At 38.0% G+C, this 57,671-nt stretch carries 55 protein-coding genes and 3 tRNA genes (2 of these 58 cut by a window edge); 40 read left to right on the top strand and 18 right to left on the bottom strand.

Annotated elements, in window-relative coordinates:
• Positions 1–238 carry the final stretch of a transposase gene (locus H4J70_RS04785; RefSeq protein WP_182250704.1) on the top strand. The gene continues 737 nt to the left of window position 1, outside the view, so 238 of the gene's 975 nt are visible here — the last part of the coding sequence; its start codon lies beyond the left edge, outside the window; its stop codon occupies positions 236–238.
• Positions 239–643: 405 nt separating this feature from the next.
• Here H4J70_RS04785 and H4J70_RS04780 read toward each other — a convergent pair whose 3' ends face one another.
• The 7 genes from H4J70_RS04780 to mutY all read right to left on the bottom strand — a co-directional run bounded on the left by H4J70_RS04780 (position 644) and on the right by mutY (position 6,096).
• A complete protein-coding gene (locus H4J70_RS04780) occupies positions 644–985 on the bottom strand; it encodes a YdbL family protein (RefSeq protein ID WP_182250703.1) in 342 nt (113 codons plus the stop codon).
• 9 nt (positions 986–994) lie between these two features.
• Positions 995–1,177, bottom strand: a complete 183-nt coding sequence (locus H4J70_RS04775; protein ID WP_182213460.1) for a YnbE family lipoprotein — start codon at positions 1,175–1,177, stop codon at positions 995–997.
• A 2-nt stretch (positions 1,178–1,179) separates the two neighbouring features.
• A complete protein-coding gene (locus H4J70_RS20870; RefSeq protein WP_182250702.1) occupies positions 1,180–3,813 on the bottom strand; it encodes a YdbH domain-containing protein in 2,634 nt (877 codons plus the stop codon).
• A gap of 373 nt (positions 3,814–4,186) precedes the next feature.
• Positions 4,187–4,262 (bottom strand) — tRNA-Thr (locus H4J70_RS04765).
• A 122-nt stretch (positions 4,263–4,384) separates the two neighbouring features.
• Positions 4,385–4,460, bottom strand: a tRNA-Phe gene (locus H4J70_RS04760).
• A gap of 188 nt (positions 4,461–4,648) precedes the next feature.
• Positions 4,649–4,921, bottom strand: a complete 273-nt coding sequence (locus H4J70_RS04755; protein WP_070374680.1) for an oxidative damage protection protein — start codon at positions 4,919–4,921, stop codon at positions 4,649–4,651.
• Between the two features lie 101 nt (positions 4,922–5,022).
• Entirely contained in the window at positions 5,023–6,096 is a 1,074-nt protein-coding gene (gene mutY, locus H4J70_RS04750) for an A/G-specific adenine glycosylase (RefSeq protein ID WP_182250701.1), read from the bottom strand.
• 141 nt (positions 6,097–6,237) lie between these two features.
• On the opposite strand from mutY, the gene H4J70_RS04745 reads away from it, so the two are divergent.
• Both H4J70_RS04745 and trmB read left to right on the top strand, forming a co-directional pair.
• Positions 6,238–6,576: a 50S ribosome-binding protein YggL gene (locus tag H4J70_RS04745; RefSeq protein ID WP_182176192.1), complete on the top strand. Its 339-nt coding sequence runs from the start codon at positions 6,238–6,240 to the stop codon at positions 6,574–6,576.
• A 151-nt stretch (positions 6,577–6,727) separates the two neighbouring features.
• Positions 6,728–7,462, top strand: a complete 735-nt coding sequence (gene trmB / locus H4J70_RS04740; protein WP_182213466.1) for a tRNA (guanosine(46)-N7)-methyltransferase TrmB — start codon at positions 6,728–6,730, stop codon at positions 7,460–7,462.
• Positions 7,463–7,476: 14 nt separating this feature from the next.
• Here the strand turns inward: trmB and H4J70_RS04735 are convergent, their stop codons facing one another.
• The 3 genes from H4J70_RS04735 to H4J70_RS04725 all read right to left on the bottom strand — a co-directional run bounded on the left by H4J70_RS04735 (position 7,477) and on the right by H4J70_RS04725 (position 9,086).
• Positions 7,477–7,824, bottom strand: coding sequence for a hypothetical protein (locus tag H4J70_RS04735; RefSeq protein ID WP_220465200.1), 348 nt, complete (start codon positions 7,822–7,824; stop codon positions 7,477–7,479).
• A gap of 200 nt (positions 7,825–8,024) precedes the next feature.
• Positions 8,025–8,504, bottom strand: a complete 480-nt coding sequence (locus H4J70_RS04730; RefSeq protein WP_182250700.1) for a methylated-DNA--[protein]-cysteine S-methyltransferase — start codon at positions 8,502–8,504, stop codon at positions 8,025–8,027.
• A 150-nt stretch (positions 8,505–8,654) separates the two neighbouring features.
• Positions 8,655–9,086 (bottom strand): CBS domain-containing protein, encoded by a 432-nt coding sequence (locus H4J70_RS04725; protein WP_182213469.1) that lies wholly within the window; start codon positions 9,084–9,086, stop codon positions 8,655–8,657.
• 192 nt (positions 9,087–9,278) lie between these two features.
• On the opposite strand from H4J70_RS04725, the gene H4J70_RS04720 reads away from it, so the two are divergent.
• From H4J70_RS04720 to H4J70_RS04665, 12 genes are all read left to right on the top strand, one after another.
• Positions 9,279–11,522: an ABC transporter permease subunit gene (locus H4J70_RS04720; RefSeq protein ID WP_310733584.1), complete on the top strand. Its 2,244-nt coding sequence runs from the start codon at positions 9,279–9,281 to the stop codon at positions 11,520–11,522.
• A 16-nt stretch (positions 11,523–11,538) separates the two neighbouring features.
• On the top strand, positions 11,539–13,176 hold the full coding sequence (pstA, locus tag H4J70_RS04715) for a phosphate ABC transporter permease PstA (RefSeq protein WP_182213470.1): 1,638 nt from the start codon (positions 11,539–11,541) through the stop codon (positions 13,174–13,176).
• Between the two features lie 120 nt (positions 13,177–13,296).
• Complete coding sequence (pstB, locus tag H4J70_RS04710; protein WP_070374673.1) at positions 13,297–14,118, top strand: phosphate ABC transporter ATP-binding protein PstB; 822 nt, start codon at positions 13,297–13,299, stop codon at positions 14,116–14,118.
• A gap of 49 nt (positions 14,119–14,167) precedes the next feature.
• Positions 14,168–14,869 carry a phosphate signaling complex protein PhoU gene (phoU, locus tag H4J70_RS04705; protein WP_182176185.1) on the top strand — a complete coding sequence of 234 codons (702 nt, stop codon included), beginning with the start codon at positions 14,168–14,170 and terminating at the stop codon, positions 14,867–14,869.
• 189 nt (positions 14,870–15,058) lie between these two features.
• Entirely contained in the window at positions 15,059–15,739 is a 681-nt protein-coding gene (locus tag H4J70_RS04700; RefSeq protein WP_182221086.1) for a TIGR00153 family protein, read from the top strand.
• Positions 15,740–15,748: 9 nt separating this feature from the next.
• Positions 15,749–17,014, top strand: a complete 1,266-nt coding sequence (locus H4J70_RS04695; RefSeq protein WP_182244603.1) for an inorganic phosphate transporter — start codon at positions 15,749–15,751, stop codon at positions 17,012–17,014.
• A gap of 185 nt (positions 17,015–17,199) precedes the next feature.
• A tRNA-Phe gene (locus tag H4J70_RS04690) sits at positions 17,200–17,275 on the top strand.
• Positions 17,276–17,453: 178 nt separating this feature from the next.
• Positions 17,454–18,074 (top strand): cytochrome c oxidase subunit 3 family protein, encoded by a 621-nt coding sequence (locus H4J70_RS04685; RefSeq protein WP_259366917.1) that lies wholly within the window; start codon positions 17,454–17,456, stop codon positions 18,072–18,074.
• Between the two features lie 9 nt (positions 18,075–18,083).
• The gene (locus tag H4J70_RS04680; protein ID WP_182213473.1) at positions 18,084–18,338 is read left to right on the top strand and encodes a cytochrome C oxidase subunit IV family protein; all 255 of its coding nucleotides are present in this window, start codon (positions 18,084–18,086) and stop codon (positions 18,336–18,338) included.
• Between the two features lie 196 nt (positions 18,339–18,534).
• Entirely contained in the window at positions 18,535–19,959 is a 1,425-nt protein-coding gene (locus H4J70_RS04675) for a TolC family protein (protein WP_182250699.1), read from the top strand.
• A 2-nt stretch (positions 19,960–19,961) separates the two neighbouring features.
• Positions 19,962–21,254, top strand: coding sequence for an efflux RND transporter periplasmic adaptor subunit (locus H4J70_RS04670; RefSeq protein ID WP_182213477.1), 1,293 nt, complete (start codon positions 19,962–19,964; stop codon positions 21,252–21,254).
• Positions 21,251–24,367 (top strand): efflux RND transporter permease subunit, encoded by a 3,117-nt coding sequence (locus H4J70_RS04665; protein ID WP_182213478.1) that lies wholly within the window; start codon positions 21,251–21,253, stop codon positions 24,365–24,367. The genes H4J70_RS04670 and H4J70_RS04665 overlap by 4 nt, the downstream gene beginning before the upstream one ends.
• 71 nt (positions 24,368–24,438) lie before the next feature.
• Here H4J70_RS04665 and H4J70_RS04660 read toward each other — a convergent pair whose 3' ends face one another.
• Together H4J70_RS04660 and tal are read right to left on the bottom strand one after the other, a co-directional pair.
• The gene (locus H4J70_RS04660; protein WP_083277925.1) at positions 24,439–24,612 is read right to left on the bottom strand and encodes a DUF3545 family protein; all 174 of its coding nucleotides are present in this window, start codon (positions 24,610–24,612) and stop codon (positions 24,439–24,441) included.
• Between the two features lie 202 nt (positions 24,613–24,814).
• Positions 24,815–25,768 (bottom strand): transaldolase, encoded by a 954-nt coding sequence (gene tal / locus H4J70_RS04655; RefSeq protein ID WP_182241692.1) that lies wholly within the window; start codon positions 25,766–25,768, stop codon positions 24,815–24,817.
• Between the two features lie 247 nt (positions 25,769–26,015).
• Here tal and yaaA point away from each other — a divergent pair, with 247 nt between their 5' ends.
• The 3 genes from yaaA (at position 26,016) to H4J70_RS04640 (ending at position 29,200) form a co-directional block, all read left to right on the top strand.
• On the top strand, positions 26,016–26,792 hold the full coding sequence (gene yaaA / locus H4J70_RS04650; protein ID WP_182176181.1) for a peroxide stress protein YaaA: 777 nt from the start codon (positions 26,016–26,018) through the stop codon (positions 26,790–26,792).
• Between the two features lie 93 nt (positions 26,793–26,885).
• On the top strand, positions 26,886–27,404 hold the full coding sequence (locus H4J70_RS04645) for a TIGR03546 family protein (protein ID WP_070374661.1): 519 nt from the start codon (positions 26,886–26,888) through the stop codon (positions 27,402–27,404).
• Entirely contained in the window at positions 27,404–29,200 is a 1,797-nt protein-coding gene (locus H4J70_RS04640; RefSeq protein ID WP_182213483.1) for a TIGR03545 family protein, read from the top strand. Before H4J70_RS04645 ends, H4J70_RS04640 begins: the two co-directional genes overlap by 1 nt.
• A 181-nt stretch (positions 29,201–29,381) precedes the next feature.
• Here the strand turns inward: H4J70_RS04640 and flgN are convergent, their stop codons facing one another.
• The 3 genes from flgN to flgA all read right to left on the bottom strand — a co-directional run bounded on the left by flgN (position 29,382) and on the right by flgA (position 30,929).
• The gene (gene flgN, locus H4J70_RS04635) at positions 29,382–29,810 is read right to left on the bottom strand and encodes a flagellar export chaperone FlgN (protein WP_182213485.1); all 429 of its coding nucleotides are present in this window, start codon (positions 29,808–29,810) and stop codon (positions 29,382–29,384) included.
• 37 nt (positions 29,811–29,847) lie between these two features.
• Entirely contained in the window at positions 29,848–30,162 is a 315-nt protein-coding gene (gene flgM, locus H4J70_RS04630; protein WP_070374658.1) for a flagellar biosynthesis anti-sigma factor FlgM, read from the bottom strand.
• 74 nt (positions 30,163–30,236) lie between these two features.
• A complete protein-coding gene (gene flgA / locus H4J70_RS04625) occupies positions 30,237–30,929 on the bottom strand; it encodes a flagellar basal body P-ring formation chaperone FlgA (RefSeq protein WP_182213486.1) in 693 nt (230 codons plus the stop codon).
• A 183-nt stretch (positions 30,930–31,112) separates the two neighbouring features.
• Here flgA and H4J70_RS04620 point away from each other — a divergent pair, with 183 nt between their 5' ends.
• From H4J70_RS04620 to fliD, 17 genes are all read left to right on the top strand, one after another.
• The gene (locus H4J70_RS04620) at positions 31,113–32,060 is read left to right on the top strand and encodes a chemotaxis protein (protein ID WP_182213488.1); all 948 of its coding nucleotides are present in this window, start codon (positions 31,113–31,115) and stop codon (positions 32,058–32,060) included.
• Positions 32,061–32,125: 65 nt separating this feature from the next.
• Positions 32,126–32,959: a protein-glutamate O-methyltransferase CheR gene (locus H4J70_RS04615; protein ID WP_182213490.1), complete on the top strand. Its 834-nt coding sequence runs from the start codon at positions 32,126–32,128 to the stop codon at positions 32,957–32,959.
• A 70-nt stretch (positions 32,960–33,029) separates the two neighbouring features.
• A complete protein-coding gene (gene flgB, locus H4J70_RS04610) occupies positions 33,030–33,431 on the top strand; it encodes a flagellar basal body rod protein FlgB (RefSeq protein ID WP_070374654.1) in 402 nt (133 codons plus the stop codon).
• 2 nt (positions 33,432–33,433) lie between these two features.
• A complete protein-coding gene (gene flgC, locus H4J70_RS04605; RefSeq protein WP_070374653.1) occupies positions 33,434–33,853 on the top strand; it encodes a flagellar basal body rod protein FlgC in 420 nt (139 codons plus the stop codon).
• A 21-nt stretch (positions 33,854–33,874) separates the two neighbouring features.
• Positions 33,875–34,561, top strand: coding sequence for a flagellar hook assembly protein FlgD (locus tag H4J70_RS04600; RefSeq protein ID WP_182250698.1), 687 nt, complete (start codon positions 33,875–33,877; stop codon positions 34,559–34,561).
• 112 nt (positions 34,562–34,673) lie between these two features.
• The gene (flgE, locus tag H4J70_RS04595; RefSeq protein WP_182221081.1) at positions 34,674–36,089 is read left to right on the top strand and encodes a flagellar hook protein FlgE; all 1,416 of its coding nucleotides are present in this window, start codon (positions 34,674–34,676) and stop codon (positions 36,087–36,089) included.
• Between the two features lie 331 nt (positions 36,090–36,420).
• Entirely contained in the window at positions 36,421–37,164 is a 744-nt protein-coding gene (gene flgF, locus H4J70_RS04590; RefSeq protein ID WP_146799142.1) for a flagellar basal-body rod protein FlgF, read from the top strand.
• Between the two features lie 28 nt (positions 37,165–37,192).
• Positions 37,193–37,981: a flagellar basal-body rod protein FlgG gene (flgG, locus tag H4J70_RS04585; protein ID WP_070374649.1), complete on the top strand. Its 789-nt coding sequence runs from the start codon at positions 37,193–37,195 to the stop codon at positions 37,979–37,981.
• A gap of 16 nt (positions 37,982–37,997) precedes the next feature.
• Positions 37,998–38,681, top strand: coding sequence for a flagellar basal body L-ring protein FlgH (gene flgH / locus H4J70_RS04580; RefSeq protein WP_070374648.1), 684 nt, complete (start codon positions 37,998–38,000; stop codon positions 38,679–38,681).
• A 35-nt stretch (positions 38,682–38,716) separates the two neighbouring features.
• On the top strand, positions 38,717–39,841 hold the full coding sequence (locus H4J70_RS04575; protein ID WP_404842388.1) for a flagellar basal body P-ring protein FlgI: 1,125 nt from the start codon (positions 38,717–38,719) through the stop codon (positions 39,839–39,841).
• A 15-nt stretch (positions 39,842–39,856) separates the two neighbouring features.
• Positions 39,857–40,972, top strand: a complete 1,116-nt coding sequence (gene flgJ, locus H4J70_RS04570; protein ID WP_182250697.1) for a flagellar assembly peptidoglycan hydrolase FlgJ — start codon at positions 39,857–39,859, stop codon at positions 40,970–40,972.
• 54 nt (positions 40,973–41,026) lie between these two features.
• Entirely contained in the window at positions 41,027–43,060 is a 2,034-nt protein-coding gene (gene flgK / locus H4J70_RS04565; RefSeq protein WP_182250696.1) for a flagellar hook-associated protein FlgK, read from the top strand.
• A gap of 9 nt (positions 43,061–43,069) precedes the next feature.
• A complete protein-coding gene (gene flgL, locus H4J70_RS04560; protein ID WP_182250695.1) occupies positions 43,070–44,293 on the top strand; it encodes a flagellar hook-associated protein FlgL in 1,224 nt (407 codons plus the stop codon).
• 181 nt (positions 44,294–44,474) lie between these two features.
• Complete coding sequence (locus H4J70_RS20865; RefSeq protein WP_182250694.1) at positions 44,475–46,049, top strand: flagellin; 1,575 nt, start codon at positions 44,475–44,477, stop codon at positions 46,047–46,049.
• Between the two features lie 426 nt (positions 46,050–46,475).
• Positions 46,476–48,047, top strand: coding sequence for a flagellin (locus H4J70_RS04550; RefSeq protein WP_182250693.1), 1,572 nt, complete (start codon positions 46,476–46,478; stop codon positions 48,045–48,047).
• A 144-nt stretch (positions 48,048–48,191) separates the two neighbouring features.
• On the top strand, positions 48,192–48,611 hold the full coding sequence (locus H4J70_RS04545) for a flagellar protein FlaG (protein ID WP_182221075.1): 420 nt from the start codon (positions 48,192–48,194) through the stop codon (positions 48,609–48,611).
• A gap of 151 nt (positions 48,612–48,762) precedes the next feature.
• Positions 48,763–50,202, top strand: coding sequence for a flagellar filament capping protein FliD (gene fliD, locus H4J70_RS04540; RefSeq protein ID WP_182250692.1), 1,440 nt, complete (start codon positions 48,763–48,765; stop codon positions 50,200–50,202).
• 689 nt (positions 50,203–50,891) lie between these two features.
• Here the strand turns inward: fliD and H4J70_RS04535 are convergent.
• The 3 genes from H4J70_RS04535 to H4J70_RS04525 form a co-directional block, all read right to left on the bottom strand.
• On the bottom strand, positions 50,892–51,281 hold the full coding sequence (locus tag H4J70_RS04535; RefSeq protein ID WP_182250691.1) for a hypothetical protein: 390 nt from the start codon (positions 51,279–51,281) through the stop codon (positions 50,892–50,894).
• Entirely contained in the window at positions 51,281–51,679 is a 399-nt protein-coding gene (fliS, locus tag H4J70_RS04530; RefSeq protein ID WP_182213508.1) for a flagellar export chaperone FliS, read from the bottom strand. Before fliS ends, H4J70_RS04535 begins: the two co-directional genes overlap by 1 nt.
• Positions 51,680–51,770: 91 nt before the next feature.
• Positions 51,771–52,055 carry a hypothetical protein gene (locus H4J70_RS04525; protein WP_182221071.1) on the bottom strand — a complete coding sequence of 95 codons (285 nt, stop codon included), beginning with the start codon at positions 52,053–52,055 and terminating at the stop codon, positions 51,771–51,773.
• A 568-nt stretch (positions 52,056–52,623) separates the two neighbouring features.
• On the opposite strand from H4J70_RS04525, the gene H4J70_RS04520 reads away from it, so the two are divergent.
• From H4J70_RS04520 to fliF, 5 genes are all read left to right on the top strand, one after another.
• On the top strand, positions 52,624–54,093 hold the full coding sequence (locus H4J70_RS04520; RefSeq protein ID WP_182213512.1) for a sigma-54 dependent transcriptional regulator: 1,470 nt from the start codon (positions 52,624–52,626) through the stop codon (positions 54,091–54,093).
• Positions 54,094–54,339: 246 nt separating this feature from the next.
• On the top strand, positions 54,340–55,527 hold the full coding sequence (locus tag H4J70_RS04515; protein ID WP_182221070.1) for a PAS domain-containing sensor histidine kinase: 1,188 nt from the start codon (positions 54,340–54,342) through the stop codon (positions 55,525–55,527).
• The gene (locus H4J70_RS04510; RefSeq protein WP_182250690.1) at positions 55,514–56,854 is read left to right on the top strand and encodes a sigma-54 dependent transcriptional regulator; all 1,341 of its coding nucleotides are present in this window, start codon (positions 55,514–55,516) and stop codon (positions 56,852–56,854) included. The genes H4J70_RS04515 and H4J70_RS04510 overlap by 14 nt, the downstream gene beginning before the upstream one ends.
• A 217-nt stretch (positions 56,855–57,071) precedes the next feature.
• A complete protein-coding gene (fliE, locus tag H4J70_RS04505) occupies positions 57,072–57,437 on the top strand; it encodes a flagellar hook-basal body complex protein FliE (protein WP_070374634.1) in 366 nt (121 codons plus the stop codon).
• Positions 57,438–57,500: 63 nt separating this feature from the next.
• A protein-coding gene (gene fliF / locus H4J70_RS04500) for a flagellar basal-body MS-ring/collar protein FliF (protein ID WP_182250689.1) crosses the window boundary here: on the top strand, positions 57,501–57,671 show its 5' end (the start). 1,551 nt of this gene lie beyond the right edge of the window; 171 of the gene's 1,722 nt are visible here — the first part of the coding sequence; its start codon is at positions 57,501–57,503; the stop codon falls past the right edge of the window.

Below are 57,671 nucleotides of genomic sequence, written 5' to 3'. Positions count from 1 at the left end.
AATTGAGTTAACAGGTCGATGCATTAGAGAAGGTACATGTGGTTTCATAGAAAAAAGCCAACCTGCAATACTCAATCGATTAAATATATCCGCTGAAAATTGGTTGGTAATCACCACTGAATTTAATACCCAGTTCCATGGTGCCATTGGTCATGAAGTTGCACTGAGTGACTACTGTGAGCATCAACAGTTAAAGCGACGACAAAACTTGAGTCATTGCAACCAACTATTTTCTTAAATAGTTAATCCATAAAATATTTTCAGATTGCTAATCAGGTTTTTCCTGTGGACGAAAATTGTCGAAATATCGATGATTTAAGGAAGATACAGTTGAAAAACTGTTTTAGTACACTTTCATATGACTAAAAATCGATATGACTGACGACAGAAGATCAGTTATTAAAATATCTATGTTTTTTTGAATTAAAGTGAGTGTCTATGTTGTTTTTTTTACTTTTTATATCGGAACGAAACCTTAACATTGTTGTTAAGGTTTCGTTGCTTTCTATAGAAGGCTATTCTTAAATGCCATCAGTAGCAGCATTTTTTTGATAGCTACCGCCCCAAAAACCTATAAAATAAAAACTTAGAGCTGTTCGCTATCTGCTCTCGTGCTACTTGCTTTAGGTGCAGTTATCACTCTTTATTTTTTAACCCATTGCCCCGCGCTATTTTGGATAAAGTGGCCTGGTTGTGTTTTATCATAAGCTTTTTTACCTGCTAAAGCGGTGACTTGTTGCATGGTGATTTTATTGGTGCGCGCTAAATTCATATAAATATTTTTGCGCTTTTCGTTAACACTGGTGACTAGGCTCTTCGCGTCTGGGCTATCAATAATAAGACCTAAGTAACCATTAGACATTTCACCAACTAAACCTTGTTGTTTTGCATCGTCGAGTGAAATAGCCCAAGCGGAAAAGGCTATAGTAGAGAGCAATAGAGCGCAGCTTATTTTTTTTATGAATTTCTTTGTTAAATTTTTCATGGCGTTCCCCTAAAATATGTCGCTTTCAGCACTAAATATGTCGTCTAGTTGTTTATCTACCTTCACCTTTATTTCATGATCAATTTTCAAATTTAAATTAATGGTGATCGGTTCTTTTGCACTAACTTCTATCTTATGTGTACAAGCACTGATAATGAAAACAGTGAATAGCACGATTAGTATTTTACTCATACTTACTCCTTCTTTTTTTGTAAACCTTTGATAAGGCTTTCTTCAAAACGTTGTGTTATTGATAATGATTCAAGTAAGCCAAGCAAGTCGTAACTCAAATTCAAATTTAAATTAACATCGTTATCAATATCTGGATTTCGACCTTTTATTACCGTATTTAACTGCATGTAACCGTCGTCTGCCATAGTAACTGCGGAGGAAAGCTGATGATAATGCAAGTTTTGCAGTGCATCAAACGCCAGTTTTAGTTGACTGTTGTTTGCTTTAAGCTCTTCTACGGCTGGGTTATCAATGACCTGTATCAGTCCGTTGCTAATATTGTGCAGTTCACCTTTTTCAATAATATATTTATCACCATCAAAAGTAACGGGAAGTTGACCTGATATATTACCCGTTACAACAATACCTTGTTTTTCATCTAATGCTAATACTTGCTCTAAGTCTATACTACTAAGCTGAACATTAACTGAATGCCCATGTTCGACCGGCCATTGTATATTTGGAATAAAGAAGCTGCCCCCTAAAACATTCGCCTTAAGTTTGTTGGCTGAAAGCTGAAAGCTTTTATCGAATGTCCAGTTGGTGTTAATTGATAGCTTTGAAATAGGAGTCACAGTTTCAATTAATTCAACGGTTAGGTTTTCTTTAGCATTGGGCTGAGTCGTTATTTTTCCAGCAAGTAAGGAAAAATGTTGTTGCCAATTGAGCTCTTGCAACCAAATGCCATTGATTTCACCACTGAGTGAGGTAATTGCCACCGAAACGTTAAAGGGGGTGTTTTCAATATTGTTTAAAGCATTTATTTGACCAAAAATATTGTAATCTAATAGGCCATCAATCAATTCAACTTCAGTCGGCAATTGGATATTTAACGATAATAAGTCAGTGAGTTGTAATTTTTTGGCGGCGATAACTAGATTAGGTGACTTGACTGGGCCAGTCAAAACAATGTTGCCTAGCTTCACTCCGTCAGCACTGGCTTGAGCATTAAGCTGAATATCGTCAAAGTTGCCGTTGAGTTCACTAAAAATATTAAACGAAGTTATCTTTAGTTTTTTAGGAATATTCAGCTGTGAAACGTGATTATCGACTTTTAGTTTAATGTTTAGATTGTTGTCCTCTAACAGCGCTACGCTACCCGTTAATTTTGTTGTTAATTTTTTTAGGCTTAACAGTGCTTGAGGTTTTTGTGCAGTTGACGTTTTTGTGGTGATTTTATTGTGCGTTTGATTATTATTTTTGTCCTCAGTCATCTGTTTAAGCACCACGATATTATTTAAGGTGATTGAAGAGTCTGCTGTTAAATTAATCGTTGTTGTTTGCTCGGTTTTATTTAGTGAGCCAATTAAGTGTAAAGCAACAGGCGCAGGAGTGTATTTTGCTATGTTAACCAGCTTCAGCTGACTATCAATAACAAAACGCTCTACTGCTAATGCATAAGGTATTTGTGGGGTAGGTAAGTCAAAAGTAATATTATCAAATTTTACTTGGTGAGGTCGTGCACCGCTAAAGGCGCTTATTTCAAGATGACTAAGGTAGCCCTTACTATCGTTCAGTGTTAATCGTGCATCGCCTTGCGGTTTTATGGTTACGTGCGTTAATGGATTCTCTTCAAGTATTGACATCATTGTTGGCGATAGCCCGGCTTGGGTTAACTTCGCTAACAACTGTGGCTGACTATATTCCACTGATATTTCATTTTTTCCAACAAAGGTTAATGCGACTGTTATCTTGTCTTTAGCGGAAATTTCATTAGTCGTTTCTTTGGCGATTAAATCAAATTGACTATCGAAGTTCAGCGCACCTAATAGTTTAAACGGGCCGCTATTGCCTATGCCGTTTTCAGAAATTATCGAGATATTGCTTATTTGATTTTTCAAGCTAATAGAGCTCGCTTGATATTTCATCTGTGTGTTGAAATCACCTGAGATTTCGCTAGCCGTTAAGTTGTCTGTTAATGCTGCGGTAATAGGTAATCGATGGGCGCTTAAAAAGCTTTTTAGTAAACTTAATTTACTTGAGATCGCAATGGAAAAACCTTCTTTCTCTTGGGTTAGCTTAGCCTCAATAAACACTAGGCTTTCGGATGTTGTTAGTGTAAAAGACAAGTTATTAGCTAGTGTCGATAAATTAGCAATATATTTTGTCTCAGTTTTATTGCTAAGCGTAAACGGTGAATAGGAAAGTTTAGTGACATTTATTTTTGCCGGTAAATTAAACTGCTTAATTTGTTGTGCATAAGTTTGTAAGCTTGTTGAAAGCAATTGGCTTAAGTTTTGATTTTCTTGCTCTTTGTTTAAGAGAGCATCATCTTTTTTGGAGAATAAATGATCTGTACCTTTAATCTCTGCCAACCTTATATCAATATCAGTTATATTAAGGCTAGGGGATAGTTGCCATTGTATTATCATACCGACAATTTGAATGTTAGCCTTTGGGGTCTGTAAGCATGCCTTGTTGACCCTAATGGCCATATTACTGGTAAGGCTTACATTTAGGCAAGTCAACGCTATTTTGTCTGAATTGAATTGTGTTTTTACAAGGTAATTGATAACTGAAACTCTAGCACTGTAAGTGATAGTGAAAATAATCAGTAAGGTGATAACAGCAATTAAGATAAATTTAAGAAATCGCACTTAGGCTCCCTTGCCATAGCTACTTTTTAACTCAAGTAGAAAATATGTTAATTGCTATTAATCGCTGATGACCGTGAGTCGACCGTCTATTTATGGTCACAACTGTTAACAGGGTAGCCTAATTTTACACAATCGAACATAGCTAGTGATTGATGAATTACAGGAAAAAATAAGATTACAGGTACTTTTTACCATATCAGTAGGTGGTTTTGCTTTTCTTGAGAAGGAATGGAAGAAAGGTTGCTGACTGCCGGAGTTGAACTGCTGCATGTTAAGAGTGACTGAGTTTATCAGTAGGTGGTTTTACTTTTCTTAAGACGAAAAAAAACCTTAACATTGCTGTTAAGGTTTCGTTCCTTCCTTTCGGAATGGATGGTGCCGACTGCCGGAGTCGAACTGGCGACCTACTGATTACAAGTCAGTTGCTCTACCAACTGAGCTAAGTCGGCACACAAAGATGTGTGCGATAAATTTATTCTATTGAACTATTTATCTTGGCACCGAACAAATGTTTCTACACTATTTCTATATTAAAAAAGTAAGCAACAAATATTCAAATAGGTTGAATAGATGGTGCCTCGACCCGGAATCGAACCAGGGACACGAGGATTTTCAATCCTCTGCTCTACCGACTGAGCTATCGAGGCAGTGTCTAATCTGCTGTCTTTTCGGCTTTGCCTTGAAGACGGGGCGTATTAAACTGTTTTTCGATTTGTTCGTCAACCCTTTTTTTTAAATAAATGTTTGTTTGCTTGTTTTTTCTGCTTATTGGCGGAATAGTCAGCGTAAAATCACCATTTAATCAAAATTATCAATAAAAAAAGTTGTTGAACCCTTACTTTTTCGGTGGAACGTAACCTTCAATTTCAGGTTCTTTTCCTTCAAAAAGATAAGCAACCATAGCCGTTTCTAAAAAAGCACGGTCATTTGGCTCCATCATGTTCATTTTTTTCTCATTAATAAGCATGGTTTGTTTTTGTTGCCAGTTTTTAAATGCTTCTTGACTGATATTATCAAAAATACGTTTACCGACTTCTCCAGGATAAAGTTGAAATCCTAGTCCTTCAGCGTCTTTTTTTAAATTTTGGCAAAATATAATACGGCTCATAAGTTAATTCTCTTGTTCTAGGTTGTAAGTTGGTCTGTGCATTTATACTTTTACCACTTTAATATTCATCTGTATCTTAAAGTGGTATCGATATATAAATATCATGGCTTTAATAAGCTGATCAATTTTTGAGTTGATGCTGCTAAGCCAACCGATGCAGTTGTGGCTAAATTGTACCACTGTTGTTGGTTGTTTTCGTTGATTTCTTTTGCTGGTAATTGTTCACAATCAATCACTACTGGCGATATATCTAAATGAAAGTGACTAAAGGTATGGCGAAATTTTACTAAGGGTACAACGGACGTTTGTTTCAAGTGGAGCTTCGCTAATAATGCGGCAATCTCTTCTTCGTGCTGGACCTCTAAAAAACACCATAAACCTCCCCATATGCCACTTGGAGGACGTTTCTCTAATAATACTTGCTGGTTAATACGAGGTATCACCATAATAGTTTGTTTTTCTGGAATGGTTTTCTTTGGTTTTTTTTGTGGGTAACTACTTTGTTCATTCAGTGAAAAAGCTAAACAAGTGTCACTTAACGGGCACAGCTCACATTTAGGTTTACTGCGAGTACAAATAAGTGCGCCTAGATCCATCATCGCTTGATTAAACTCCGCAACACCTTCTTTGGGCGTTAATACCTCAGCAATCGGCCATAACGATTTTTCATACTTACTCTGACCATTATGGCCTTCAACCATATAACAACGAGCTAATACCCGTTTTACATTACCATCTAAAATAGCGTGATGCTTATTCAATGCCAAACTTAAAATTGCACCAGCCGTTGAACGACCAATACCCGGTAGAGCAATAACTTGTTCAATGTCCTCAGGAAAAGTACCTTGGTATTGCTGAGTAATTATTTTTGCTGTTTTATGTAAATTACGAGCTCGAGCGTAATAACCTAATCCTGTCCAGTGATGTAAAACGTTATCTTCATCGGCATTAGCTAAATCGGTAATTGTTGGGAAACTGTCCATAAAACGATGATAGTACGGGATAACCGTTGCTACCTGTGTTTGTTGCAGCATTATTTCAGAGATCCATACACGGTATGGGGTTTTATTGTGCTGCCAAGGTAAGTGCTTTCTGCCTTGGGCTTGATACCAGTCGAGTGTTTGCGTGGCAAAAAACTGTGCTGATTTCGGTGATATTTGAGTTTTATTTGTCATAGCGACTTAGTTTACCTAATAAACGGGCACGAATAAATGTGCATTTTTTATTGCAAAAATTTATAATGCCATTATGCTCTCGTCCATATTAATCTCGAGATTATCACTCGAAATATACTTGCTAAGATTTAAGGAATTAAAATGAAATTAAATGCTAAAAACCGTAACCGCCGTTTACGTAAAAAATTACGTGTTGATGAATACCAAGAATTAGGTTTTGACGTCGCTTTTAAATTAGCTGACGGTACGGACAATGATACGGTTGATACTTTTTTGAATAACTTTTTTAATGAAGTTATTCAACCTAATGGTTTAGGTTTTGGCGGTGAAGGCGATGTTTTATGGCATGGTATCGTTTGTACTCAAAATATCGGTAAGTGTACCGATGAACATCGTACCGCTGTAGAATCTTGGTTGAATGAAAATGGCGCTACAGCAGTAGCTGTTAGTGATCTTTACGATGTTTGGTGGGCTGAATAACTTTATTCATCATAAATGAACTTTACCCGGCATTGTCAGCATTTTTCAGTGCCATTACTTATGTACAATAAGTGCAGACTCTGAAAATTTTGGCTGCTTTGTTTAAAGCGCATTTATTTAGAATAAAACTTGGATTATATTGAAGAAATATATGGTAGATAAAACTGAAAACACCCACAAAAGCATTGAAGAAGCTGAAAAAGAAGGCAAATATATTCGCAAAGTACGTAGTTTTGTTAAGCGCGAAGGGCGATTAACAAAAGGACAAGCGAATGCATTGGAGCAATTTTGGCCAACAATGGGCTTAAACCATCTTGATGGAATGATTGATTTTGCTCACTTATTTAATAACAGCAATCCTATTATCTTAGAAATTGGTTTTGGCATGGGTAAATCTTTAGTCGAAATGGCAAAAAATGCCCCAGAACTAAATTTTGTTGGTGTTGAAGTGCATCGTCCGGGTGTTGGCGCTTGTATTTCATTAGCAGATGAAGAAGGCGTTCATAATTTAAAGGTTTTTGAACACGATGCGATAGAAGTGCTTGCTGACTGTATTCCTAATAGTTCATTAACGACCGTGCAATTGTTTTTTCCTGATCCTTGGCATAAAAAGAAGCATCATAAACGTCGAATTGTTTCGTTAGAATTTGTCGAAACTATTCGTCAAAAGCTAAAGGTGGGTGGTGTTTTTCATATGGCTACTGACTGGGAAAATTACGCAGAATGCATGATTGAAGATATGAACTCAGCGCCGGGCTATAAAAACTTAGCCACCGATGGTGACTTTGTGCCACGTCCTGATTCTCGGCCATTAACGAAATTTGAAAACCGTGGTCATAACTTAGGTCATGGCGTTTGGGATATTCAATTTAAACGCCAAGATTAATCTAGAATGAACAATTAATTTAAGTACTCTTGTTCAACGTGAAAAAGATGCTGGCTATTACGTAAGTTGCCGGTGTCTTTTAACCACTGCGTACTAATGATTTCTCGTTGCAAGGCGGCTTGCAAAATACGCACTTTATACTGCGACCAATAATAAATCGTTGCTTGTTGATGAATTTCGTTATTTGGAAAAATATCACTTCTGCTTTCTTCTAATTCGGCTAAAATATCAGCAATAACTTTTGGCTTTAACTCTTTTTCTATCTGTAGCTTAAATTTAGTGAAACGTTTTGCTTTAACTAATAACCATGCCATCCACAATATTACGGCAACAGCAAAAACAAATAAAATATCTATACTCATAACTGATTTATTCTATAAAAACATTGTGGGCATCTTATCAGTCAAACTGAATTTGGCTAAAGCTTATTTTTATTTTATAACTCGGGTATTTACAAAAATTAAACCGCTAGCCCTCTTAACTCTATGTTAGGTTAATTAAACGCTATATTGTTGCTTTTTATCGATGAGTTACTTTGCTTTTTTGTTAAGTAAAATAGCAATTAAACGCTGAACTGTGCTTGTTCATGCATCAGTAACTTTGCTTTTAAAGCTAAACCACCAGCATAACCTGTTAATTTTCCATTGGCACCTATAACACGATGGCAAGGGATAATTAAAGCGATCGGGTTTTTTCCGTTTGCTGCGCCAACCGCTCGTACGGCCTTTTCATTATTAATTTTTTTTGCTATCCATAAATAACTTTTGGTCTCACCTTGTTTGACAGTCAGCAATGCTTGCCATACTTTTTGCTGAAACGGTGTACCTTGTGGTGCAAGTGCCAAGTCGAAGACAGTACGATGACCAGAAAAATATTCTGCAAGCTGTTGAACCACTCGGGTAAAATGAGTAGGGCTCTCTGTGTCACTTTCATCAATAATCAGCGGTAAAGCGCCATCTTGAAAAGCAAGCGCCGTTAGCCCTTGGTCATTAGCGGTTAATGCGATATTGCCGTAAGGAGAAGGGGTGATAGTAAAGTACATATTTATTCCTTTGTTAAAGCATAACCCATGAAATATTGTGAGGATAAATAACTATTTTAAAGATAATTAACGATAATGCACAGCACTAAAATTGCTTCTTCAGTTAAAGCGCTAAACTAAAATAAAGCATAAGTCGTTTTATGTCAGCCATTATTTATTAGTGGCTAACTTGTTACGGTATTGTCGTGCAATAACTTTTAAAATATCACGCCAACTGATAATACCAATAGGTTGCATTTCATCATTTACAATCGGCAGACATGAAAGGTGATTGTCATGAAACATTAATACTGCGTCATTTAAACTGACTTCTGCTTTGGCTGTTGTCAGGTCTCTGTTCATGATGAGGTGTAGCTTCTTTTGTAACATTGAATGGTCACGGGGCGTTTCGTTTTTAGTGCCAATTGTTGGACTTAAATGCTTGTATATATCTCTATCGGTGACCACCCCGACAAGTTGTTTATCACAAAGTATCAAAATATGGTGAATGCTGTGTTGGTCAAATATTGCTTTTGCTTTACTTAAATCATCGTCAAGTTCTAAGGTAATTAAGTCTGTCGACATAATTTTACTTAAGCTCATCATTCTCTCCTAATATTTGATTTTTTTTTGCTCATCACGATAAACAAAACTTTGTTAATTAACAATAATCTTTTAGTCAAAACTACCTCTTTAGTGATTTATATAAAACTAATTGTTGGCTGTCACAAAAGTGTCATACAACTGTCTTATAATTCATATCGTACTAAAGTCTCCATAATTGAAGGTGTTTAAGTGGCAATTGCATTAAAATCGACTGGCCCACGTCAGTTGAAAAATACATTAGCACAATGGTTAATAACAGTAGGCGGTATAAGTGTTTTGTTTACACTGGTGCTGATCTTTTTATATTTACTCTATGTGATAAAACCTATTTTTGAGTCGGCAACAATAGAGCCTGTTGGTCAATTTGAAATCAGTACCACGGCACCCACGTTATCTGCGGGTGTTGATGAACTAAAAGAAATCGCTTTTCAAATTACTCAGCAAGGTGATATTAACTTTTATCAGCTCGTCAAAAGTGCTGCTAATGAAAAAGGTACGTTAGTACTCAGTGAAAACTTATTGAGTGATGATAAAACCTTAATTAATGTTGTTAATTCTGGTGTAGAAAAGAAACTACTCATTGATAGTGACGGCAACATGCAGCTTATTGCCGCTAAATTCTTTTCTAATTTTGATTCGGGTACACGAGAAATTATTCCTAGTGTTGCCTATCCGTTAGGAGAAGAGTCGATAGCCGTTGACGAGAGTGGCGAAGTTCTTACTGAACTTTCATTTGGTATGAATGATGAAAAAGCGGTTTTTGTTGCGTTTACACAAGACCAGCGTTTAATTAAGACTAGCTTAATTGCTGAAGATGACTTTACTTACGACAGCGCTTACGAAACTATTTATCAAGAAATTGATTTTCCTGCTGATCATGTTAACGAAATCTTAGTGACTCCTGATATGGGCTTAGCTTTTGTTCGTAGTGATGATCAAGTCTTTGTTTTTGATCTTACCGATGAAGATGACGTTGAACTTAAAGCCACAATTATTCCCTCTTTAGAACAAACCAGAAGCAAACCCCATCATGTTACAGCAATGGCATTACTTTCTGGTAGTAGCTCAATCTTATTAGGTAGCAGTGCGGGTAAAGTTACACAATGGTTTGAAGTGGCTACTGACGATGGTCGTCAATTTAAAAATGTTCGTAGCTTTAACGTTAGTGATACAGAAGCTGTTACTCAAATTCATACCGAACAATTTCGTAAAAGTTTCTATACTTTAACGACCTCAGGAAATATGGGGGTTTTCTACACCACCAGTGAAGCTGATTTATGGCGTGGTCAACTAACAACTACCGAACCTAGCGTATTTGCAATTTCTCCTCGTGCTGATGGTTTAGTCGTGATTGACGAAAATCAGCTAAAAATATTCAGCGTTGAAAATGAACATCCCGAAGTGACTTGGAGCGCTTTGTGGGAAGAAGTTTGGTATGAAGGTTACCCAGAGCCCGAGTATATTTGGCAGTCAACTTCCGGTTCAGATGATTTCGAAGGTAAATTTTCTTTAGTACCCATTTCATTTGGTACCATGAAAGCGGCCATGTACGCGATGTTATTTGCTGTGCCTATTGCGTTAAGTGCTGCTATTTACACCGCTTACTTTATGACCCCTGGTATGCGCCGAAAAGTTAAGCCAACAATTGAGTTAATGGAAGCATTGCCAACAGTTATCTTAGGGTTCTTGGCGGGTTTATGGTTAGCGCCAATAATCGAAAATTATTTGCCAGCAATCGCAATGCTATTAATTATGTTACCGCTTTCAGTCTTTGTAACTGCATTTGCTTGGCATAAACTGCCTAAAGATATGAAAAATACTATTCCTGAAACATGGGCGCCGATCATACTTGTTCCTGTCTTGTTAATTGCCGGTGGTAGTGCATTTTTGTTATCTCCTTTCTTTGAAACCTTGTTTTTTGGTGGCGATGTTCGTCAGTATATTACTAACGACCTCGGTATTGACTTTGACCAACGTAATTCATTAGTGGTTGGTTTAGCGATGGGATTTGCCGTTATACCGACCATTTTTTCTATGGCAGAAGATGCAATATTTAGTGTACCTAAACATTTAACCAGTGGTTCACTCGCTTTGGGGGCTACACAATGGCAAACGCTTGCGAAAGTTGTTTTGTTAACCGCTAGTCCAGGTATTTTTTCTGCAGTGATGATGGGCTTAGGCCGTGCAGTAGGCGAAACCATGATAGTGCTGATGGCGACGGGTAATACCCCAATTTTAGATTGGAGTATCTTCCAAGGTATGCGTACCTTAGCAGCAAATATTGCTGTAGAAATGCCAGAATCCGAGGTAGGGAGTTCGCATTATCGAATTCTATTTTTAGCTGCTTTTGTTTTATTTGTTTTCACCTTTATTTTTAACACGTTTGCTGAGCTGATACGTCAGCGCTTACGTGAAAAATACAGCTCGTTATAGTTAAGGAACTGAGTTTATGAATAGTTGGTTTAAATCTGGTTCTCCGTGGGTGTGGTTGTCTGCTGGCGGAGTAAGTATCAGTTTAATTTCAGTTCTAGGTTTATTGTGGTTAATTGCTTCACGTGGTTTATCTTACTTTTGGCCTGCAGACATTTATCAATTTGAGACGGTTAATGAAAAAGGCCAAGCAGTTACCGTTATTGGTGAGATATACGATCGTGAAAGCCTGCCAAGCAAGCAGTTATCGCATTTAAATTTAGGTTTAGATCCTACTAAAGAAACCATTGAGCGAATTTTAGTGAAAACGGGTAACCGTGAATTAGTTAATCTAGATTTTCGCTGGTTGTTAATGCCGCTTATTAACAAAACCACCATGCCTGAAGATGTTGTGGTGATTGAACGTCGTACCAATGGTAATTTTTATGGCTTCATTGAAGGGATTATCTTAGATGGTCAGCCTGAAGGCCTAGACAAAATGGCTGAGTTGCTGGAACGTGTTGATAATTTTCAAGACGAAATGGACGAATTACAAAAAGTTGATATCGGTGCCATCAATTATCAAATAGAACGCTTACGGCTTAAAAAGCGTAAACATAAACTTGATGAGACCTTAACCGTTGAGCGCGAACAAGAAATTGATGCAGAAGTTGCTCGTTATAACGCTGATTACCAAGTACTAGAAAAACAGTTAATGGCTATCCGTGACAAAGTATCTCGTGATCAACTTGTGGTACGCGCTATGGGCGGTGAGGTTATTGAGATAAATTTTGAAGAAATACTCAAAGTTACTTATAACAATAAACTGTCTGTTTTTGGCCGAGCTGCGGTATTTATTCAGCAAATAGGCAGTTTCTTAATTGATGACCCACGAGAAGCAAATACCGAAGGGGGCGTTTTTCCTGCAATATTTGGTACTGTTTTAATGGTTTTACTGATGACAGTCATTGTTTCTCCTATGGGCGTTATAGCGGCTATTTACTTACATGAATATGCGGGTAAAAATGCCCTGACTAAACTACTTCGTATCGCTGTTATTAACTTAGCAGGTGTACCGTCAATCGTTTATGGGGTGTTCGGCTTAGGTTTCTTTGTTTACATGGTGGGTGGTAGTTTAGATCAACTGTTTTATGCCGAGACACTGCCTAGTCCAACTTTTGGTACGCCAGGTGTTATGTGGTCTGCGATTACTCTCGCGATACTAACATTACCGGTTGTTATTGTTTCAACCGAAGAAGGCCTATCACGCATTCCTTCAGCTATGCGTCACGGCTCTTTAGCGCTAGGTGCAACCAAAGCAGAAACGTTATGGCGTATTATTCTACCGATTGCTAGTCCAGCAATTATGACGGGTATCATTTTAGCGATTGCTCGTGCGGCCGGTGAAGTTGCACCACTGATGCTAGTTGGTGTTGTAAAAATGGCGCCAAATTTACCGCTCGATGGTAACTTCCCATATTTACATTTAGACCGTAAGTTTATGCATTTAGGTTTTCATATTTATGATGTAGGCTTCCAAAGCCCTAATGTTGAAGCGGCAAGACCATTAGTTTTTGCAACCGCATTTTTATTGGTGACAATTATTGTCTCACTGAATATGACAGCAGTTACCATACGTAACCGTTTAAGAGAAAAATATCGCATGTTAGAGCATTAATTTTATTGAAGAATACCATTCTTATTTTAGTTAAATATACTGACATAAGAATGGCTCAAAATATAAAGTAAAAAAGTTTTAACAGTCACGAACAAAATTTAAGCATTGAAAGAGAAAACTATGATTTCAGTCAGCCCAAGAACATTAGATCCAAAAGTTAAACTTGATCTTAACAACTTATCGCCGGAACAAGTGGCGTTAGAAATTAAAAATTTAAACCTATACTATGGTGACAAACAAGCACTACAAAATATCAGCATGTCTATTCCTAAAGGACAAGTTACCGCGTTTATTGGTCCTAGTGGTTGTGGTAAATCTACGTTGTTACGTTGTATTAACCGTATGAACGACTTGGTTGATATATGTAAGATTGAAGGTGAAATTAATCTTCATGGCGAAAATATTTATGGAAAACATGTTGATGTTGCAGCGCTGCGTCGTCAAGTAGGTATGGTTTTTCAACGACCTAATCCATTCCCTAAAAGCATTTATGAAAATGTTGTCTATGGTTTACGTATTATGGGCGAAAATAATCGCCGTGTATTGGATGAAGCCGCAGAAGTTGCGCTGCGAAGTGCGGCATTATGGAATGAAGTAAAAGACCGTTTGCACGATAGTGCACTGGGACTTTCTGGTGGCCAACAGCAACGTTTAGTGATTGCTCGCGCCATTGCGATTAAGCCAGAAGTTTTATTGCTTGATGAACCTACTTCGGCACTTGACCCTATTTCAACATTGACGATTGAAGAATTGATTAATGACTTAAAAAAGCAGTTCACTGTGGTCATTGTTACCCATAATATGCAACAAGCCGCACGTGTTTCAGATCAAACGGCATTTATGTACATGGGTGACTTAATTGAATACAGCGATACTAATACGCTGTTTACCACGCCGGCAAAAAAGAAAACTGAAGATTATATTACTGGCCGTTACGGTTAATAGAGACGATTAATATTCTACTTTTAATATAGAATAACAAGGAAAAACAATGGATAACATCAATCTTGGTCGTCATATATCAGGCCAATTTAACGAAGATTTAGAAAATGTCATCAACCATGTCATGCATATGGGTGGTCTGGTTGAAAAACAATTAAGCGATTCACTCACGGCTGTTTATGATGCGGATGAAGTCTTGGCAAAAAATGTCTTAGCGAACGATTATAAAATTAATGCCTTAGAAGTCAGTATTGACGATGAATGTACACGCATCATAGCTAAGCGTCAGCCAGCTGCTGGCGATTTACGTTTAATTATGGCTATTGTAAAAACAATTGCTGATTTAGAGCGTATCGGCGACGAAGCACAGAAAATTGCTCGGGTAGCACTCGAAAACTTCTCTGGAGAGCAAAAAGCGCTATTACTTAATTTAGATAATTTAGGTCGTAAGGTTTTAGAATTTTTACAAGCAACTCTTGATGCTTTTACACGTATGGATGTCGACTCAGCTGTTTTAACTCATGGCAATGACGAGAAGATTGATCGTGAATACGAGGCGCTAATGCGTCAATTAATGACTTACATGATGGAAGATCCGCGTTCTATCCCACAAATAATGAGTGTTATCTGGTCAGCTCGTGCTTTAGAACGTATTGGTGACCGTTGTCAAAATATTTGCGAATACATTATCTATTTTGTCAAAGGAAAAGATGTTCGCCACACAACAGCTGAAGATATTAAATCTTTGTAAATTTTGAAAAAGCCGCTACGTTTAAATAACTTTCTATATACCTGTTATGTTTCGACAAATCATAGCTATATCTAGTTAAAAGCACAGGAATTGTCAGGTGATCGTGATAAAACGCTTGAAGATCGTGTTAAATGGGTTAATATCCGCGACGAATAATAACAAAGAGCAATTTGGCTCTGGGAATAAATTATGGCTAGAAATTCAATACTAGGTGTCTTTGCAAAATCACCTATTAAACCATTAGAAAAACACATTCGATTGGTCACTAAGTGTTGTAATCAACTAACTCCTTTCTTTGCTGCTTGTGCTGAACAAGATTGGTCAAAAGCAGGGAAACTTCGCAGTAAAATCTCAAAATATGAACGCGACGCAGACAAATTAAAACGCGAAATACGCCTTGAACTTCCAGGTGGCTTATTTATGCCTGTAGATCGTGCTGATTTGTTAGAGTTACTTTCACAACAAGATAAAATTGCTAATAAAGCAAAAGATATTGCCGGACGTATTTTAGGACGCAAACTGGTTATACCAGAAACACTACAAGATTCTTTTGTGGCGTATGTTGCTCGAAATATTGAAGCCGCAGAAAAAGCAGCTGACGCGATTAATGAATTAGACGACTTATTAGAAACAGGTTTTCGTGGTCGAGAAGTAGCATTGGTTGAGAAGATGATTAACCAATTAGATGAAATAGAAGATGATACAGACGGCATGCAAATTAAATTGCGTAGCGACTTATTGGCGATTGAGAATGACTTAAATCCTATTGATGTAATGTTTTTATATCAAATTATTGAATGGATAGGTGATTTAGCCGATTTAGCCGAACGTGTTGGTGCTCGTTTAGAAATTTTACTGGCTAGAAAATAAGGCTTATTCATGGATATATTATTAACACATGGCCCTATGTTGGTCATTATTGCCGGCGTTGTTGGTTTCTTTATGGCGTGGGGCATTGGTGCAAACGATGTGGCTAACGCAATGGGTACATCAGTTGGCTCTAAAGCGCTAACGATTAAACAAGCGATTCTCATCGCGATGGTTTTTGAATTTGCTGGTGCTTATTTAGCGGGTGGTGAAGTTACTTCAACTATTCGTAAGGGTATTATTGACGCTTCTTACTTTGTAGATAGTCCGGAATTACTTGTTTTTGGTATGATTTCAGCATTATTTGCTGCTGCTACTTGGTTACTTATTGCTTCTATTTTAGGTTGGCCAGTATCTACAACACACTCAATTGTTGGCGCCATTGTTGGTTTTGCTGCCGTTGGTGTTAGTGTTGATGCTGTTGAATGGGGTAAGGTTATCGGTATCGTAGGTAGCTGGATAATTACGCCACTTATCTCAGGTATTATTGCGTTTATTATTTTTAACAGTGCACAAAAATTAATTTTTGATACGGATAACCCATTAACTCAAGCTAAACGTTGGGTACCTTTTTACATGTTTTTAGCGGGCTTCGTACTTGCTTTAGTCACTATTAAGAAAGGTTTGAAGCATTTAGGCTTAAACATCGGCTCTGTTGAAGGTTATGTATATGCGATTATTGCCGCAGTTATTGTCGCTGTTATAGGTAAAATATTCATAAACCGTTTAGAATTTGATGAAAGTGCTGCGAAGAAAACACATTATGCCAACGTAGAAAAAGTATTTGCGGTATTAATGATCGTTACTGCCTGTGCAATGGCATTTGCTCATGGTTCAAACGATGTTGCTAATGCGATTGGTCCACTAGCTGCGGTAGTAAGTATTGTTGGTAATGACGGTCAAATTGCAGCTAAGTCAGCTATCGCATGGTGGATTTTACCACTAGGTGGTTTTGGTATTGTTGCTGGTCTTGCATTATTTGGTCACAGAGTTATTGCAACCATAGGTAATGGCATTACACATTTAACGCCAAGCCGTGGTTTTGCAGCTGAATTAGCAGCAGCATGTACAGTTGTTATCGCTTCAGGTACAGGTTTACCTATCTCAACCACACAAACGTTAGTAGGCGCTGTGTTAGGTGTAGGTATGGCTCGTGGTATTGCTGCAATTAACTTAACGGTTGTGCGTAATATTGTTGTTTCTTGGGTTGTTACCTTACCGGTTGGTGCAGGTTTATCTATCATTTTCTTCTGGGGAATGGTGGCAATTTTCACCTAGGCACACTTAGAAAATTTACTTTTAAAAAACCAACATTGATGTTGGTTTTTTTTATTTAAACTCCTGAATTTATAAACTTTCAGTGGTAACCACTATATAATTAAAAAGTGATTAGGTAATGCTTGCCTGAACCACTATTACCCTATATTATAACGCCTCTTTGATGTTCTTTAGAATTTCAAACTGCCTTGATAGCTCAGTCGGTAGAGCAGAGGATTGAAAATCCTCGTGTCCCTGGTTCGATTCCGGGTCAAGGCACCATATTTCTCTTTATTGAGACGAAAAAGCCCACAAGCAATTGTGGGCTTTTTTTTGTTTTAACAGAAAAATTAATTTTCAATTAAATGAGTATCACTTCACTAAATTCCCGTTTTATATCAAACTTTCTTAGTAGACATTATGTTATAAATATTGCCCTTGATATCTCTAGAACTTAATGATGATGAGTACAAAACAAGCGGATGAATCATTAGGCATTTTTTTCGCTTCATGGAGTGAAAAAAGAGCAGGGCGAATACCTGGTAATATTCCTATTTGGGTGGGAATATTATCTGAGTTAACTGAGTTTGGTATTTTTTTTGTCGCCTATTTTATCGCTAAATTATATTATCCTGAAATATTTTCTCGTGGCCCACAAAGCTTAAATACAACTATTGGTGTATTGAACACTATTGTTTTGTTGTCTAGCAGTTACTTTATGGCTAAGGCCATGGCTAGTGTCCGAGTTAATAATTTAGTGAAATGCGAACGGTTTTTATGGCTTGCTCTACTTTGTGGCTGTAGTTATTTATGCTTAAAAACCTGGGAATTTCACTGGAATGACTTACAAGGATATAGCACTAACACCAACGAATTTTTCACTGTCTATTACTACATGACGTTTAATCATTTTTTACATGTTGGCTGGGCCTCATGTGCCATATTATGGGTGATCTTCAGGCTAAGAAAAGGGGCATATTCAGCAAAAAGTCACACAGGTTTAGAGGCACTAGCTGTGTATTGGCATATGATTGACTTAATGTGGATCCTGATTTTTCCATTATTATATGTATTAAGGTAGCGTTGAAATATGAAAGGTATTGGAAAATTAGAATACTACTTAGTGGTATTAATTTTAATTACTTTGTTGAACACTTTTTTAGGTGAAAACTTTCAGTCAACGACAGTTGTTAGTGTTTTAGTTGCAATAACAATAATGTGCAAAGGTATTGTCGTTATTGATCACTTCATGGAACTTAAGGGGGCACATAGGTATTTGAGACTAATGATGAAAACTTACTTTGTAATATTCCCTTCGTTAATCATATTAACTGTTTTTTACTGAGCCAAGCGTCTTATTGACGTTTACTTAGTTATCGGTTTAATCATCCAAATTGAAAACTAATACCACTCACCGTTTTATTCAGGTTATTCATCGCAATAAATTTTTTGAAAGTAAACTTTTGTAAAGTCATTACAGCTTTTGATTAATACTGATTACAATTAAAGCATTAAAAATACTATAAGTGGTTTCATCTTTTATGGAAAACCGTTTTCGAATACAGATCAAACACAGTGTTATGACTGTCCTAGCAACAACCCTGTTGTTGGCTTGCTCGAGTACATCTGAGCTTGATAAAAATATTAGAAATATTAACTTACCTGCGACTTGGCAACAAAGTGAACAGAATTTGCAGGTTGAAAATAACTGGCTAGAACAGCTTGATAGTCCTCAAGTTCAACAATTAGTGAGAACAGCACTAGCATCAAATCACCAATTAAAAATTCAAGCGTATAATGTTGAAATTCAAAAGCAACAACTGATCATTTCTGGCAGTACACTTTGGCCATCGCTTGATTTGTCTTTGCGTTCGGGTCGAAATAAATACAATGACTCTGATACTTACACTAATTCAAGCTCAGTTAATTTGAATTTAACTTACGAACTTGATTTATGGGGGAAACTATCTTCAGCTGACCAACAAGCTAACTTAACGTTTATGGCTGAACAGTCGAATTTTGAGCAAAGTAAACAGCAATTAGTGGTTGATGTTGTCACTAAGTGGTTCGCGGTTGTTGAGGCAGAAAAGCTACTGTCACTTTATCAAGGTCGTGTAAAAAACTCCCAACAAAATTTAGACATTATTGAATCAGGCTATAACAGTGGCTTAAGTGAAGCACTTGATGTTTACCTAACACGTAATGAGCTAAACAATGAATTAACTCGTGTTTGGGAACAAAAAACAGTAAAAACTCAATTAATTAGACAGTTGGAACGTTTAGTTGGTGAGTATCCCACAGGAACATTGTTAGTTGATGCTGATTTACCGCTACTAACCTCTGATATTCCCTTAGGATTGCCATCGGAGCTTATTAGCAGAAAACCTCAGTTAAAGTCTAGTTGGTATTTATTACTTGCTAAAGATGCTGGCCTCGCTTATGCACACAAACAACGTTTTCCAAGCCTAACTTTAACAGCGTCGGTAGGAGACAGCGGCATTGATATAGATGACTTGCTATCAGGATCATCGTTAGCATGGTCATTGTTTGGAAATATTTCTGCACCACTATTTAATGCTGGTCGTTTGGCTGCTAATGAAGAGCAAGCACGGTTAGCGTTGAAACAAAACGAACAGCAATATCTTGAGCACTTATATAATGCATTTACTGAGGTTGAGAATGCGGTGACCCAAGAAAAAAGTTTAAAAAATAGCTATAAAAGTATGTTAGCTGCACAAGAAAATGCCAAAGTTGCCGCGACACTTTCTTTTGAACAATATCAAAGTGGTTTGGTTAATTATACTACGGTGCTTGATGCTCAATCACGATCGTTTGATGCACAAAGTACCTTGATAAAGCTTAAAAATCGCTTGATTGCCAATCGCATACAACTACATTTAGCACTCGGTGGCGACTTTACTGTGTCTGAGAAAACTGCCACAACTATTAATCCAAAGGCTGAATAATAATGTCTTCACAACCAAGTTTACATACAGAAATAACACAAAAACCAAGCACGCTAAAAAAATTGATCATCCTAGCTGTTATTATTGGCGTTACATTATCATTAGTCGCTTTGATTTATAGTAACCCGCCACAATCGAAAAGGGCTAAACCCTCAAAAGCGCCCCAGATGACAGTAGCAACAAAGATATTAGCGCCGCAACGTTATCAAGTTATGGTGGAAAGTTTTGGTACGGTAAAACCTCGTACACAAAGCATACTTTTTGCGCAGGTTGCTGGCCAAATTACTCAAGTCAGTGGTCAATTTCGTGACGGTGGTTTTTTTGAAAAAGGTGATGTTTTAGTACAACTTGATGATCGAGATTACCGGTCAGAAGTCAAAGTATCACAAGCAAATCTTTTATCTGCCAACCAAGTATTACTTGAAGAACAAGCAAGAGTTCAACAAGCAGAAGCTGACTGGCAGCGGTTGGGAAATGGTAAAGTAGCCGGTGTTTTAGTGTTACGTCAGCCGCAACTTGAGTCAGCAAAAGCAAAAGTACTTTCTGCTCAAGCGCAATTAGATAAAGCTAAGCTATCGTTAGAACGCACCCAAATAGTGGCACCTTATGCGGGACGCATTTTGAAAAAACAAGTTGATATTGGTCAAGTTGTTACCAGTAACAGTCAACTTGCCACCATTTTTGCTGTTGATTATGTAGAAATTCGCTTACCGATTAATAATAAAGATCTTTCCTTGATTAACTTACCTGAAGTATATCGAGATATTGGTGAACAGGGTAATAAGGACGATGTAAAAATAAGCTCTGATTTAATTGGCCATCAATCATGGAATGGAAAAATAATTCGCACCGAAAGTGCTATCGATGAACAGTCTCAGCAGCTCTATGTTGTAGCACAAATTAATCGCCCCTATGATGCAACAACCTCTTTGGGATCACCGATAAAAATAGGTCAATATGTTACTGCCCAGATAACAGGGAAAGAACTAAGCAATGTTTTGGTTATTCCCAGCAATGTTATTTATCAGGGAAGCTATGTTTACACAGTCGAAAATGGCTTGTTAATTCGTAAAGAGGTTTTACTAGGGTGGCAAAACGGTAAAGAGTCAATTGTTGAGTCTGGGCTCGTTGCCGGTGATGAACTTGTGCTAACTTCTTTAGGACAAGTGAGCTCTGGAACTCCCGTAGCCATTGAAGGAAATATCCCGAGTAAAGCAAGACAAAATAACCCAAAAGCTCGTCAAAATAAGGCAAAACTTGAAGGCACTAAAAGATCAAAGGGTGAAGCACAATGATCGCCTGGTTTGCTCGAAATCACGTAGCTGCGAATCTGTTATTAATTACTATTTTAATTTTAGGTCTATTTAGTCTATCTGTGCGTATACCGGTTGAGGTTTTCCCCTCATTTGCCTCTGATCGTATCAATGTGAATGTCTCGTTACGTGGTGCTACGCCAGAAGATGTTGAAAAAAGTATTTCTATTCGCATAGAAGAGGCGATACAAGACCTAGAAGGTATTAAGCAAATTGCTAGTCGTTCATCTGAAGGCTCTTCAGCGGTTAATATCGAAGTTGAAAGTGGCTACGATGCACGAGAAGTTTTGGCTGATATTAAAAGTCGTGTCGACTCTATCAATACTTTTCCATCAGATGCTGAAAAACCTGTAGTGTCGTTAGCGACTCGAAAAAGAGAAGTTATCTCGGTTAGTGTCGCCAGTATTTATGGTGAAAAAGAAACGCGCGAGTATGCAGAGAAAGTACGCGATGAGTTGTTAAAAATATCTGAAATTACTCAGGCAGAGCTTAGTGGTGTTCGTAACTACGAAGTTTCTATTGAAATACCTCAAGATAAATTACAACAATATAACTTAACTATCTCCCAAGTGTCAGCCGCGATAAATAATTCTAGTACCGATGTTTCTGCGGGCAATCTAAGAACCGAAGGAGGGGATGTTTTATTATTGTCAAAGGGGCAAGCTTATCGTAAAAATGAGTTTTCTGACATCGCGATAAAGACTCACACTGATGGTTCTATTTTACGTTTGTCTGATATTGCGTTGATCACCGATGCTTTTGAAGAAACACCGGTAAGAACACGCTTTAACGGTAAGCAAGCCGCCTTTATCGACATCTATCGTATTGGTCCACAAAGTGCCATTGACGTTGCCGATGCAGTAAAAAACTATATTGATGAACAACAAGGAAATGTGCCGGTAGGTGTTGAGTTAAGTTATTGGGATGACGACTCTCAAATTGTAAAAAATCGTATTGCAACGTTAACAACAAGTGCGTTGCAAGGTGGTATTTTAGTCTTAGCACTACTGAGCTTATTTTTACGCCCGTCGATCGCCTTCTGGGTTTTTATTGGCATTCCTATTTCATTTATGGGGGCTTTTATAGCAATGCCTTTTTTTGGCATAACCCTTAACGTTATGAGCCTATTTGGCTTTATTCTAGTACTCGGTATTGTCGTGGATGACGCCATTGTCACCGGAGAAAATATTTATACCCATTTAAAAACAGCTAAGTCAGGGGAAGAGGCAGCCATAAGAGGTACTGAAGAAGTGGCTACACCAGTTACTTTTGGTGTATTAACCACTATTGCCGCTTTTTTACCTCTGGCATTTATTGAAGGTGCGCGAGGGGCATTGTTCGCACAAATTCCGGTCATTGTTATTCCTGTTTTATTGTTTTCTCTAATCGAGTCAAAGTTTGTTTTACCGTCACATTTAAAGCATTTAAAACTTCGTAGTCAAAAAACAAAAACATCTAAATTTAGCCAATTACAACAACGCTTTGCGGATGGCTTTGAAAACACAATTTTACGTTATTATCAGCCTTTATTAAAAAAAGCCATTAATTTTAAAACAGCGACATTTTTTGGTTTTGTTGGTGTTTTCTTAATTATCATTACCTTGGTCATGAGTGGCTGGACTAAATTTATATTCTTTCCAAGAATACCCAGTGAGACGGTAAGAGCTTCATTAACCTTACCAGCAGGCTCACCATTTGAGGTAACGAATAAACATATCTTAAAAATGACAGAGAAAGCGGAAGAGTTACGTGAGAAATATATTGATGAGGCGACGAATGAAAGTATCATTATTAATATTTTGGCGACAACGGGTGGCAGAGGTGGCACAACCAATCAAGGCAGTGTTCGTTTTGAAATAACGCCGCCAGAGTCTAGAAGCTTATCAATTGGTTCAACACAGTTAGTTCGCGAATGGCGGGAGCTTATTGGGCCAATTCCTGGCGCTGAAAGTATGACCTTTAGAGCCGAAATAGGTAGGTCATCAGACCCTATCCAAGTACAGCTTAAAGCAAGCTCTTTGGACTCGCTTAAAGAAATTACCGATAAGGTAAAGATACGCTTAGCTACTTACCCAACCGTTTTTGACATAGAAGATAGTTTGTCTGACGGAAAAGAAGAGCTACAAATCGAATTAACTGAGCAAGGCAAAGCGCTCGGGTTAACCAGAGTAAGTATATCTAATGAAGTACGCCGCTCGTTCTTTGGCTCACAAGTTCAACGTATTCAAAGGGGTAGAGACGATGTCCGGGTAATGGTACGCTTACCTTTGAGTGAGCGTCGCACGACTGCTGATTTAGAAAATATTCTTATTGGAACTCCCAATGGTGGTTCAGTGCCTTTGGCACATGTTGCTCGCTTAATTCCAGGGAAAAGTCCATCAACCATCTCTAGAATCGATCGTTATAGAACGGCAAATGTCAGCGCTGATGTCGATAAAGAAAACACCAATATGACAATATTACAGGCCGATTTAAAAACTTACTTGGATGAGCTTCTTTTACAATATCCTGGTGTCAGTCATTCGCTCGAAGGTGAAGCTAAAGAGCAACGTGAATCATTTGGATCGTTAGCTTGGGCATTAGTTTTTGTTTTCTTTATTATTTATGCTTTGCTGGCCATTCCATTTAAGTCTTATCTACAACCTATTATTGTCATGAGCGTTATTCCTTTTGGTATGATAGGTGCCGTTATAGGTCACTGGATCATGGGCATGGAATTAACGATTATGAGCTTATTGGGCATGCTGGCATTAATTGGTGTGGTGGTGAATGACTCCTTGGTATTAGTTGATTTTATCAATAAAAAACGAGCCGAAGGTATTAAGCTTATGGAAGCAGTACTTACCGCGGGCGCTTCACGTTTTCGTCCTGTGATGTTAACTAGCTTAACCACCTTTATTGGTTTAATGCCGTTACTTTTTGAGCAATCAACTCAAGCACAATTTCTTATCCCAATGGCTGTTTCTCTTGGTTTTGGTATATTGTTCGCGACATTTATTACCTTGATTTTAGTACCGGTTAACTACTTACTTGTTGAACAGATAAAGGCGTTTTTTGGTGTTAAGCCTACGGGGTATGTTCTAGAGCAAGTTTAGCTTTTACATTTATGGTATTTCAAGCAATAAAAAACCCAGTTAAAAACTGGGTTTTTTCATTTGAAATAAAACTAGAAATCTTCCAGCATAAATTCTAACGAGTCTTCATATGCTTTTAGCTCTTTTTCTAATTGGAATCTTTCTTTTATAAGTTCTATTTCACGCCATTTTCTTTTCTTATTAGTGCTTTCTGAGGACTTAGGTCTTTTACCAAACGAGCCCATTACTTGTTCAAGTTTATCCATAGAACACTCCTTTTTATTTAACAGCACCTTTTTAATAACACATTCAAGATGATAAGCAAATAATTAAAGCAATAAACTCCGATAATACTTGGTGATAAAGTAACTCTTTTTAGGCTTTATTTTAAACTAACCGTATGAAAAATAGCTATTAAAGTAACTCTTTTTAGGCTTTATTTTAAACTAACCGTATGAAAAATAGCTATTAAAGTAACTCAGCAAGCTGTTTTTCTAATTTTATCTGGTCAAGGGTAAAATTTCTGATCCCTTCAGCAAGTTTTTCTGTGGCCATAGCATCTTCATTCATTGCCCAACGATAGCTACTTTCTGATAATTTTTCTTGAGCGGCTAATTTGGGGTGCTCACTAAATAATTTTTGCTCAAGCGGGTCATTACACTTTGATAGTTCGTCTAATAGGTTTGGACTTATCGTTAAACGATCACATCCGGCAAGTTGACGTATCTCATCTATGTTTCTAAAACTTGCTCCCATCACCACCGTTTTATAACCTTTACCTTTGTAATAGTTATAAATGCTAGTTACCGAGATCACACCAGGGTCTTCATCCGCTGCGTATTCACTTTTGCCGCTATCCTTTTTGTACCAATCTAAGATCCGGCCAACAAAAGGCGAGATTAAGTAAACCCCTGATTCGGCACAAGCTTGTGCTTGAGCAAAACTAAACAATAAAGTTAGGTTACAGTTAATACCAACCTTTTCTAGTTGCTCTGCCGCTTTAATACCTTCCCAAGTTGATGCCAGTTTAATAAGGATACGATCGTTATTAATACCTGCTTCTTTATACATCGCCATAAGCTTATGCGCTTTGGCAATTGAAGCTTGAGTATCAAAAGATAAACGTGAATCTACTTCTGTTGAAATACGACCTGGTACAGTTTTTAAAATTTCTAAGCCAATTAATACTGATAGTTTATCAGCGGCATCAATAACTTGTTGTTCTGTATTTGATGACTGTGCTTTTGCCCATGTTACCGCTTCGGTAAGTAAATGTTGATAACCTTCAAGTGATGCTGCTTTTAATAATAGCGATGGGTTTGTGGTTGCATCTTGTGGTTGAAAATTTGCGATTGCTTCAATATCGCCGGTGTCAGCAACTACAGTAGTCATTTTTTTTAATTGAGAAAGCTGGTTAGTCATGTCCTTTACCTTTTTACGAAAAACTTAAAATTGGAGAATTATTACAACATAAATGGCTGAAAAAGTGATAAACCTTTGATGTAATGCCTAATATGACTATATTTGTAACAAATTTTCAATATATAGCAAGTATGTTCGACATTTTTTTAACTATGACGGTAATTGGCTTATCATTTATCTTCATGTTTAGCGGATTTATTGTATTATATGGGTTATATATTTTGATATTGTATTAAACGGGACCGTTATGCTACTTGTTGTTTCTCCAGCTAAAAACTTAGACTTTGAGTCACCATTACCCACTAATAAATTTTCTCAACCTGAGCTTTTAGCGCACAGTAAAGATTTAATTGACCATTGCCAAAAATTAACACCTGCAGAGATATCAACCTTAATGGGCATTAGTGATAAACTTGCTGGGTTAAACGCTGCTCGATTTGGTGAATGGTCAATGCCTTTTACTGTTGATAATGCTCGCCCAGCGGTATTAGCGTTTAATGGTGATGTTTATACCGGATTAGACGCCAAAACATTTAATGAAGATGATTTTGATTTCGCACAAAAACACATGAGAATTTTGTCAGGATTATACGGTTTACTCAAACCTCTTGATTTAATGCAAGCCTACCGCTTAGAAATGGGTTCAAGGTTAGCGAATGATCGTGGCAGCAACTTGTATCAGTTTTGGGGAGACATTATTACTGACCATGTCAATGAAGCATTGGCCCAGCAGGGTGATAAAGTGTTAATTAACCTAGCCTCTAATGAATATTTTAAATCAGTAAATAAAAAAAAGCTTCAAGGTGAAATAATTACTCCAGCATTTAAAGATTGGAAAAATGGTCAATTTAAAATGATCAGTTTCTTTGCCAAAAAAGCACGAGGTTTAATGGCACGTTATATCATTGAACATCGCTTAACAGAGGTTGAACAACTTAAATCCTTTGATGTTGCTGGCTATCAATATAGTGAAGAAATGAGTCAAGGTAATGATTTTGTTTATACCCGTAAAGAAACGCAATAGTAGCGCTAATGCATAAGCCTGCTTTAGTTATACTTAACCCACTAAGCTTTAAGTGGTAAATACATAGCAAGAGAACACAAAAAAGGAAAAGGAATGCTTACATTACTCGCTAAACTGTTCAATGCACTGAACTCAGAAAGCTCTACTCGGCAAATATCATTGGCCATAGCGTTAGGTTTTATCGTTGGACTATCGCCACTGCTTACCTTGCATAATATTGCTTTTATATTCGTGGTTTTATTTTTAAGAGTCAATATCGGCGGTTTTATAGTCGCTTGGGGATTCTTTAAAGGGTTAAGTTATTTGTTGTCATCATTGATCGTTACTGTTGGTGAGTCATTACTAACAGCAAAGTCATTACACCCTTTATTTGATGCTTTATATCAGTCTTCGTTATTTAAACTAGGCCATCTTCACCATACTTATACGTTGGGTGCTTTGGTGCTTGGCTGTTTATTAGCGGTGCCGTTATATTATCTAAGTAATTTTTTAATTGAAAAGTATCGACTACATATTAAAGCCTTCTTTGAGAAGTTCCGTATTGTTAAGGCATTAAAAGCATCAAAGTTCTACCGTATTTATAGCCACGTTTCTGGCCAAGGAGAGTTGTAATGAGTCGTTTTATTCGTTGGAAAGGGCTAGTTGGTTTTTTTGTGGTCATGGGATTAATGATCGCTTTTATTTATTTATTTGCAGACGCTTTAGTTAAGAAAGGTATAGAAAAATCAGGCGAATGGTATCTAGGTGCAGAGGTTAATGTTAGTGAAGTTGAAATTAACTATTTACCCTTAACACTGAGTATTGAAGGTTTCCAAGCAACCGATCCTGAAAAACCTAGCCATAATTTGGTGAGTTTTTCACAAGCCTCAGCCGGTGTCGATGTTTGGCAATATTTATTTGGTAAGTTATATATTAGCGAGTTAAACGTTGCTGAGTTAAGAATCGATCAGCCTAGGCAGTCTGTAGGTGAAGTCTATAGGCTTGGTGATGATACTGAAAATGGCAGTGACGGTGTAGGTGATTCAATGTTACCTAAACTTGATGTTAGCCTACCTAAAGCTGAAGATTTACTCAATAATAGTGATTTGCTAACGGTCAAACGTGGCAAAGCTTTAGAGCAAAGTTATCAAATCGAAAAGAAAAAGCTGCAAGCTGCTTATGAAACACTTCCGACTAAAGACGCGTTAGCAGACTATAAAAAGCAAGTAGAGCAACTAGCTAATATTAAGATAGAAAGTTTAGCCGATCTTGAAAAGCTTAATAAAGATTTTACTGCGCTAAAAACGAAGTTCGAAGCTGATCAAGTGGTCATGAACAAAGCAAAGCAGCAAGTTAGCGCTTCAAAAACATTATTAAGCGAACAGACTAAAGCTTTAAAAGATGCGCCAAGCGCGGATTGGAAAAACATTGAGAGCAAGTACCAACTTGACAGTGTCGATGGTGCTGATTTTGCTCACTTGTTGTTTGGTGAGCAAGCAAGAGAATACTTTGGTTATGCTGATACTGTTTATCGAAATATAGCACCGCTAATTAAATCTTCAAAAGTCGACAAAGAAGCACCAGTAGCAAGTGATCAAGGTCGTTATGTGCAGTTTAATGATGAAACACCTTTGCCCGACGTACTTATCGAACAAGCAAATTTTTCTTTAATATTGCCACAAGGTGAATTTGCAATTAGCGGCAAAGAATTGACACATCAGCACTGGGTACGAGGTAATAACAGTGTTATTAACGTTAAAAGTGACAATGTACAGGGCTCGGGGAAATTAACCTTAGGGTTAGCTTTCTCACTAGATAAGCAAGATGTTTTAACAGGTAAGGGGCAGTGGCAACTTGCCGATGTCACCTTAAAAGATGTTTCACTACAAAAATCAAGTGCTTTTACTTTAGATCTTAACAGTGGTTTATTATCAGGTAAGGGGTCTTTTTCATTCATTGATGACCAAATTGACAGTGAAAATAAACTTAACCTAGCTAATACTCAATATAGTGGTGCTGGCACTTCGAAGTTAAGTACACTCTTTATTGACACAGTTCAGTCTCTTAAGTCGTTGGCGTTAACCATAGCTGCAAAAGGTAAAATAACGGCTCCGACGTTATCTATCTCATCACCACTTGATAACCAATTAAAAGATTCAATGGTGCAGCAAGTATCAACTAAATTAACAAGCTTCAAATCTGACATTAAAGCAGGGTTAAACACTAAGCTTACTCAAGCTTTAGGGGGAAGTAATAAGGAAGCCGAGTCTCTAATGGATGTTGAAGCACTGATTGGAGATAGCGATAAAGCATTAGATGAGCTGATTAACTCAGATATCGTCGCAGCGAAAAAGAAAGAGTTTGAAGATAAACAAAAAGATAAGCTCAAAGATAAAGCAAAAGAAAAACTAGGGAAACTATTTGGTTAGGCTTGCTTAGCTTACTCATCATTAATGACAAGTTTACGCTCAGCTATCGTAGCTGCCAAGGGGGGAGCTGAGCGGCCAAGCTAAACTCGTTTAATAAAGTCGTTTTAGTTTTTTCTGTAAAAAAAGCCTCAGCTTATTGTTAAGTTGAGGCTTTTTGTTGTTAATTAGCGTGTTGTTTTTACTAAGCTTTAATGCCTAAACTGCTAAGGCCACCACTTTTCTTGCCCTTACTATTGTAGGTCATTGATGAGCGGTTATGATTCTCAAGCAAGGAGTTTTTCATGCGTTCAGCGGCAAGTGAAGATTGCTGTATGATTTGACCGTTAACCTGATTTTTGTCTTTACAACGCAGTAAAATAGCTTCAATTTCAGCAATCTCTTGCTGATGAATACCTGATTTAACTTCGTTTTTCAAAATAATATTTTGAGCGTTTTGTTCATCAAGTTGCTGTATGGCTTTTAGCAAAGCCTCTTTTTGCTCGGTAACGGCAGTTAATGCTTGTGGGCTTTGTTTTTGTAAGACTTCTTTTTCAACGCTGAGCAGCTCTTCAAGCTGCTGTAGGTTATGTAACTGTTGAGCAATTAATTGCTCTGCTGCTAACGCTGTCATCAGGTGTAACTCCTGTGATTAGGTTAACAGTAAACTGTTAGCCTAGTTTAAATTCGAAATTTGCTATACTGGCAGCAAGCTTTTCAGGATCAACTTTATACTCACCATTTGCAATGGCTTTTTTGAGTTGATCGATTTTTTTCTGATCAACGGCTGGTGCGTCATTCGCTTTCTTTTGTAACTCATTTAACTGTTGAGCTTGTGGTGTTAAAGAGACTGAATCTTTACCTACAGATCTTCCTTGTTCACTACTTGCTGCATTTTGTGTGGCTTGCTGTTTGACTTGTACTTGTTGATCAAGCTTTTGCTTTACCTGACTGTTGTTTGACAAGTTATTGATATTTATAGCCATAATACTATCCTATAGATAACGGGTTGATATTCACTATCTTGTTATCGGCAAGCAGCCTAATAACTTAACCATTATTATAAATTAATTATCACTTCGTTGATAGCCGATACTCGCCCTGTTACCGTTCTACCACTGCCTTCATTTTCAACCGCTATTTGCTCGCCAAGCCCCCCGTCTTCAAGGGCTATGCCGGAGGTTTTTATTGTCAAGGTATTCGATTGCGCAATAAGCGTGACATGGCTGCCTTTGCAAACAAAACAAATATTTTTTTTAGTTAGAATCACACCCGCCCTCAACTTTCTTTTAGCTCGGGTACCAATAACGATTCTGGTATCATCTAAGCTCTCACCACGAATTCTATATTTATCGCGATATTCAATGGTGACATTTGAACTATCAACTCTACTGCCCTTACTAATGATACTTTTTGCAACAACTACCGGTATGACCACTTGAATTTTTGCAGGAATATAAAGATACCAAGACGATGGGTCGTCGCAATTTATTTTAACATTTACGTTTCTACCATTATGATTTTCAGGTATATTTGCGATTAAAGGTGTTAAACAAGGTTGAATAATAATTCTGGGATCTAAAGTAGAGACTGAAACGTTTATCTTTCCTTGCTTTGGCAATGGCGTGTTATTTTTTATAAATTGGGTAACAAAATCTTGAAGTTGCTGTCTGTCCATCGTTTGGGCAAAGGCTAGATTTGAAAAAAGCGCTGAGATTAGCGAAAGAATGATAAATATCTTGAATATGCTCATAAATTTGTCAACTATTTGCTAGGGAAATTAAAATACTCGTCTATGCTTAATTTATGTATAGTTTAACAATAATTAAAAACAGACGAATACGCACTAAACGTCAAAAAATTGAACGTTCAATATGTATCTGTAAGCACAATCAAGAAGTGTGCCTTTTTGTGAATTAAGTAAAATGAGGTTTGTATGGCAGGAATTTTAGACTCAGTAAATCAACGCACTCAGTTGGTTGGACAGAATAGGCTTGAATTATTACTTTTTCGTTTAATCGGACCACAACGTTTTGGTATTAATGTTTTTAAAGTACGTGAAGTTATGCCTTGTCCGCGCTTAACCTTACTGCCAGGACAAGACCCTTTTATTAAAGGTGTTGCCCATATTCGTGGCCAAACCATTTCAGTGATCGATTTGAGCAAATCGACAGGTGGCCCAGAAATAGTGCCAGATGAAAATTCTTTTGTCATTATTGCAGAATATAATCGCAGTGTGCAGGGCTTTTTAGTTGGCGGTGTTGAGAGAATCGTCACGTTAAGCTGGAAAGACATCATGCCCCCTCCAGAAGGTGCTGGCAAATCAAGCTATTTAACGGCGGTTACAGAAATAGACAAAAAAATGGTCTCTATTTTAGATGTAGAGAAAATTTTAAATGAAATTAGTCCTATTTCAACAGAACTCAGTGAAGGTGTTGTTGATGCGAGTGTCGGAGTTAGTCTTGGCGAACGGGTAATTATGATCGCGGATGATTCAACCGTAGCTCGAAATCAGGTGAGAAGAGCTCTAGAGCCATTAGGCTTAACAATGTTGTTAGCTAAAAATGGCCAAGACGCTTTAGATCAATTACTTGCTATAGAAGCCGAGTGTCATACATCAATTACCGAAAAAGTGGCTTTACTTATCTCTGATATAGAAATGCCTGAAATGGACGGTTACACCTTAACCGCTGAGATTAAAAATAATGATCGATTGAAAGCCATGCCGGTTATTTTACATACTTCGCTAAGTGGTGTTTTTAATAATGCCATGGTTGCTAAAGTTGGTGCAGAAGATTTTATTCCAAAGTTTCATCCTGATGAGTTAGCCACAGCAGTAAAAAAATGGTTAAAGAAAGATGAACTAGCAAATAATGCTAATTAACCCATTATTTTTAGCGTATTCTATCGTTAATAAATGATAATAATAATTTAAGGCGGAATATCGAAGTGTCAATCCGACAGCTTGATGATAGCAGTTATCATCAGTTTAGAGTCTTCCTAGAGAAACAATGTGGCATCGTCTTAGGTGAAAATAAACAATACCTAGTGAAAAGCCGTTTAGCCCCTTTAATGGCTAAATTTGATGTTACCACATTAGGTGATTTAGTCACTCGTACTCTCAGTCCAATTGAAAGGCAGTTACGCGCCGCAGTTATCGACGCCATGACGACCAACGAAACCTTGTGGTTTCGCGATGAGTACCCCTTTGAACTATTGAAAAAACGCTTACTTCCTGAGTTTAAAAATCAAAGAACGCCTTTGAAAATTTGGTCAGCGGCAAGTTCTTCAGGTCAAGAACCTTATTCTATTGCGATGGCAGTTCAAGAATTTAAGCAAAGTAATCCTGCTGCGTTTTCGGGGGGTGTTCAAATTATTGGCACTGATATCTCCAATACTATGCTTGAGCATTGTAAGTATGGCCATTATGACAATTTAGCGTTGTCACGAGGTTTATCAGCCGAACGCAAAAGAATGTTTTTTGAAAATGGCGATAAAGGTATGTCAAAAGTCAAAGACTCGGTTAAGAAAATGGTTAGCTTTAGGCAACTAAATCTCCTAAATAGTTATAGTCTAATGGGTAAGTTTGATATTGTATTTTGTCGTAACGTATTGATTTACTTCGCACCAGAAATTAAAAAGCAAATAATATCTCAAATTGAAGGTGTGCTAAATCCTAACGGCTATCTCTTTCTTGGCGCCTCGGAATCCTTAACGGGTTTAAACCAAAACTTTGATATGGTTCGCTGTAATCCTGGTATCATTTATCAGAAAAAGACTTAATATCCCCCCACTAAACTCCCCGTTGGCATAGAAATTGTATAGTTATCTTCATTGATTTGGAGGTAACACTATGGCTATCACTTTTGAAAAAGCACTTGGCATTCACCCACAAACACTTGCTGTTCGTTCTAAACGTGCAGAAGTTATTGCTAGTAATATTGCTAATGCAGATACACCCGGCTATAAAGCCAAGGGCATGGACTTTAAGTCTGCCTTAGCGCAAGCCTCTCAAAAGCAACAATCAGGTATGTCACGAACCCACGAAAAGCATTTTGATGTTCGCATTGCAACCAATAATGGTGTGCAATTTAGAACACCCGATCAACCAGATACTGGCGATGGTAATACCGTAGATGCACAAGTGGAACGAAACTTGTATCTAGAAAACTCAATGCAGTATCAAGCCAGCATTCAATTTCTTACTGGCAGGATTAAAGGCTTGAAAAAAGCCATCACCGGAGCAGGGCAATAATTATGAGCCTATTTAACGTATTTACTATATCTGGCACGGGTATGAGCGCTCAATCTGTTCGCTTAAATACCACCGCAAGTAACATTGCTAATGCTGATAGTGTTAGCAGTAGTGTTGATGCAACCTATCGAGCACGGCATCCGGTTTTTGCCGCAGAGATGCAAAAAGCTGCCGCAGGACAAGATGACTCAGGCGTAGGTGTCAAAGTTTTAGGCATTGTGGAAAGCGATCAGCCTTTAAATATTCAGCACTCTCCGGGACACCCAATGGCAGATAAAGATGGTTTCATTTATAAACCCAATGTAAACGTGATTGAAGAAATGACCAATATGATTTCAGCATCACGCTCATATCAAACAAATGTTCAATTGGCTGAATCAGCAAAAAATATGCTGAATAAAACCTTACAGCTTGGCAAGTAACAATTAAAGGTGGGATAAAATATGGAAACAGTAAGCGGAAGTAAACCTTTAGATGGCATGCGCTGGCAAAAGGAAGATGTTACAACGACGGATAATGGCAATGGTATGTTAACGCAAGAAGATTTCTTTGCGTTACTGACCAAAGAGCTTTCTCATCAAGATCCGACTAAGCCCGTTGAAAATAATGAAATGATTTCGCAAATGACCGCGTTTTCAACGACTGACGGTGTGGCAACGCTAAATGAACAGTTTACATCATTTGCTGCATCCATGTCATCGAGTCAAGCATTACAAGCCTCCTCGTTAGTGGGTCGTAGCGTTCTAGTTGATGATAATGTTTTTGGTATGGCTGAAGGCGAAGCCGTTAAAGGCAAAATGGTCACTGATAAAGCGGCAAGTAATGTGAATATTTATGTTGAAAACACCGCTGGAGAACTTATTCAAACAGTTCCTGTTGGCAGTGTGGCTGCAGGTGAGTTTACCTTTAATTGGGACGGCAAGATGACAAATGGCGAGCCCGCTCCACAAGGTGCTTATCGTTTTAGAATTGCAGGATTAGTGGAAGGTGAAGCATCAGAATTACAAGCGATGACCTATCGTAAAGTTGATAGTGTGACGTTAGCCGGTGCAGGTGGAAATATTTTATTAAATCTTAATGGTGGCAGTTCCATGGCACTAGCAGATGTGGTGGAAGTATCAGAAGGTTAGATTAATAGTTCTTCGAACTAAATAAATTTAAGCCACTGTTATTTCAATGAAGAGTGAATACTCGAAAATTAGAAATAATTAAGATAAACAGTTTTTTATATGAGGTGCAATTATGTCATTTAATATAGCGTTGAGCGGATTAAACGCTGCTCAAAAAGATTTGGATGTTACATCAAATAACATCGCTAACGTTAATACCACCGGCTTTAAAGAGTCGCGTGCGGAATTTGTTGATGTGTATGCAGCATCATTACTTGCTTCTGGTAAAACAAAAGTGGGTGACGGTGTTTTGACGGCAGATGTCGCTCAGCAGTTTCAGCAAGGTAGTATTCAGTTTACTAATAACGCGTTAGATTTAGCCGTTACGGGTAATGGTTTTTATGCAACAGTACCTGAACTTGACTCCTTAGAAACGTCATATACCCGAGCAGGTCAGTTTAAATTAAACGACAGTAACTTTGTTGTTAACTCTGCGGGTGAGCATTTATTAGGTTTCCCAGTTAACCCTGACGGCACCTCTGCGTCGGTAAGTTTAAGTACGGCAGAGCCTATTCGTATTCCTACGGCCTCTGGTGCTCCTCAAAAAACCAGTGAAGTAGATGTACGAATGAACTTACCTGCGGGTGATTCTTTCATTAGTAGTGCGCCAGGTAACTTTGATCCCGATGATCCTTTGACTTTTAACCATTCAACTTCAGTGACTATTTTTGATTCATTAGGTGATAGTCATATAATGACTTATTACTTTATTAAAGATAATCCTTCGTCTGATGCTAACGAGTGGATGATGTTTGCTGGCGTTGATGGCATACCGGTAGATTTAGCTGATCCAGGTGGACAGACAGATCCAGATCCAACGGCAGCTCCAGGAACGCCAATAACAAATCCACAAGGTGGCGGTAGTTCAGGTCCGTTATCAGCAAGTGGCGGTGTTACTGGCATGCGTATGTACTTTGATTCTTCAGGTGATTTTGTTGCACAATTACCTATGCCAGGTGACGGTGGTGCTATTACCGTGGCACTTGGAGCGACAATATTAGCCAATGGTGCTGATCCAACTCAAACCGTGAAAATTAATTTTAATCTAGACCCTCTTGGCCCTAATCCAAATGAACCTACGCAGTTTGCTTCAAACTTTGAAGTGACTTCGCTTGAGCAAGATGGCTTAGCGGTGGGGCGATTAACCGGTATAGATATTGGTAGTGATGGTTTAATTCGAGCGACTTACAGTAATGGTACCTCAGAACCATTATCACGCATTGCTTTAGTAAACTTTGCCAATGAACAGGGCTTAACGCAAATTGGTAATACTTCATGGAAAGAAAGTATTAGTTCCGGTGAAGCATTGGCTGGTGAGGCGGGTTCAGGTACTTTTGGTACTATTAATTCATCGGCATTAGAGCAATCAAACGTTAACTTAACCACAGAATTAATCGACTTAATTTCAGCACAACGAAATTTTCAGGCTAACTCTCGTGCACTAGAAGTTGATAACCAGCTAAACCAAACTATTCTACAGATTCGATAAATAAATTTTTAAAATAATCTAGTCTATGATAAATAAAAGAGATAAAACGTAAAATGTTTTATCTCTTTTTATGTTCAGGATGAACGGTATAGGTGCAGAGCGAAACATAGCCATTCTTAGGCATCCATGTCTTCATCGCATTAATACTTCTTTATGTGTCAATGCCCGAGCAGCTGATGGTCTTTATCAAACCACCTTTCTTTCAAAACCTCAGTCGGTTCCTTTTCGTTGACGATAAAACGATTATTTTTCCATCTTCCTTTTCCTGTTCTATTTCTTCTGGCACTGTTATTGCATTTCTCATTGTAAGATACAATTTTAGAGATCTGTTATGGACAAAATGCTTTATATCGCAATGAGCGGTGCGAAACAAAATATGCATTCGCTTGCCGTTAATGCTAACAACCTTGCTAACGCTAAGACTACGGGTTTTAAAGCCGATTTAGCACAGGCGCGTTCAATGCAAGCTTTTGGCGAAGGCTTGCCTTCTCGTGTGTTTGCCATGACAGAAAATGCCAGCCAAAACTTTGACAGTGGTTCTTTGATGCAAACTTCTAGAGATTTAGATCTTGCCATTCAAGGGCCGGGTTGGTTTGCTGTTCAAGCTGAAAATGGTACTGAAGGTTATACACGTGATGGCCAATTTAGACTCAACGAAGAAGGTGCTTTAGAAACCTCTAAAGGTGAGCTTGTCTTAGGAGATACTGGCCCGATATTTATACCTCTACCAGTCAATAATATTCATATCAGTAAAGATGGCACCATCATGGTTCAGCCTGAAGGAGCACCGAGTTCTCTTCAAGAAGAAGTGGGTCGTCTAAAAATGGTTAACCCGAGGGTGCAAGAGTTAGCAAAAGGTGCTGATGGCTTGTTTCGTCGAAAAGATGGACTAAATGAGAATGCTGACGTCAATGTCAAAGTCGAAAATGGCATGCTTGAAGCAAGTAACGTAAACCCTATTGGGGAGATGACCGCGATGATTTCTTTGCAACGTCAGTTTGAAATGCAATTAAAACTCATGAAAACAGCGGAAGAAGTTGATGCAAGTTCAGCATCTTTATTACGTGCTTTCTAATTTAAATAAATAATTTTTGAGGTGATTTATGAACCCAGCATTATGGATAAGTAAAACAGGGTTAGATGCGCAAACAAAAGATATTGCGGTAATTTCTAATAATTTAGCTAACGCCAGTACCATAGGTTTTAAGAAAAGTCGTGCCGTATTTGAAGATTTACTCTATCAAACGATTAATCAGCCAGGTGGTCGCTCTGCACAAGATACAGAGATGCCTTCAGGCTTAATGCTTGGCGCGGGTACAAAAGTGGTGGCTACGCAAAAAATTCATACCCAAGGTGATATGCAAACTACCGATAACGCTTTAGATCTAATGATCCAAGGTGAAGGTTTTTTTGAAGTGCAACTCCCTGACGGTACATCGTCATATTCAAGAAATGGTCAATTTACCATGGATGAAGAGGGCAATATGGTTACACCGGGCGCGGGTTATTTAATTCAACCACAAATAACTATTCCGCCTGATGCGTTAAGTATTATTGTTTCTCAAGATGGTGAAGTCTCTGTAACTCTTCAGGGGCAACCTGATCCTGCTGTTATCGGTCAAATTAATACAGTTAACTTTGTTAACCCGACTGGTTTGCAGCCAATAGGACAAAATTTATACATTCAAACAGCGGTTAGTGGTGCTCCACAAGAAGGGGTTCCAGGTTTAGAAGGTTTTGGCATGATAGTGCAAGGCGCGCTAGAAACCTCGAATGTAAATACCACCGAAGAACTTGTTAACTTGATTGAAAGTCAACGGGTATATGAAATGAACTCAAAAGTAATTTCAGCAGTTGATGAAATGCTTAGTTATATTAATCAGCAGTTATAGCGTTAAGGAATCTCTTATGAAAATTCACTTAGTCTTAGTTATCTTTTTTTTATCAATAACGGGTTGTGCCAGTGTTGAACAGGCAAAAACGTTACCTGACGATCCTGACTTTGCGCCGATTTTACCCGAAATGGAAGAAGCCTCTATTATCCCGACGGGTTCACTGTTTAGAGCTAACTACGTTAATAATATTTATTCTGACTCAAAAGCTCATCGTGTTGGTGACATTATTTCAGTGACGTTAAGTGAAAGTACACAAGCACAGAAAAATGCTAAAACAGAGTTGAGTAAAGAAAATAGTGCCAGTTTAGATCCTATTATTGGTTTAGGCGGCGCTGCAGTAAACTTTAAAAATAATGCCATTCAATTTGGCTATAACCAAGGCTCTGACTTTAGTGGTGATTCAAAGTCTAACCAAGGTAATAGCTTAAACGGTCATATTTCTGTACATGTTTTGCGTGTTTTGCCCAATGGCAATTTGATGATCCGTGGTGAAAAATGGATGACTTTAAATAATGGTGACGAATTTATTCGCTTAACCGGTGTTATTCGCGCACAAGATATTAGCTCTAGTAATACCATTGTTTCTGGAAAAATCGCTAATGCGCGCATTGAATATGCAGGTACTGGGACTTTTGCTGACGTACAAGAACAAGGTTGGTTATCGAGTTTCTTTACTAGCTCTTGGTGGCCCCTGTAGGGTTAATTGAACATAAACTTTCAATAGGTATTATTATGAACACTTTTTTCACAAGTATGAAAGTTACTGTCTTGGTGCTAACATTTTTGTTTAGTTCGATGAGCTCTGCACAGCGAATTAAAGATTTAGCCGATGTTGCTGGTGTCCGAAGTAATCAATTGATAGGTTATGGTTTAGTGGTGGGTTTACCTGGCACAGGCGAACAAAGTCCATTTACCGAACAAAGTTTCAAAACCATGCTAAGTAATTTTGGTATTACTATGCCGGCTAATTTAAAACCAAAAATTAAAAATGTTGCTGCGGTTGCTGTTCATGCTGAGTTACCCGCATTTACTAAACCCGGACAAAGAATTGATATTACAGTTTCTTCAATGGGCAGTGCGCAAAGCTTACGTGGTGGAACATTAATACAAACTATTCTCATGGGTATTGATGGTAATGCTTATGCCGTTGCTCAAGGCAGTTTAGTCGTTAGCGGTTTAGGTGCTGAAGGTTTAGATGGCTCAAAAGTTATTGTTAATACACCAACCGTAGGCCGTATTGCTAATGGTGCTATGGTTGAACGTGAAGTTATTTCACCATTTACTTCTGGCGATTATATTACCTTTAATCTTAGAGATTCTGATTTCAGTAGTGCGAGAAGTTTAGAGCGAGTCATTAATAGCGAGTTTGCTAACATTAACGACCCCGCCACTTTTATTGCTCGCGCTATTGATGCAACCTCTATTCAAGTCAATGCACCGAGAGATGCGAGCCAACGAGTCAGCTTTTTGGCTGCCTTAGAAAATTTAGAATTTGAACCTTCACGTCCGGCGGCGAAAGTTATTGTTAACTCCCGTACTGGTACCATCGTGATCGGCTCTGATGTGCGCTTATTGCCTGCCGCCATTACTCATGGTGGTATTACGGTAACGATTAATGAAACACGAGATGTCTCTCAGCCTAATGCTTTTGCTGATGGTAATACGGCGGTAACGAATCAATCTATTGTTAACGTTAATAAAGATGATAACCGGATGTTTGTTTTTGATCCGGGGGTAAGCTTAGACACACTCGTTCGAGCGATTAATGAAATTGGTGCGGGCCCTGGTGATGTTATGGCAATTCTTGAAGCGCTATCACAAGCGGGTGCATTACGAGGAGAATTGATCATTATTTAATGATCAATAAAGCTTATGATTACACCGAATCAATCATCACTAACTTCATTGGCACCGCAGGCATCTGTGACCGCTAATTCTCAGAATTTTTTAGACATCAATGGCTTGAATTCTATTCGCCAACAGTCTAAAGAAACTGATAAAGGCTCAAAAGATGCGGCTTTACAAACAGCGGCCAAGCAGTTTGAAGCGATTTTTATGCAAATGCTGATGAAAAGTATGCGTAAAGCACAAGACGTTTTAGAGTCAGATAGTCCCTTTAATTCAGAAAGTACAAAATTTTATCGTGATATGCATGACCAACAAATGTCATTAGAATTATCAAATAACGGCTCTTTAGGTTTATCGGACTTAATCGTTCGCCAGCTAGGTGGTGACACTGAAAGTTTTACCCCACAGTCATTTTTACAAAGTAATAATCGCTTCAGTAAAAGTAACGGCTTACTCAGTGAAGATAATAATAAAGGCAAGTCAATTGTCGACACAGGGATCCTTATTTCGGCCGAGGATCGTCAAACTAATGACTCGGGTGATCGTTCAACTAATAATCGACAAGCATTATTTGATATGCCACAACGAGCGCCTTCTTCGACTAACACGGTAAATTCGTTAGATAACAAACCGTCTGTTTATGAAATGCTTGCCATGCAAGAGCCTCAGTATCAGCAACCAAAAGACTTTGTTATGGCATTAACCGAAGATGCTAAACGTGTTGAAGAAAAGTTAAATATTCCCTTTGAAGTTGTTATAGCTCAAGCCGCATTAGAAACTGGCTGGGGACAAAAAATCATCAAAACAGAAAGTGGTCAAAGCTCTAATAACTTGTTTAACATTAAAGCCGATAAACGCTGGGATGGCGAAAAAATTAATAAGGAAACCCTTGAATTTGAGCAAGGTGCTATGGTTAAAAAACGTGAACCCTTTCGCGTTTATGAAACCATTAGTGACAGCGTTAATGATTACATGCAGTTTCTCTCAAACAGCGAACGCTATAAAAATGCATTAGACAAAGCTGGCGATGTGGAACACTTCCTGCATAACCTACAGAGTGCTGGTTATGCGACGGATCCCAAATACGCAGAAAAAATTAAGGGAACACTACGAACCGTAACCAGTTTACTAAATAAGTAAATAAGCGCTCAGCATATAAATGCATTGAGTTTTGGTTAGGTTAGGAGTGAAGTCATGTCGGTTAACTTATATAACACAGGTGTTAGTGGTTTACTTGCCGCACAGCAGCAGCTGGCGACAACGGGTCATAATATTGCCAATGTTAATACAGAGGGTTATAGCCGACAACGCGCAGAACAAAATTCATCGGTGGGGTTATTCAGTGGCGGCAACTATGTTGGCTCTGGTACCTATGTTAACGATATCACTCGTCTATACGAACAATTCTCCCATAAAGAACAACTACTTAATCAAAGCAAACTCGGTAATGCTGACTTATTACAAGGGCGTTTAACACAACTAGACCAAGTGATGAGTACCTCAGGTAACGCCGTGGTGGGTTCACTTGACAGTTTTTACCAATCACTCAATGGCGTTGCTGACAATCCTAATGATTTAGGTTTACGCAGTATTGTGCTTAATCAAGCGAATATTTTAAGCAAAGACTTTAATGAGCTGACTAATAATTTTGACAATATGACCAAAGCGGTCAACGGTGAAATTGAACAAATTGCTACTAAAATTTCTGAAATATCCAATGAATTAGCAAAAATTAATGAAACCATTATGCAAACTCAAGGGTTAAATCAAACAGGGCAACCTAATGATTTACTTGATAAACGAGATCGATTAATTGGTGAACTAAGTAAGTATACCAAAGTGACTACCGTAGAAGATGCTAACGGTGTACTCACTGTAATGATAGGACAAGGTACGACATTGGTTGCCGGTATTACGCCAATGACAGTACAAGTTAAGGCTGGCGATCCCGATCCAAATAAAACCCAGCTAAGTTTAGTCAGTGGCAATAGTCGTGTGGCATTAAATGGTTCTACGTTAGGCGGCTCTTTAGCGGCAAATTTTGAATTTAGAGACCAGCATTTAAATCAAACGCGTAAAGAAATTGATCGCTTAGCTATGTCTATATCGTCAATATTAAACGACAGTCAAGCCAGTGGTTTAGATCTAAATGGTGTTCAAGGGGCAAATTTTTTCACCGATATTAATGCGACACAATTACAACAAGGTCGTGTGCTAGCTCCTTCATCAAACACGGGTACCACACAACCTCAAGTGGTTATCAACGACGTTTCTTTATTATCTACTGATGACTTTGAAGTACGTTTCGATGGTACTGATTTTACGTTATATAATTTGACTACTGGTGGAAGCGAAAATCTAGGGATGCCTGGTACAGGTACTCCCGCCGGTACGCATACACCCACGACACCCGATTACGGTTTCTCATTTATTGAAACAGCGGGTGGCACGCTTCAGGCAGGTGACAAGTTTACTATTGTACCGACCAAAAACAGTGCAGCATTAATGCAAGCGACATTAACTGACGCTAATGCCATCGCAGCAAGTACAGCGATTGCGGTGACACCGTCGAGTAACAATATTAGCAATGGTAAAATAGAAATTACTAATGTGACTAACCCTGTTGCGGCGAGTGCGTATGATATCACTGTTGATGTATATGAAACACCACCACCACCACTGCCAGCACCCCAAATACCTACCGGAATATTTGAGTATCGAGTCTATAACACATCAACGCCACCACCTGGAACGCCGGCCATAGCATCAGGCAGTTATGCAACAGGGGCGAGTGCTATTATTGATATTCCTGCCGGCTCACCTGATTTTCAAATTGAAATTAAAGGTGATCTTGCTGGTTCAGGCGCTAATGCACGTGAAACCTTTACCTTAGGTAATGCTTTTGGTGTTGGTAATGGTAATCATGCGGTTGCTATGGCAAAGACCCAAGAAATAGGTGTAGTCAATGCGGGAAAACAAACCTTTAGCGAAAGCTTAGCCGTTTCAACCTCAATAGTAGGTTCAAAAGCGAGTAATGCTGATTTATCAGCAGATACCGCACAGGCCTTATTTACTCAAGCTTATAACCGCAATCAAGCGACATCAGGTGTAAATCTTGATGAAGAAGCTGCGAATCTTTTGAGATATCAACAAGCTTATCAAGCGGCATCACAAATAATCTCTACAGCAAATACTATTTTTGACACCATTTTATCGGCAGTCAGGTAAGGAATTTTTATGCGCGTTTCTACAGCTCAGTTTTACTTACAAAGTTCACAGCAAATGAGCCAAAAAAGCTCTGATGTTAATGATCAAATGGCTTACTTATCAAGTGGTAAACGAGTGTTAACCGCAAAAGACGATGCTATTTCTTATAGTACCTTAGCTGGCTATAACAATGACTTAGCCAACATAGAAAAATATAAACGCAATATTACTATGGCTGAAAGTCATAATAATATGCAAGAAATTGTTTTTGCTGGTGTAGAGGATATATTAAATAACATCAAAGATCAGATGTTACAAGCAAACAATGGCGCAATGACTGATGTGGATATACAAGCCATAGCCAAACAAACTAGAAATAGTTTTGAGCAAATACTTGAACTTGCCAATAGTCAAAATGCAAACGGCGATTATATATTTTCTGGTTTTAAAACTGATCAACAACCCTTTAGTCAACATGTTGACGGTAGTGTTTCTTATAGTGGTGACTCTGGTGTAAGGGAATTACAAATAGCTAAAAATATAAAAATACCCACCAATCAAACTGGCGATGCTACTTTTTTAAAGGTAGATAACCCCATTGGTGATTTTACCGCTAACTATACTTCTAATACGTCAGGCGTAGCCTTAGCTAGTGCTAATGTTACCGACAGAGGTAATTATAATACGAGTGCCATGCCGCATGATTATACTTTTACCGTTGACGCTTTAACGAATGATTTAACCGTAACGGATGTTAATGGTAACATTGCTTTTCCAGTTGCACCCGCGACACCTGCGCCCCACGTAGCAGGGCAAAAAATCTCTTTTGATGGTATAGAAGTTACTCTAAGCGGCAATCCTTTGCCGGGTGATAGCTTTACCATGAGTGAGCAGGAGAACGTTAGTATATTTGAAACCATCAATGATGCTATTTCCTGGATGGAAAACAGCGCAGTTTCTACAAACCTTGAACAACACCAAGTGGATTACAATACGCTACTCGACCAGTTTAATTCAGCCATGACTCACATTACATCAAAACGAGTAGATTCGGGTGTTCGCTTACAGGTGCTTGAAAGCCAACAGAGTAGGCATCTAGATATGGAATTAAACCTTTCTAGCGGTAAGTCAAACATCGAAGACTTAGATTTTGCCAAAGCGATTTCTGAGTTTGAACAATCAAAAATAGCGTTACAAGCATCACAACAAGCATTTACCAAAGTACAAGGCTTAACCTTATTTAATTATATATGATTTTATTACTGCAATTTTTTAAGTGGCACGGTTCATGCTTTATTATTTGTAGTAATAAAAAACAAAAAAATCTGTCAGTGTAAATTAATTTAATGGGACAGTATTTTATTAATAAAAGAGCAGAGGCTTGCTTTACAAGCTTCTAATAACACTATTAAATGTAAAAATTAGGAGCTATATCATGGCCATAACAGTCAATACCAATGTAACATCGTTGAATGCTCAACGTAATTTAACAAAATCTGGAGAAAACTTAGCCACTTCAATGCAACGTCTATCTTCTGGTATGCGTATCAATGGCGCTAAAGATGATGCCGCAGGTATGCAAATATCAACGCGCTTAACGTCACAAATTAGTGGCTTAGCAGTAGCGCAACGTAATGCTAATGATGGTATTTCAATGGCGCAAACTGCAGAGGGGGCTATGCAGTCCTCTACCGATATTTTACAACGTATGCGTGACTTGTCATTGCAGTCAGCTAACGGCTCAAACTCAACATCAGATCGTGAAGCACTACAAAAAGAAGTATCAGCATTGCAATCAGAGTTAACTCGTATTGCTGATACGACTACCTTTGGTGGTCAAAAATTATTAAATGGTACTTATGGTACCCAACAGTTTCAGGTTGGCTCAGACAGTAACCAAACTATCGGTGTTACGTTGGGGTCAGTGGGGGCTGAAGATATTGGGCTTGAAGGTAAAGGGTTTACATTCGATGCAATTGCTGGTTTTGCCGGAGCAAGTACTACAGCGAAAGCATTTGCTGGTGATGATGAAATTACGGTGAGTGCTGGCGGTCAAACCAACTCAATTGATTTAACTACAGGGATGAGTGCAGCTGATTTAGCGGGCCAAATTAACGCTACCGAAGGTGTTTTTGGAGCTGCTGCAACGACCCAGGTTGCTATTGGTAGTTTTTCAGCCGATGATGCGACCGGTGGTAATACCTATAACATAAATGTTGGTGGTGTTGAGTTGACAACGGGTGCTGCAGCTGGTTCAGGTACAGCCGCTGACCAATCTACAGCTTTGTTTAATGCAACCCAGACTGATGCAAACAAAGATGCTTTAGCTGCTAAAGGTATAGTTGCTACACATGACACAACACTTAACGTTGTTGTGTTTACCAATACTAGTGGTGCGAACATTAATGCAACAATGGAATCAACAAGTGGGGCTGGTGCTAATACTGCATCTGGTGTTATTCAATCTTATAATGGCTCACTTGCAACGCCAGCCTTAACTGGTTCAGCAATTACTACAACGAGTGCTGCTAGTGCAACTGGAAGTTCATCAGGTATCGTAACTGGGCGTTTAGATATGACCAATGCAGTCTTAGATCAAGACTTGGGTTCATTAACTATCGTAGCATCAGGTACTAATCTTAGTAACGGAGCTGATGCAGGTGTGGCTGCTCTTGATACTACAACTAAATTAAGTTCAGTCGCAAAGCTTGATATATCTACTGCAGGTGGCTCTCAGTCTGCCATTGATGTGATTGATGCGGCTTTAGCTGATATTGGTGATTCACGTGCTGAATTAGGCGCAACACAAAACCGTTTTAGTCAAACTATTGGTAACTTGGCTAACATTCAAGAAAATGCATCGGCATCACGTAGTCGTATTATGGATACCGATTACGCGACGGAAACGGCTGTAATGACTAAGAACCAAATATTGCAACAAGCAGGTACTTCAATCTTAGCGCAAGCTAATCAAATACCACAAGCGGCAATTAGCTTGATCGGTGGTTAGTTTTAGTTACTTAAGTCTCTTTAAAATTGAAAGTTAAGAGTATAAATAAAACAAAGGCTGAATAAGAAATTATTCAGCCTTTTTAAGTTGTGGTTATTAATTTTTAGCCATCTACTAGTTCAGGATAGAGTGCTTAAAATATTTTAATTATTGACTGATATTATTAGAATTACTCGAAAACCGCTTGTGTTTATAAGGGATGTATAGATGTTTTGTCATTATTTTATTCTGAATAATTAAATATTTATGAGTTTTGTGTAAAAAAGATTAAAGTTAATTTAATGGCTGCCGTTACTGTTATTAGAACGGGTACTTAATGACACTTTCCATCATTTAATTTACAAAATGAAAAGCATCGAATTAAGTTCCTGATTTATAAAAATTGTTTAACTAACGTATTACCTATTGTAATCAGGAGTTTTAAAAATGGCTATTTCAGTAAACACTAACGTTACTTCATTAAATGCACAACGTAACTTAACTAAATCAGGCTCGGCATTAACTCAGTCTATGGAGCGTCTATCATCAGGTATGCGGATCAATAGCGCTAAAGATGATGCGGCAGGTATGCAAATCGCAACACGTTTAACTTCACAAATAAGTGGTTTAGGTGTAGCACAACGAAATGCTAACGACGGTATTTCAATGGCGCAAACCGCAGAGGGTGCATTACAATCTTCTACTGACATTTTACAACGTATGCGTGACTTGTCACTACAATCATCTAACGGTTCAAATTCAACATCAGACCGTGAAGCGCTACAAAAAGAAGTAACCGCATTGCAATCAGAGTTAACCCGTATTGCCGATACCACCACCTTTGGTGGTCAAAAGTTATTAAATGGTGATTACGGCACTCAGCAGTTTCAAGTAGGTTCTGATAGTAACCAAACAATTGGTGTTACCTTGAATTCAGCTGCTGCTGAAGATATTGGGCTTGAAGGTAAAGGGTTTACACTCGATGCAATTGCTGGTTTTGCAGGAGCAAGTACTACAGCGAAAACATTTGCTGATGATGATGAAATTAAGGTGAGTGCTGGCGGTCAAACCAACTCAATTGATTTAACTACAGGGATGAGTGCAGCTGATTTAGCGGGCCAAATTAACGCTACCGAAGGTGTTTTTGGAGCTGCTGCAACGACCCAGGTTGCTATTGGTAGTTTTTCAGCCGATGATGCGACCGGTGGTAATACCTATAACATAAATGTTGGTGGTGTTGAGTTGACAACGGGTGCTGCAGCTGGTTCAGGTACAGCCGCTGACCAATCTACAGCTTTGTTTAATGCAACCCAGACTGATGCAAACAAAGATGCTTTAGCTGCTAAAGGTATAGTTGCTACACATGACACAACACTTAACGTTGTTGTGTTTACCAATACTAGTGGTGCGAACATTAATGCAACAATGGAATCAACAAGTGGGGCTGGTGCTAATACTGCATCTGGTGTTATTCAATCTTATAATGGCTCACTTGCAACGCCAGCCTTAACTGGTTCAGCAATTACTACAACGAGTGCTGCTAGTGCAACTGGAAGTTCATCAGGTATCGTAACTGGGCGTTTAGATATGACCAATGCAGTCTTAGATCAAGACTTGGGTTCATTAACTATCGTAGCATCAGGTACTAATCTAAGTAACGGAACTGATGCAGGTGTGGCTGCTCTTGATACTACAACTAAATTAAATTCAATTGCAAAGCTTGATATCTCTACTGCAGGAGGCTCTCAGTCAGCAATCGATGTAATTGATGCAGCATTACAACAAATTGGTAATGAACGTGCCGAGTTAGGTGCAACGCAAAACCGTTTTAGTCAAACTATTGGTAACTTAGCAAACATTCAAGAAAACGCTTCAGCATCTCGTAGCCGTATTCAGGATACAGATTACGCAACAGAAACTGCGGTAATGACTAAGAACCAAATATTGCAACAAGCAGGTACATCAATCTTAGCGCAAGCTAACCAATTGCCACAAGCAGCGTTAAGCTTAATCGGTTAATTGAATAGGCATTCGCAAGTAATTAGTAAGATTATTAATTAACCTTACTAATTAGGAAAATAAGAGGAAGGCCTATTAGTTAATAGTTCCTTCCTTTTTCTGTACTTACTTGTGATATTTTAGTTTCATGTTTAGGAGTTAGTGATGAGTGCAATAAACACTTCAACGGTTAATAGTATTAATGTTAACTCAAGCAGAGCTGATAATGTTGAAAATGACTTTCAAGCCCACGATAGTTCCGTAGCAAAAAGTCCGATGTCTGATATTGTCACAGGTAACAAAACTATTGAATTAGTGGCTAAGGCGGATAGTTCAGAACAGCAAGGTAAAGTGCTAATATCTTCAGAGCAGCTAGAGAAGGTGGCGCAAAATTTGCAGGATTTTGTTGGTGAAATGAACAAAGGCTTAGAGTTTTCTGTAGATAAAGACTCAGGCCGAGACGTAATTAAAGTAACAGATAAAAAAAGTGGTGATTTAATAAAACAATACCCCACAGAAGAAGTATTAGATTTAGTAGCGAAGCTTTCTGAGGCAACAGGTAATTTTATTAATACTGATGTATAGTTATCAAAGTACCGAAATAGATAAATGGTGTTTATAACATTTAGTCAATAATATTTAATGAGAACTATTAATATTATTAATAGTAGGTTGCTGTAAGTAGATAATATAGCTTGTTAATATAGCTATGATAATAGATGAAACGTGGTGGTTTATGCCTAATATTACATTTAATGGTTTAGGATCTGGCTTACAAGTAGCCGACATTGTCAACGCTATCGTTGGCGCTGAAAAAGTGCCCTTTGAAACGAGACTTAATCGTAAAGAAGCGGCAATGACAACAGATATCTCTGCTGTTGGTGCACTTAAATCAGCACTACAAAAAGTGCAAGATTCTATGTCTAATTTAGCGGATGCTGATCGATATCAATTACGTGAAGCAAAAGGTAATGATGATTTCATCTCTATGGCGTCAAATAAAGATGCCGAAGTTGGTAATTATTCGGTAAAAGTAGATACGCTTGCCGAAAAACACAAATTAGTTTCTGTAGGGATCGCCAGTGAAGAGGCTGTCGGTGAAGGTACATTAACTATAAATTCAGGTGATAATAGTTTTGCTGTTGTCGCTTCAGACACCACTACATTAGCGGATATTCGTGATGCTATAAACGATAGTGATGATAACGAATCTGTCATCGCTACTATTATAACTGATGACGACGGTCAGCATTTAGTGCTATCGAGCAAAGAAACAGGGCTAGCAAATGCAATTACTATCGTTGTAGATGATGTTGGCGATGTTGGCGTAGATGGCTTTAATAACACCGATGCGGATGGTCTCTCACGTTTAGCCTATGAACCTGATTCTGAATCACCTAATTATTCCTTAAGCATGGATGAAGCAACACCTGCTGTTGACGCACAGATAACCATTGATGGTTCTTTGGTTGTTACTAATAGTACCAATACGTTTACCAACGTGATTGATGGTGTAGATATTACAGCGAAGAAAAAACACAGTGTGGATGATGACTTAAGTAGCGTAACATTAAGTGAGAATAACGCGAATATTGAAGCAGGGATTAATGACTTTGTTAAAAACTACAATAGTCTTTTATCGCTAAGTAAAACGTTAGGGCAAGCAGGAGAAGGCAGTACTGGCCCGCTGGTAGGCGACTCTCTATTACGAGGCGTTATGAGTAAACTACGTCAACAAGTCAGCACTCCTTTTGAGACCAGTGGTGGTGAAAGCATATCGTTATCGCAGTTAGGTGTTCGAAGTGATCGTTATGGTGTATTGACGTTAGATAAAAGTGACCTAAATGAATTTGTTGCAAAAAATGTAGATGGTATTCAAAACTTTTTTGTGGGCTCTGAAGATGCCCCTGGCTTCGCCGCATCAGTTGATACATTGATGAAGTTTTATACAGATTCTGATGGGGTGATTCAAAGTCGAATTGATAGTAAGAAAAACCAATTAGAAAATTTAGATGATGATCGTCTTTCTTTTAGTCGAAGAATGGATGATTTGGAAGCACGACTGTATAGCCAATATAATGCAATGGATTTGTTGGTAGCCAATCTAAATGCTACAGGTAGCTATATTACCGCGCAGTTAGATAATATGCCAGGTGTGGTTAAACAAAATAAGTAAATCCTGAATATTTAAGTGGAAATGCTTATATTTCAAAATCTTATTTCGAAAGCTTTAGTGTGTTTTTTAATTAGTGTCTGTTTACCCCATTGCTTATTGACTTAATAATAAATGCTACTTTGATTGTAATCCTTTTTTTGTTAAGTTGAATATATGACTTTCTATAATTAATATAAATTAACTTACAATAAACTAGCAATTTTACTATAGAGTAGTTGCTTGGCTGTTAGTTAAGTTCCAATTGTTCGCGCCCTACCTATGATTGTAATAACGCTGATGACGTCATTGGCAATATCTTCTATGTCTCTTGATGCATCTATTTGAGTTTCCTTTTGTTATTGTTGTTCAAGACCAAGTTGTGAAATTTCAACGATGTCCTTTGTAAAAACTCCTAAACCAGGCTTTAACGGCTTTTCTTTGATCGCAGGACTTGCGTTAGACATAATGCTAAGTGAGATATTACTACTTGCAGTTAATGGGTTAGAGCAGACATATTGCACTCCAGTTTTATTGAACTAGGTAATGACGGTTGCCAATTATTACCTTGCGCATAGTAAAGTATAGTTGTGTTTATTTGAAAATTAAACGTTTTCGTAATGCAGGAGGATATATTTAGCAGTGAACACCAATAAATAAGGTATTAACTTGCCCGTGTGGCTTTGTGAGCAACTGATATTTATGTGATTTATTTATAATTGATTAGTGTTTTTGATAAGGTTTTGATAAGATTTTGATACTTTTTTACTCTTTTTTAAGTTTAATACTTGCTCAGCTATTTCTTGTTTACAGCTTGCAGAATTGGTTGTTAACTCACTATCAAGGGTAAGCATCTCTTGTAGAAGAGACATGTGTGAACTTATATCTTCACTAGTGTTCTGTTCAAATAAGTCAGTGATTAATATTTGTCTAGCGGTCACTAAGTCAGTTAACTCTTCATTTGAGGGCTGTTCTTCAGTACTTTCTAAAGATGATTCATTTTGAGTGGGCTGTAGACTTGTCTGTACTAATAATATACGCGACAAGAGTTGTCGCGATATATCATTTATTTGTTCAATAAAACGTTTAGTGTTATTTGGCACTAAAAACTAACCTTACCCTGGCTTTCTACAGGAATGGAGTCCCAGCCAGACTTAATAGGCAATAATATTTGGATAACCTCCTCTAGCTTATCAGGGTCATTGTTAGTGCTAGCAACTAATAACTGTTCTGAACAATATTTATAAAGTGAAGCTAAGTTTTCTGAAACTTCACCACCTTGTTTAAAATCAAGAGAGCCCTCTAAAACACCAATAATAGCGATAGCGTTTGATAGTTCAGTGCCTTTTTTTTCAAAATTATTTTGTGAAATTGCGCCTTTAGCGGTAGCGATATTACCTAATAATTTTTGAAATAGCATAGCAACTAATTGATAAGGTGATGCCTGCTGAGCAGTACTTTTATTGGTTTGTTGATACTTTTTAAGTGATGCGTGTGTCATGGACACCTCCTCGTTAGCTATACCTTCAGTATAGAAAACTTGTAGAATTGAAACAATAGCTGTAGTTGATAACGTTAAAAAATTCGCTAATTTAAACTAATGGCTGGTTATTTACGGTGACCGCAAAGCCTTCATTTTGTGCTTTTTGATAAGCCTTTAGTAACACATCATGAGTTATATCTTCTTTGTTATTTAAGACACCGTTGCTTATTACTTCAATATTATCCCAACCGCGAGTGACTAAATACTCTTCTATTTGAGTGATTTGTTGTTCAAAAGGCATTTCTTTTGAAAACATATTGAACTCGTGACGAGTCCCTTTAGTAAACTCTTTATTATCATGCATTAATTCAGCAGTGCCATTTATGATCAACATCTGATTTCCTATTTTTAAGATATGGTTATTGATAAATATAACTATGCTTTTATTATGCCAAACTTGTTAACTTATTAGTTTTTTACTGTTTTTAAAGTTAAGTTATTGAAGTTGATATAAAAATAAAAAATATTTTTCACGGTTCTTTCTACATTAAAATTGAAAAGTGATTATTTATATTGATTACAACTTTTTGACACTAGTATTCGCTTAACAATTTTAAATATTGATTCTGTTGCAATATTTATTTTTTATCTGTAGTTGTTCTTACACAATAAGCTTGCCATATTTGTATTTATACGAACCATAGGGCTCTGCTATAAACAAATTATCCTGGGGTATTTATCGGCAAATTTTTACTTATCTTTAGACATTTTATATTTATATAAAGATAGCGATATTTATCATTAAGATAGAGTCTCACTATCTGACTTGGTTTATCGAGTAAAAAATCCTCATACTATTTAAGTCAATTTTATGACGTTACAGTGTCAATTTATTGTTGCTTATTTACTATATCTCGCTAGAATAAAATTATAGATAACAAAAATATGGTTTTTTTAGATATATGCAGGGTCAAAAACATGTACTTGTCGTTGATAACGACATTGCCAGACGCGATCAAATAGCGACCGTATTATCATTTGTCGGTGAACATTTTTATGTGTGTCCTGAAGATGATATTGAGCAGTATTTTAAAGAAACTGATAATATTCTTACGGTGGTTTTGTGTGGCAAGGTCAGTGATTTACTGGTCGATTTTGTTAAAAAACACCCTGAAACACCTTTTATCCTCCATGATGTACTCGACGCGACTTTATTAAGTGGTGCTGTTAATGTTTTAGGCAGTTTAGCTGTGCCTTTAAATTATGCTCAGCTTACCGAGCAAGTACACCACTGTCATCAATACCATAACCAATTACCCTCAAAGCGAAATCACAACGGTCCTAATTTGTTATTCCGCTCTTTGGTGGGCGCCAGTGAACCTATGTTACAAGTGCGCTTTTTAATTGAACAAGTGGCTAGTACGCAAGCGAGTGTCTTGGTTTTAGGTGAGTCAGGTACGGGTAAAGAAGTTGTGGCACGTAATATTCATAATTTATCTGACCGCGCTAAAGGGCCTTTTGTTCCGGTTAACTGTGGCGCTATACCCGGTGAATTATTGGAAAGTGAATTATTTGGTCATGAAAAAGGTGCCTTTACGGGCGCTATTTCTACCCGTAAAGGGCGTTTTGAAATGGCTGAGGGTGGCACGTTATTTCTTGATGAAATAGGTGATATGCCTCAACCCATGCAAGTGAAGCTACTTCGTGTTCTGCAAGAACGTACTTTTGAGCGTGTCGGTGGCGCAAAGAGTATTAAAACCAATGTGCGTATTATTGCTGCAACCCATCAGCACTTAGAAGATATGATCACCGCGGGCACATTCCGCGAAGATTTATTCTATCGTCTTAATGTTTTTCCTATTGAAACACCGGCATTACGTGATAGAAAAGAAGATATTCCATTACTGATTAAAGAACTTATTTCTCGTTTTGAAGCAGAGCAAGGACAAAGTGTTCGTTTTACTGAGCAAGCGATTGAATCTTTAAAATTACATGCTTGGGCAGGTAATGTTCGAGAATTATCTAACTTAATTGAACGTATGATCATTATGTTTGCTGAGCAAGTGGTTAATGTCAGTGAATTACCAGCAAAGTATCGTCATATTGATGTTGAAGAGTATCAACCTGAATACCCTGATGAGTTGCAAGAACGTGATGCGATAAATGAGCTATTTTCTGGCTTTGATTATGATGACGAAGAAGATACCAGCAGTTTTGCTGACCAACCAGAAGAAGCATCTGTGGTTGATGTTTTGCCAAACGATGGCTTGAATTTAAAAGAATACTTAGCAGATCTTGAAGTGTCGATGATAAACCAAGCACTTGAGAAAAATGACTGGGTTGTTGCACGTTCGGCAGAATTATTAGGGATGCGTCGAACCACATTAGTTGAAAAAATGCGTAAGTATAACTTACAAAAAAACACTAACTAATATCCTACGTTAACCAGATGTATTGATTGTTATATCCGTTATTACACCAGCCGTTGTACTGGAAAGTATCGCGACGGTTAGCGTCTTTATCTTTGGTTGAATTGAATGTTCTTAGACAGTAAAGCCAAATCTTTGACGGCAAGAATTGTTCTAAAAATCGCTTCTAACATCATGTAAATTAATGTAAAACCTCTTTGGCATAGTTAATGCTTTATTCAGTTGGTATTTTTAAATTGAGTAAAGTATATGGCCGTTGCAGTTTCACATTCATCAGCATCTTCTAAATTGTCTACACCCATTCATTGTGTGGAAGATAATCTGTTTCATAAAGCTAAATTTGCTTTTACTCCGCAGTCATTTGCTCATAGCGATACGTTAGAAAGTGAAGCATACCGTGGCGAGCTATCGTTACTTCGTCAAAAGTCTAATCAACTTGAGCAAATTATTGATGTTATGCCGACCGGGATGATAATGCTTGATGGTAACGGTATTGTTATTAAAACCAATAAAATTGCTAGTTTGTTACTCGATGAACCGATTCTTGGTCAAGCTTGGTTTGATGTTATTAAACGATCGTTTAAACCTCGTGCCGACGATTGGCATGAAGTGTCATTGAAAGACGGCCGCCGGGTTAAATTAGAAATTACTGCTTTAGGTGATCAACCTGGCCAGTTAATTATGATCACTGATTTGACCGAAACGCGTTTATTACAAGATAAGCTTAGCCATATGCAGCGTTTATCGTCATTAGGTCATTTGGTTTCAAAGCTTGCTCATCAAATTCGCACACCACTTTCTGCCGCTATGTTATATGGCGCAAATTTAAAAAATAAAAAGCTTTCTTCAGACGATCGAAGTAGCTTTCAAGACAAATTAATGGCGCGCTTGCACGACTTAGAACAGCAAGTAAACGATATGTTGTTGTTTTCAAAAAGTGGCAAGCAAAAAGTTGTTGAACCACTTTCAATTAATAAATTGATTACGCATTCAGTTAACGCCGTAGAAGCATTAATCGTTCAGGCCAAAGCGAAAGTAAACATTAAGCTTTGTGATGATGATTGCCAAATCTTAGGTAATAAACGTGCGTTAAGCGGTGCTATTGAAAACTTAATTCACAACAGTTTACAAGTTATTAAGCAGGGTGCGGAGATTTCCATTACCACCTACTGCCAAAATGAATACGCTTATATTAGTGTACAAGATAATGGTCAAGGTATTAGTGAAGAGCTTGCCAATAAAATTTTTGAACCTTTCTATACATCAAGGGCACAGGGAACCGGCTTAGGTTTAGCGGTGGTAAAGTCAGTTGCTAAGGCTCATCAAGGCGATGTTCGCTTAGTGAGTAAGCCAGGAGAGGGCGCGCACTTTTGTATTCACTTACCTATTTTAGACACAAACAATGTTAACGGGGAGAACACTAATGAATCAAAGTAAAATATTAGTTGTTGAAGATGATGCAGGATTACGTGAAGCCCTGATGGATACTTTAAAGTTATCAGGTTATCAATGTATTGAAGCTCAATCAGGTGAAGATGCTTTACTCACGCTTAAAGAACAAAGTGTTGATCTCGTCGTTAGTGACGTGCAAATGGATGGTATGTCGGGCTTAACACTGCTCAATAGTATTAAAAGAAATTGGCCAAATTTACCTGTGCTGATAATGACGGCATACGGTACGATTCATGATGCTGTTCAAGCGATGCGTGATGGCGCCTGTAATTATATGGCAAAACCTTTTGCGCCAGAAGTGCTACTCAATATGGTTAACCAATATGTGCCATTGAATGTGACTAGTCGGCATGAACCTGTGGTTGCTGACGCACAAAGTATTGAACTATTAGCGTTAGCAAAGAAAGTCGCGACCACAGATGCTTCTGTTATGGTGCTCGGCCCCAGTGGCTCTGGCAAGGAAGTATTAGCACAATACGTTCATTACCATTCGAACCGAAGTGATAAGCCCTTTGTTGCTATAAACTGTGCTGCAATTCCAGAGAATATGCTGGAAGCGACTTTATTTGGTTATGAAAAAGGTGCCTTTACCGGAGCCATTCAAGCGTGCCCAGGTAAATTTGAACAAGCACAGGGCGGTACTATTTTATTAGACGAGATCACTGAAATGGATCTTGGCTTACAAGCAAAAATTTTACGGGTCTTACAAGAGCGAGAAGTTGAACGCTTAGGAGGTCGAAAAACAATTAAGCTTGATGTTCGTGTTATCGCAACCAGCAACCGTGATTTAAGAGTTGCTGTAAAAGAGGGTATCTTCCGTGAAGATCTCTACTACCGTTTAAACGTCTTTCCATTAACTTGGTTAGCATTAAATAAACGCAGAGATGATATTGTGCCATTAGCCAAACATTTAATTACTCAAGCATCGTTAGCGAATAACATGGCTATTCCAGAACTAACCGCTTCGGCGAGAAATAAACTGACGAGTTACGATTGGCCAGGCAATGTTCGTGAATTAGACAATGTTATTCAACGAGCCATTATTTTGCATAGCGACCAGATTATTAATGCCGGTGACTTGTTAATTGAAAATTTCGACAGTGAAATTATTACTGACGTGGCGTTAGAAAATAATAGCGAAGACATGCTTGGTAATGAATTAAAAATACAAGAGCATCAAATTATTCTTGATACCCTCACCGCTTGTCAAGGTAGCCGTAAAGATGTTGCTGAACGATTAGGCATTAGCCCAAGAACGCTTCGCTATAAAATAGCAAGAATGCGTGATTCGGGCATTCAAATACCAGCCTAACAATCGCTCAAAAGGGTAATTTTCCTATAAAGCCAATATTTTCATTTAAAATATTGGCTTTACTGCTATTTGCAGTTTTCACTCATTAAACCTTCCATAACCTCGATAATTCTTTAATTCTCATACTGGCACCATGCTTGCAATATCATCGTTATATCGTTACTTAAACCGTTATTTATAGGCTTAGTAGCAAAAAATTGACACAAGTGAGTAGCTCATGAATATCGATACCAATTCTTTATACGCACAAATGCAAAGTATGTCGCTTGGAAACTCTTCGTTGCAGGGGGCTTCATTTGAAAAAATGGGCAATAACCTTGGCATGGGAGACAGCGCTATTCCAGCGCTGAATAAGTCGACCAGTAATTTTGGCGATATGCTTAAAGATGCGGTGAATAATGTTAACGATATTCAAAAAGAGTCTGGAGCAAAGAAAATAGCTTTTGAAATGGGCGACCGAAGCGTTACGCTCGCTGATACTATGGTTGCTTCCGCTAAAGCTGGTATTGCTTTTGATGCCACCGTACAAGTACGTAATAAGTTTGTTGAAGCATATAAAGAAATAATGAATATGCCAGTTTAACAATACCTTAGTATAAAATAGATAGTATTTCGTAATAAAATCAAGTGGTAGTGGAGAAATTAAGTGGCTGATACTGATAATAATTCAATGGTTGCTGCCGATGGCGGCACCGGGTTAATGGCAAGTGATGGTGCTGATAATATGGCTGATGAGCAAAAATCAGGCTTTGCTTCTGCTATGGGTAATGTCGATTTATTACGCCAAGTCACCTTAATTATGGCATTAGCAATTTGT

Source organism: Colwellia sp. BRX8-9 (assembly GCF_014077245.1).
Classification (GTDB): Bacteria; Pseudomonadota; Gammaproteobacteria; order Enterobacterales; family Alteromonadaceae; genus Colwellia_A.
This window is presented reverse-complemented; position numbering and strand designations above follow the sequence as displayed.

Coding starts and splice junctions, on each gene's coding strand:
- H4J70_RS04780 (WP_182250703.1), bottom strand. CDS start 985: ATGAAAAATTTAACAAAGAAATTCATAAAAAAAATAAGCTGCGCTCTA.
- H4J70_RS04775 (WP_182213460.1), bottom strand. CDS start 1,177: ATGAGTAAAATACTAATCGTGCTATTCACTGTTTTCATTATCAGTGCT.
- H4J70_RS04755 (WP_070374680.1), bottom strand. CDS start 4,921: ATGAGCCGTATTATATTTTGCCAAAATTTAAAAAAAGACGCTGAAGGA.
- mutY (WP_182250701.1), bottom strand. CDS start 6,096: ATGACAAATAAAACTCAAATATCACCGAAATCAGCACAGTTTTTTGCC.
- H4J70_RS04745 (WP_182176192.1), top strand. CDS start 6,238: ATGAAATTAAATGCTAAAAACCGTAACCGCCGTTTACGTAAAAAATTA.
- trmB (WP_182213466.1), top strand. CDS start 6,728: ATGGTAGATAAAACTGAAAACACCCACAAAAGCATTGAAGAAGCTGAA.
- H4J70_RS04735 (WP_220465200.1), bottom strand. CDS start 7,824: ATGAGTATAGATATTTTATTTGTTTTTGCTGTTGCCGTAATATTGTGG.
- H4J70_RS04730 (WP_182250700.1), bottom strand. CDS start 8,504: ATGTACTTTACTATCACCCCTTCTCCTTACGGCAATATCGCATTAACC.
- H4J70_RS04725 (WP_182213469.1), bottom strand. CDS start 9,086: ATGAGCTTAAGTAAAATTATGTCGACAGACTTAATTACCTTAGAACTT.
- pstA (WP_182213470.1), top strand. CDS start 11,539: ATGAATAGTTGGTTTAAATCTGGTTCTCCGTGGGTGTGGTTGTCTGCT.
- pstB (WP_070374673.1), top strand. CDS start 13,297: ATGATTTCAGTCAGCCCAAGAACATTAGATCCAAAAGTTAAACTTGAT.
- phoU (WP_182176185.1), top strand. CDS start 14,168: ATGGATAACATCAATCTTGGTCGTCATATATCAGGCCAATTTAACGAA.
- H4J70_RS04700 (WP_182221086.1), top strand. CDS start 15,059: ATGGCTAGAAATTCAATACTAGGTGTCTTTGCAAAATCACCTATTAAA.
- H4J70_RS04695 (WP_182244603.1), top strand. CDS start 15,749: ATGGATATATTATTAACACATGGCCCTATGTTGGTCATTATTGCCGGC.
- H4J70_RS04685 (WP_259366917.1), top strand. CDS start 17,454: ATGATGAGTACAAAACAAGCGGATGAATCATTAGGCATTTTTTTCGCT.
- H4J70_RS04680 (WP_182213473.1), top strand. CDS start 18,084: ATGAAAGGTATTGGAAAATTAGAATACTACTTAGTGGTATTAATTTTA.
- H4J70_RS04675 (WP_182250699.1), top strand. CDS start 18,535: ATGGAAAACCGTTTTCGAATACAGATCAAACACAGTGTTATGACTGTC.
- H4J70_RS04670 (WP_182213477.1), top strand. CDS start 19,962: ATGTCTTCACAACCAAGTTTACATACAGAAATAACACAAAAACCAAGC.
- H4J70_RS04665 (WP_182213478.1), top strand. CDS start 21,251: ATGATCGCCTGGTTTGCTCGAAATCACGTAGCTGCGAATCTGTTATTA.
- H4J70_RS04660 (WP_083277925.1), bottom strand. CDS start 24,612: ATGGATAAACTTGAACAAGTAATGGGCTCGTTTGGTAAAAGACCTAAG.
- tal (WP_182241692.1), bottom strand. CDS start 25,768: ATGACTAACCAGCTTTCTCAATTAAAAAAAATGACTACTGTAGTTGCT.
- yaaA (WP_182176181.1), top strand. CDS start 26,016: ATGCTACTTGTTGTTTCTCCAGCTAAAAACTTAGACTTTGAGTCACCA.
- H4J70_RS04645 (WP_070374661.1), top strand. CDS start 26,886: ATGCTTACATTACTCGCTAAACTGTTCAATGCACTGAACTCAGAAAGC.
- H4J70_RS04640 (WP_182213483.1), top strand. CDS start 27,404: ATGAGTCGTTTTATTCGTTGGAAAGGGCTAGTTGGTTTTTTTGTGGTC.
- flgN (WP_182213485.1), bottom strand. CDS start 29,810: ATGACAGCGTTAGCAGCAGAGCAATTAATTGCTCAACAGTTACATAAC.
- flgM (WP_070374658.1), bottom strand. CDS start 30,162: ATGGCTATAAATATCAATAACTTGTCAAACAACAGTCAGGTAAAGCAA.
- flgA (WP_182213486.1), bottom strand. CDS start 30,929: ATGAGCATATTCAAGATATTTATCATTCTTTCGCTAATCTCAGCGCTT.
- H4J70_RS04620 (WP_182213488.1), top strand. CDS start 31,113: ATGGCAGGAATTTTAGACTCAGTAAATCAACGCACTCAGTTGGTTGGA.
- flgB (WP_070374654.1), top strand. CDS start 33,030: ATGGCTATCACTTTTGAAAAAGCACTTGGCATTCACCCACAAACACTT.
- flgC (WP_070374653.1), top strand. CDS start 33,434: ATGAGCCTATTTAACGTATTTACTATATCTGGCACGGGTATGAGCGCT.
- H4J70_RS04600 (WP_182250698.1), top strand. CDS start 33,875: ATGGAAACAGTAAGCGGAAGTAAACCTTTAGATGGCATGCGCTGGCAA.
- flgE (WP_182221081.1), top strand. CDS start 34,674: ATGTCATTTAATATAGCGTTGAGCGGATTAAACGCTGCTCAAAAAGAT.
- flgF (WP_146799142.1), top strand. CDS start 36,421: ATGGACAAAATGCTTTATATCGCAATGAGCGGTGCGAAACAAAATATG.
- flgG (WP_070374649.1), top strand. CDS start 37,193: ATGAACCCAGCATTATGGATAAGTAAAACAGGGTTAGATGCGCAAACA.
- flgH (WP_070374648.1), top strand. CDS start 37,998: ATGAAAATTCACTTAGTCTTAGTTATCTTTTTTTTATCAATAACGGGT.
- H4J70_RS04575 (WP_404842388.1), top strand. CDS start 38,717: ATGAACACTTTTTTCACAAGTATGAAAGTTACTGTCTTGGTGCTAACA.
- flgJ (WP_182250697.1), top strand. CDS start 39,857: ATGATTACACCGAATCAATCATCACTAACTTCATTGGCACCGCAGGCA.
- flgK (WP_182250696.1), top strand. CDS start 41,027: ATGTCGGTTAACTTATATAACACAGGTGTTAGTGGTTTACTTGCCGCA.
- flgL (WP_182250695.1), top strand. CDS start 43,070: ATGCGCGTTTCTACAGCTCAGTTTTACTTACAAAGTTCACAGCAAATG.
- H4J70_RS20865 (WP_182250694.1), top strand. CDS start 44,475: ATGGCCATAACAGTCAATACCAATGTAACATCGTTGAATGCTCAACGT.
- H4J70_RS04550 (WP_182250693.1), top strand. CDS start 46,476: ATGGCTATTTCAGTAAACACTAACGTTACTTCATTAAATGCACAACGT.
- H4J70_RS04545 (WP_182221075.1), top strand. CDS start 48,192: ATGAGTGCAATAAACACTTCAACGGTTAATAGTATTAATGTTAACTCA.
- fliD (WP_182250692.1), top strand. CDS start 48,763: ATGCCTAATATTACATTTAATGGTTTAGGATCTGGCTTACAAGTAGCC.
- fliS (WP_182213508.1), bottom strand. CDS start 51,679: ATGACACACGCATCACTTAAAAAGTATCAACAAACCAATAAAAGTACT.
- H4J70_RS04525 (WP_182221071.1), bottom strand. CDS start 52,055: ATGTTGATCATAAATGGCACTGCTGAATTAATGCATGATAATAAAGAG.
- H4J70_RS04520 (WP_182213512.1), top strand. CDS start 52,624: ATGCAGGGTCAAAAACATGTACTTGTCGTTGATAACGACATTGCCAGA.
- H4J70_RS04515 (WP_182221070.1), top strand. CDS start 54,340: ATGGCCGTTGCAGTTTCACATTCATCAGCATCTTCTAAATTGTCTACA.
- H4J70_RS04510 (WP_182250690.1), top strand. CDS start 55,514: ATGAATCAAAGTAAAATATTAGTTGTTGAAGATGATGCAGGATTACGT.
- fliE (WP_070374634.1), top strand. CDS start 57,072: ATGAATATCGATACCAATTCTTTATACGCACAAATGCAAAGTATGTCG.